General features: G+C 39.9%; 44 protein-coding genes (1 of these 44 cut by a window edge). 21 read left to right on the forward strand and 23 right to left on the reverse strand.

What is annotated here, in order from left to right:
- The 6 genes from ACT3CD_RS10875 to ACT3CD_RS10900 form a co-directional block, all read left to right on the forward strand.
- Positions 1–224, forward strand: partial view of an ArsR/SmtB family transcription factor gene (locus ACT3CD_RS10875; protein ID WP_444645643.1) — the 3' portion only. It extends 103 nt beyond the left edge of the window; only the last 224 of its 327 coding nucleotides appear in the window; the start codon falls outside the window, past its left edge; its stop codon occupies positions 222–224.
- Positions 225–242: 18 nt separating this feature from the next.
- On the forward strand, positions 243–668 hold the full coding sequence (locus ACT3CD_RS10880) for an arsenate reductase ArsC (RefSeq protein ID WP_444645645.1): 426 nt from the start codon (positions 243–245) through the stop codon (positions 666–668).
- Positions 669–671: 3 nt separating this feature from the next.
- Positions 672–1697, forward strand: coding sequence for an ACR3 family arsenite efflux transporter (gene arsB / locus ACT3CD_RS10885; RefSeq protein ID WP_444645647.1), 1026 nt, complete (start codon positions 672–674; stop codon positions 1695–1697).
- Positions 1698–1798: 101 nt separating this feature from the next.
- A complete protein-coding gene (locus tag ACT3CD_RS10890) occupies positions 1799–2755 on the forward strand; it encodes a transglutaminase domain-containing protein (RefSeq protein ID WP_444645649.1) in 957 nt (318 codons plus the stop codon).
- 260 nt (positions 2756–3015) lie between these two features.
- The gene (locus ACT3CD_RS10895) at positions 3016–4308 is read left to right on the forward strand and encodes a DUF6198 family protein (RefSeq protein WP_444645651.1); all 1293 of its coding nucleotides are present in this window, start codon (positions 3016–3018) and stop codon (positions 4306–4308) included.
- Between the two features lie 334 nt (positions 4309–4642).
- On the forward strand, positions 4643–5575 hold the full coding sequence (locus ACT3CD_RS10900; RefSeq protein WP_444645653.1) for a DMT family transporter: 933 nt from the start codon (positions 4643–4645) through the stop codon (positions 5573–5575).
- Between the two features lie 211 nt (positions 5576–5786).
- On the opposite strand, the gene ACT3CD_RS10905 is transcribed toward ACT3CD_RS10900, so the two are convergent.
- Complete coding sequence (locus ACT3CD_RS10905; protein WP_444645655.1) at positions 5787–6341, reverse strand: hypothetical protein; 555 nt, start codon at positions 6339–6341, stop codon at positions 5787–5789.
- 803 nt (positions 6342–7144) lie between these two features.
- Between ACT3CD_RS10905 and ACT3CD_RS10910 the strand changes: the two genes are divergently transcribed.
- The 5 genes from ACT3CD_RS10910 to ACT3CD_RS10930 all read left to right on the forward strand — a co-directional run bounded on the left by ACT3CD_RS10910 (position 7145) and on the right by ACT3CD_RS10930 (position 18599).
- Positions 7145–9544 carry a TonB-dependent receptor gene (locus tag ACT3CD_RS10910; protein ID WP_444645656.1) on the forward strand — a complete coding sequence of 800 codons (2400 nt, stop codon included), beginning with the start codon at positions 7145–7147 and terminating at the stop codon, positions 9542–9544.
- Positions 9545–9555: 11 nt separating this feature from the next.
- Positions 9556–10797, forward strand: a complete 1242-nt coding sequence (locus ACT3CD_RS10915; RefSeq protein WP_444645657.1) for a DUF4374 domain-containing protein — start codon at positions 9556–9558, stop codon at positions 10795–10797.
- Between the two features lie 485 nt (positions 10798–11282).
- On the forward strand, positions 11283–12410 hold the full coding sequence (locus ACT3CD_RS10920; protein ID WP_444645658.1) for a PepSY-associated TM helix domain-containing protein: 1128 nt from the start codon (positions 11283–11285) through the stop codon (positions 12408–12410).
- A gap of 5 nt (positions 12411–12415) precedes the next feature.
- Positions 12416–14008: a flavodoxin domain-containing protein gene (locus ACT3CD_RS10925; RefSeq protein ID WP_444645659.1), complete on the forward strand. Its 1593-nt coding sequence runs from the start codon at positions 12416–12418 to the stop codon at positions 14006–14008.
- Between the two features lie 1225 nt (positions 14009–15233).
- A complete protein-coding gene (locus ACT3CD_RS10930) occupies positions 15234–18599 on the forward strand; it encodes a two-component regulator propeller domain-containing protein (RefSeq protein WP_444645660.1) in 3366 nt (1121 codons plus the stop codon).
- A gap of 196 nt (positions 18600–18795) precedes the next feature.
- On the opposite strand, the gene ACT3CD_RS10935 is transcribed toward ACT3CD_RS10930, so the two are convergent.
- On the reverse strand, positions 18796–20295 hold the full coding sequence (locus ACT3CD_RS10935) for a DUF3078 domain-containing protein (protein WP_444645661.1): 1500 nt from the start codon (positions 20293–20295) through the stop codon (positions 18796–18798).
- Between the two features lie 435 nt (positions 20296–20730).
- Here ACT3CD_RS10935 and ACT3CD_RS10940 point away from each other — a divergent pair, with 435 nt between their 5' ends.
- On the forward strand, positions 20731–22113 hold the full coding sequence (locus ACT3CD_RS10940) for an MATE family efflux transporter (protein WP_444645662.1): 1383 nt from the start codon (positions 20731–20733) through the stop codon (positions 22111–22113).
- Here the strand turns inward: ACT3CD_RS10940 and ACT3CD_RS10945 are convergent.
- Positions 22088–22981 (reverse strand): MerR family transcriptional regulator, encoded by an 894-nt coding sequence (locus ACT3CD_RS10945; protein ID WP_444645663.1) that lies wholly within the window; start codon positions 22979–22981, stop codon positions 22088–22090. The two genes, ACT3CD_RS10940 and ACT3CD_RS10945, sit on opposite strands and share 26 nt — an antisense overlap.
- Positions 22982–23157: 176 nt before the next feature.
- On the opposite strand from ACT3CD_RS10945, the gene ACT3CD_RS10950 reads away from it, so the two are divergent.
- The 3 genes from ACT3CD_RS10950 to nadD all read left to right on the forward strand — a co-directional run bounded on the left by ACT3CD_RS10950 (position 23158) and on the right by nadD (position 25285).
- The gene (locus ACT3CD_RS10950; RefSeq protein WP_444645664.1) at positions 23158–24033 is read left to right on the forward strand and encodes a YicC/YloC family endoribonuclease; all 876 of its coding nucleotides are present in this window, start codon (positions 23158–23160) and stop codon (positions 24031–24033) included.
- Between the two features lie 95 nt (positions 24034–24128).
- Complete coding sequence (gmk, locus tag ACT3CD_RS10955; protein ID WP_444645665.1) at positions 24129–24704, forward strand: guanylate kinase; 576 nt, start codon at positions 24129–24131, stop codon at positions 24702–24704.
- 5 nt (positions 24705–24709) lie between these two features.
- Positions 24710–25285, forward strand: coding sequence for a nicotinate (nicotinamide) nucleotide adenylyltransferase (gene nadD / locus ACT3CD_RS10960; RefSeq protein ID WP_444645666.1), 576 nt, complete (start codon positions 24710–24712; stop codon positions 25283–25285).
- Here the strand turns inward: nadD and ACT3CD_RS10965 are convergent.
- Complete coding sequence (locus tag ACT3CD_RS10965; RefSeq protein ID WP_444645667.1) at positions 25282–26331, reverse strand: endonuclease/exonuclease/phosphatase family protein; 1050 nt, start codon at positions 26329–26331, stop codon at positions 25282–25284. The genes nadD and ACT3CD_RS10965 overlap by 4 nt on opposite strands.
- Before the next feature lie 633 nt (positions 26332–26964).
- Between ACT3CD_RS10965 and ACT3CD_RS10970 the strand changes: the two genes are divergently transcribed.
- The 3 genes from ACT3CD_RS10970 (at position 26965) to ACT3CD_RS10980 (ending at position 30136) form a co-directional block, all read left to right on the forward strand.
- Positions 26965–28158: a saccharopine dehydrogenase family protein gene (locus ACT3CD_RS10970; RefSeq protein ID WP_444645668.1), complete on the forward strand. Its 1194-nt coding sequence runs from the start codon at positions 26965–26967 to the stop codon at positions 28156–28158.
- 116 nt (positions 28159–28274) lie between these two features.
- Entirely contained in the window at positions 28275–29417 is a 1143-nt protein-coding gene (nspC, locus tag ACT3CD_RS10975) for a carboxynorspermidine decarboxylase (protein ID WP_444645669.1), read from the forward strand.
- An 89-nt stretch (positions 29418–29506) separates the two neighbouring features.
- The gene (locus ACT3CD_RS10980; RefSeq protein ID WP_444645670.1) at positions 29507–30136 is read left to right on the forward strand and encodes a LysE family transporter; all 630 of its coding nucleotides are present in this window, start codon (positions 29507–29509) and stop codon (positions 30134–30136) included.
- A 248-nt stretch (positions 30137–30384) separates the two neighbouring features.
- Here the strand turns inward: ACT3CD_RS10980 and ACT3CD_RS10985 are convergent, their stop codons facing one another.
- The 12 genes from ACT3CD_RS10985 to ACT3CD_RS11040 form a co-directional block, all read right to left on the reverse strand.
- Positions 30385–31113, reverse strand: coding sequence for a LytR/AlgR family response regulator transcription factor (locus ACT3CD_RS10985; protein WP_444645671.1), 729 nt, complete (start codon positions 31111–31113; stop codon positions 30385–30387).
- An 11-nt stretch (positions 31114–31124) separates the two neighbouring features.
- Positions 31125–32189 carry a sensor histidine kinase gene (locus ACT3CD_RS10990; RefSeq protein ID WP_444645672.1) on the reverse strand — a complete coding sequence of 355 codons (1065 nt, stop codon included), beginning with the start codon at positions 32187–32189 and terminating at the stop codon, positions 31125–31127.
- Positions 32190–32576: 387 nt separating this feature from the next.
- Complete coding sequence (locus ACT3CD_RS10995) at positions 32577–33149, reverse strand: DNA-3-methyladenine glycosylase I (RefSeq protein WP_444645673.1); 573 nt, start codon at positions 33147–33149, stop codon at positions 32577–32579.
- 29 nt (positions 33150–33178) lie between these two features.
- Positions 33179–34048: an N-acetylmuramoyl-L-alanine amidase-like domain-containing protein gene (locus ACT3CD_RS11000; protein WP_444645674.1), complete on the reverse strand. Its 870-nt coding sequence runs from the start codon at positions 34046–34048 to the stop codon at positions 33179–33181.
- A gap of 96 nt (positions 34049–34144) precedes the next feature.
- Positions 34145–35254 (reverse strand): ABC transporter permease, encoded by a 1110-nt coding sequence (locus tag ACT3CD_RS11005; RefSeq protein WP_444645675.1) that lies wholly within the window; start codon positions 35252–35254, stop codon positions 34145–34147.
- A gap of 66 nt (positions 35255–35320) precedes the next feature.
- Positions 35321–36424, reverse strand: coding sequence for an ABC transporter permease (locus ACT3CD_RS11010; protein ID WP_444645676.1), 1104 nt, complete (start codon positions 36422–36424; stop codon positions 35321–35323).
- A gap of 262 nt (positions 36425–36686) precedes the next feature.
- Positions 36687–36893 (reverse strand): hypothetical protein, encoded by a 207-nt coding sequence (locus tag ACT3CD_RS11015; RefSeq protein ID WP_444645677.1) that lies wholly within the window; start codon positions 36891–36893, stop codon positions 36687–36689.
- A gap of 1 nt (position 36894) precedes the next feature.
- The gene (locus ACT3CD_RS11020; RefSeq protein ID WP_444645678.1) at positions 36895–37647 is read right to left on the reverse strand and encodes an ABC transporter ATP-binding protein; all 753 of its coding nucleotides are present in this window, start codon (positions 37645–37647) and stop codon (positions 36895–36897) included.
- Positions 37648–37734: 87 nt separating this feature from the next.
- A complete protein-coding gene (locus ACT3CD_RS11025) occupies positions 37735–38637 on the reverse strand; it encodes an ABC transporter ATP-binding protein (protein WP_444645679.1) in 903 nt (300 codons plus the stop codon).
- Between the two features lie 266 nt (positions 38638–38903).
- Positions 38904–39815, reverse strand: coding sequence for an HlyD family secretion protein (locus ACT3CD_RS11030; RefSeq protein WP_444645680.1), 912 nt, complete (start codon positions 39813–39815; stop codon positions 38904–38906).
- Between the two features lie 184 nt (positions 39816–39999).
- Positions 40000–41262, reverse strand: a complete 1263-nt coding sequence (locus ACT3CD_RS11035; protein WP_444645681.1) for a TolC family protein — start codon at positions 41260–41262, stop codon at positions 40000–40002.
- A 28-nt stretch (positions 41263–41290) separates the two neighbouring features.
- A complete protein-coding gene (locus tag ACT3CD_RS11040; RefSeq protein WP_444645682.1) occupies positions 41291–41920 on the reverse strand; it encodes a TetR/AcrR family transcriptional regulator in 630 nt (209 codons plus the stop codon).
- 227 nt (positions 41921–42147) lie between these two features.
- On the opposite strand from ACT3CD_RS11040, the gene ACT3CD_RS11045 reads away from it, so the two are divergent.
- From ACT3CD_RS11045 to ACT3CD_RS11055, 3 genes are read left to right on the forward strand one after another with little or no spacing between them, the layout of a single operon-like run.
- Entirely contained in the window at positions 42148–42699 is a 552-nt protein-coding gene (locus ACT3CD_RS11045; protein ID WP_444645683.1) for a hypothetical protein, read from the forward strand.
- The gene (locus ACT3CD_RS11050) at positions 42700–44496 is read left to right on the forward strand and encodes a tetratricopeptide repeat-containing sensor histidine kinase (RefSeq protein WP_444645684.1); all 1797 of its coding nucleotides are present in this window, start codon (positions 42700–42702) and stop codon (positions 44494–44496) included.
- A complete protein-coding gene (locus ACT3CD_RS11055) occupies positions 44493–45248 on the forward strand; it encodes a LytR/AlgR family response regulator transcription factor (RefSeq protein ID WP_444645685.1) in 756 nt (251 codons plus the stop codon). Before ACT3CD_RS11050 ends, ACT3CD_RS11055 begins: the two co-directional genes overlap by 4 nt.
- A gap of 12 nt (positions 45249–45260) precedes the next feature.
- Here ACT3CD_RS11055 and ACT3CD_RS11060 read toward each other — a convergent pair whose 3' ends face one another.
- The 7 genes from ACT3CD_RS11060 to ACT3CD_RS11090 all read right to left on the reverse strand — a co-directional run.
- Positions 45261–45737, reverse strand: a complete 477-nt coding sequence (locus tag ACT3CD_RS11060; RefSeq protein WP_444645686.1) for a DUF2589 domain-containing protein — start codon at positions 45735–45737, stop codon at positions 45261–45263.
- An 8-nt stretch (positions 45738–45745) separates the two neighbouring features.
- Complete coding sequence (locus ACT3CD_RS11065) at positions 45746–45949, reverse strand: TFIIB-type zinc finger domain-containing protein (RefSeq protein ID WP_444645687.1); 204 nt, start codon at positions 45947–45949, stop codon at positions 45746–45748.
- 16 nt (positions 45950–45965) lie between these two features.
- Complete coding sequence (locus ACT3CD_RS11070; protein ID WP_444645688.1) at positions 45966–46580, reverse strand: DUF2589 domain-containing protein; 615 nt, start codon at positions 46578–46580, stop codon at positions 45966–45968.
- A 74-nt stretch (positions 46581–46654) separates the two neighbouring features.
- Positions 46655–47314 carry a DUF2589 domain-containing protein gene (locus tag ACT3CD_RS11075; protein WP_444645689.1) on the reverse strand — a complete coding sequence of 220 codons (660 nt, stop codon included), beginning with the start codon at positions 47312–47314 and terminating at the stop codon, positions 46655–46657.
- A 186-nt stretch (positions 47315–47500) separates the two neighbouring features.
- Complete coding sequence (locus ACT3CD_RS11080) at positions 47501–47701, reverse strand: transglycosylase (protein ID WP_444645690.1); 201 nt, start codon at positions 47699–47701, stop codon at positions 47501–47503.
- 184 nt (positions 47702–47885) lie between these two features.
- The gene (locus ACT3CD_RS11085) at positions 47886–48527 is read right to left on the reverse strand and encodes a hypothetical protein (RefSeq protein WP_444645691.1); all 642 of its coding nucleotides are present in this window, start codon (positions 48525–48527) and stop codon (positions 47886–47888) included.
- A 198-nt stretch (positions 48528–48725) separates the two neighbouring features.
- Positions 48726–48926: hypothetical protein (locus tag ACT3CD_RS11090; protein ID WP_444645692.1), on the reverse strand; the 201-nt coding region annotated here is incomplete at its 5' end.

Genomic DNA, 48926 nt, shown 5'->3' on the forward strand with positions numbered 1-48926 from the left:
AGACAAAAGCTTGTATTTCAGGCGACATTTCAGGCTTCCTGCCCCTAAGCCGCACCACGGTCTCACAGCATTTAAAAGAACTAAAAAATATAGGATTAATCCATGGAGAAGTGGAAGGACTTAAAATAAATTATTGTTTATCCGGAGCCACCATTAAAAAATTTAAGACCCTTTTTAATGATTTTTTTCAGGACGAATCCTTTTGTTGCAATAATCAGTGTTAACGCCTAAAACAGAAAAATATGAAAATACTAATTCTATGCACCGGCAACAGCTGCCGCAGTCAAATGGCTCACGGCTTTTTACAGTCGTTCGATTCAAACATCACCGTTCGTTCAGCGGGAACAGAAGCCTCTGGTAAGTTGAACAGCAAAGCCGTGAAAGCCATGGCCGAAGCAGGTATCGACATCAGTCATCACACCTCCGATCCGGTAGAAAAATACCTGGGGCAGGAATGGGATTATGTGGTTACCGTTTGTGGTGGCGCAAACGAAGCCTGTCCGGCATTCACAGGCAAGGTAAAAACCAGGTTACATATTGGCTTCGATGACCCGTCGCATGCCACAGGAACCGAAGAGTTTATCTGGAGCGAATTTATTCGTGTTCGCGACGAAATAAAAACTGCTTTTTATAAACTATATACCGAACAAATAAAACCGCAATTATAGGTTATGGCAAAAAAAAACATCGGATTTTTTGAAAAATACCTGACACTTTGGGTCGCTCTTTGTATTGGAGCGGGTATTTTAATTGGCAATTTTGCCGGCGACAGTGTGCTCTTTTTGAGCAAAATGGAACTTTACAAAGTCAACATCCCGGTGGCAATTTTGGTTTGGTTAATGATTTATCCAATGATGCTGCAAATTGACTTTTCGAGCATTAAAAATGTTGGCAAACGCCCCAAAGGCCTGATTCTAACATTGGTGGTAAACTGGCTGATTAAACCTTTTACCATGGCCTTTTTTGCCTGGATATTCTTCACCAAAATATATGCTGCCTATATAACCCCCGAGTTAGCCGGAGAATACATCGCGGGTGCAATTCTTTTGGGAGCAGCCCCCTGTACCGCCATGGTTTTTGTGTGGAGCTATCTCACCGATGGCGATCCGAACTACACCCTGGTTCAGGTTTCGGTAAATGACCTGATTATTCTGGTCGCCTTTGTCCCCATCGTAGGCTTTCTGCTTGGCGTGACCAACGTTAAGGTTCCATACGATACGCTGGTTACCAGTGTTCTGATTTTTGTGGTCGTTCCCTTGTTGGCGGGTTATCTTACCAACAAAAGTTTAATTCGACAAAAAGGGGCTGACTGGTTTAAAAAAGTCTTTCTGCCAAAGTTCAAACCAGTTTCCATAATCGCCTTATTGCTTACGCTGATATTACTTTTTGCCTTTCAGGGAAACACCATCACAAATAATCCTCTCATCATTTTGCTGGTGGCCGTTCCACTGATCTTACAAACTTATTTCATTTTTTTCATCACATGGATAAGTGGAAAAAAGCTAAAACTACCACACCCCATCTGCGCCCCTTCGTCCATGATTGGGGCAAGCAACTTTTTTGAATTAGCCGTTGCGGTGGCAATCGCACTGTTTGGATTGCAATCACCAGCCGCTCTCGTCACCGTTGTGGGCGTATTGGTTGAAGTGCCGGTAATGCTCTCTTTGGTTGCTTTGGCCAATAGATGGAAGTATTAACATTTCTTATCAAACAGTTTATCATGGAAGCACAATTTCGTGCTTCCATGATAAATACAATCGCTTGAAAAAATTAACTTAGTGTGCACTTAATGTCTACTATGAAAGCAATAACCATCTTCGTTTTTATAACACTAATAATGAATCAGGCACTTGCTGCGCAGGATTTACAAGCGGTAGATGAAACCGTAAAATCATATTCGCATTCATTCAAAAAGCCGGAAAAACTGGCAGAACTAATAAACCGTGATTTCACAAAACCTGAAGAAAAAACGCGGGCTATTTATGCCTGGATTGCTCTGAATGTAGAATATGATGTTAAGGCTTTAAAAACAAGCACCAAAAGCATCAGCTATTCCTATAGCACACCGGAGGAAAAAGCAGAGATTGAGAAAAAAATAGAAAACGACTTAGCGGCAAAAACTTTAAGAACCAGAAAAGGCGTCTGCCAGGGTTATTCCACCTTATTTAAGGTATTGTGTGATTTATCCGATATAGAATGTAAAATCATTACAGGTACGGCCAAAATAATGCCTCAGGATATAGGGAAAAAAACAATGCAGACCAATCATGCCTGGAATGCGGTAAAAATTAATGAAACCTGGCATCTGGTGGATGTCACATGGGGAGCAGGTCATTTGGACACACAGGACGGCCGGTTTGCAAAGAACTACACCGATGTCTACTTTTTCATGAAACCTGAAAAATTCTTTCTAAAACACTATCCCGAAAATCCGGATTGGTTACTTATAAAAAAGACGGCTTCAGACTTTGCCAACTTACCCTTATACTATAGCTTAAATACAAATATTGAAATTGCAGAACCAAAAAACGGGGTTATTAAAATGCAAAAGAACAACACCGTTACCATCGCACTAAAAAACAGAAAAAACGAAAATATAACTTTCAGTTTTAACAATACGGTAAAAGCTAAAGAAATAGTACCGAACATCAAAAACGGTGTATGTTATTATAAGGTAAAAGCCAGTGCCGGTTTATTTTTAACCATCTATGTAAATGGCAGTGCTTTTGCAACATATAAACTTGACCGCCATTAACTGCATAGAGGCATTGCTCCAAACCACAGTCGTCTAAAATAACTAAGGACACTTTTCTTCTCCCCCCAAAAAACAAATCCGCCACACGTTTAAACAAACCGTTCCTTCCATCAGAAATCCAACGAAAAGAGCTTCAACACCGCTGTGTCATTGAACTATCACAATATTTATATTTTTTTATGACACACCCCCCTCCAAATTTTAATAATTTCGAACCTTCAAATTTCTATTTCAATTCTTTTATCATTGACTGCACAGGCATGAAATTCAACCATCTTGTATTAAAAATATTAATATTCACATTAGGTCTTTTCGTTATGGCTTTTGGGGTCGCATTATCGGTAAAAGCCAATTTGGGAGTATCCCCTATTTCTTGCATCCCATACGTATTCAGTTTAAAAATAGCCTATACACTGGGGCAACTAACCATCTTATTCAATATTCTGCTAATTCTGTTTCAGATTGCACTGTTACGAAAAAAGTATCGTTTAATACAATTGGTGCAGTTACCTGTTGTCTTCGTGTTTGGATTCTTTATCGATTTAACACTCCATATGGTTTCCGGCATAAATGCAACCAATTATATATGGCAAACATTTTGGTGTTTACTAAGTTGTGTTGTCATCGCTTTGGGTGTTTTTCTCGAAGTCAAAGCAAATGTCACCTATCTTCCCGGAGAAGGATTAGCTATGGCTATATCCCAAACCTTTAAAAAAGAATTCGGAAAAGCCAAGATAGGAGTCGATAGCGGCATGGTAATCGTTGGAATTATTAGTTCATTATTGTTTTCACATAAAGTAGAAGGCATTCGGGAGGGAACCATTGTTGCCGCCATTTTAGTCGGCTTCATTGCCAAATTTTTCAGTACCAGATTAAAAATCATTGACGTATGGCTGTCTCCTAATATGGCCAAAACTGCCAATTTAGAAACGGTTCCGAATAAGCCCATTAAAAATCTGGTCATTACCATTTCGCGGGAATACGGTAGTGGAGGGCACGAAATTGGTCAGTATGTGGCTAAAAAATTAGGCTTACCGTTTTATGACAAAAATATAATAACCCTAACTGCAAAACAAGGTGGATTTACCTCCGAATACATTCAACAAAATGAGCAAAAGTTAGCTCACGCTCTCTTATTTGAACTGTATGAACAAAACTATGCCTATGTGAACGAACAATGTCCGCCTCTCGACGCTCTATTTTTAGTTCAAAGTAAAATTATAAGAAATATTTGTGCGAAAGAATCGTGTGTTATTGTAGGGCGCTGCGCCAATTTCATACTAAAAGACAACCCCAATAGCTTCAATGTTTTTATTCATGCAAACAGCCAATATCGAAAAAAGAAAATTGCAGATGAATATGGCCTCAAAACGATAGTTACAGATAAAGATTTGGAAAAAACAGACCGCGAACGGGCCAACTATTGCCTCCATTTCACAGGTAAAAACTGGAACGATGCGTCCAATTACCATTTAACAATTGATAGTTCAACCTATAAATCGGAAGAAGTGGCCCAATTAATAATAAACGCGGTGAATAAAAGGGGAACATAATTGTTCATCCGAATCAATATTTAGAACATTCCGGACACAATGGCCGCAGCTATAAAAACAGGCGATGAAGTCAGGGAATTCAAGGCTTGCATAGAAGTTGAACGTTACAGACAGACCCTGTTTTGGGCTTACCCAAAAACTCTTTTGCAGATAAAAATCGAACCATGAAAAAGATGCCTCACAAAGAAAGATGATTATTTTGACGAGTTCCAGATAGCCACAGACAATCAATTATAACTATGTGATAGCTTCATTTTTTGCCCTTCGTAAATAACGTTTTCCTGCTAATACTATTTAATCCATAAAAAAAAATTCAGCTTCATTCAGTTCGACAATGATATACAACAAAATAAAAGGTCACCTTGCTATGACCGTAGCCAATATCTCGTGGGGATTGATGGCACCTCTGTCAAAAAGTGTGATGCTGTTTGGAACAGTCAGCTATTTGTCGCTGGTTGCATACCGCTTAGCAGGTGCAGCCATCGCATTCTGGGTGGCCTCGTTGTTCATAAAAAAAGAGAAAGTGCAACCACGCGACTTTCTGTTCATTTTTGCAGCCTCGTTGTTTGCCATAATATTTAACCAGGGTGTATTTATCATGGGCGTCTCCTACACCTCTCCCATCAATGCATCCATTATAACCACGCTGTTACCGATTATGGCTATGGCCATTTCGGCCGTATACCTAAAAGAACCCATAACCATAAAAAAATTAACAGGCGTAGTTATTGGAGGCGCCGGCGCAACAATTATCATCCTCAGCAGTTACGGAACATCGGCTGCCGGCGGCACAAAAAACAACCTATTTGGCATTGCTCTTTGCTTTATGGCACAATTCAGTTACGCCATTTATTTTGTGATATTCAAAAAATTTGTGGAAAAATATTCACCCATTACCCTTATGAAATGGATGTTTCTATTCGCTGTTTTATGTTACGCACCATTCTCCTTGCATGAAGTATGGACGGTTGATTATGCCGCCATTTCACTAACGACATACCGCGACATCGCATTTATTGTTTTCGGCAGCACTTTTTTGTCGTACCTCATGATTCCCATTGGGCAAAAGAATCTCCGTCCCACAGTTGCTACCATGTACAACAATGTACAACCCATAGTGGCTTCTATTGCTGCAGCTGCAATGGGTCTCGACACCTTTGGCCCGATTAAAGCGTCTGCCATAGGCCTGGTTATACTCGGTGTTTACATCGTAAATAAAAGTAAATCCCGCGAGCAACTGATAGAGACGGCCGACTTTAAACAATAAAAATTTATCCTTCGTCTAACGCTGGCACTTAACCCCACAAAACATCAGACAAATAAATAATTAATGCCTGTCCATAAAATCCGGATTTGAACTAAAAATTCAATTTAAGGACTTGCAAAACCCGATAAGTGAAAGATTACTGAAGTAAATAACCATCTTTTAAATACGTAAAACAAAAAAATGGCGCTTTCGTGATGACACAATTTAACGCTCAAAACTTATAGACGAACCCAATACAAGTATTATCCAAATGGTTTTGCACATATCCATTGTTTACCCCAACTTCGAAGGATGAATGATCGTCTCCACTCACAAATGATAACACAGAAGGTAACATCAGGTTAAATCCCCAGCTTTCACAGAAATCATATTTAATACCGGGCCGAATCAGCATTCCAATGGTGCTATAGCTGTCAATAGCATCGCCACTATAAAAACTGATTGGCAGCTCGCCTTGTCCAAAAAACGTAAAATTTCCTGCGTTAAAGATTGAATAGCGAGCAAAAGGAACAAGATAAGTACCCTTGGATTTATTGTCAGAATTATCTTTCGTTGATGAAATTCCTAACCGGCCACCTAACGCCCAATTACCCGCAATATTATAGCCAAATTCAGGCAACAAAGTGATCCCTGAATTTTTAACGCCATACAATTCCTGTTGCCAAACAGAAACAGTACCCCCTATCCACATTTTAGCATTTTCCTGTGCAGTCATGATTCCGGCAAAAAACAAAATCATACCAGTGAAAACAGATATCTTTTTCATGTGTTAATTATTTAATTTTTAAGGTCACATGGAACTCCCATGAAAATAATCATCCCCCTGTGTGAAAAATCCTTTATCATGGTCGTTTCATAAAATTTAAATTAGAATACAATCCCCCCAAAAAATGATCACGCTCTCAGGATAAAGAACAAACTCTTACAAATTCATAAATTAAACTCTGCCAAAAAATTTGCCAAATCATCATATTACATCCTAATAAGATCTTTCATACACCATATCACCTTCACAATCTGAAACATACAGATTTTTATATCTCAAACAATAATCAGAATAATGCAACGTTTTATTCGGACAAAATCCCCTGATTGGAGAAAACATCCACAATAACATCAGGCAAGAGTAAGTAGCATCCATAAAGCCGATGTACAAATCCACCTATTAAACAATTCGGACCTCGTATTCCGGGCAAAATATGAATACATCATCTGTATTTGCTTCAATTGAAAAAAAAGAAATCTCAAATATCCCTACAAATGTCTACGACAATTATGCTTACGATTTGACGTAAAAAGTTCAAATTCCTTATTAAAAGTTAACTCTATTCGAGCATTAGAGCCTCCGAACTAAACAGACAATCATTTACCAACCAAACTATTAACAACCACAACAAAACCGCCATTAACGATCATATACAACCTTTCATTTTTAATTTATCTGCTAGAATCGGCTTTTTCACACTATCTGGAATCATTCTAAAATACTAACTTATAGGGATTGTAAAACCACATCCCCCGAGATACTTTTGACATAATTTTAAGCTATCAAAACAAGGGGAATTAAAAATGAGGCATTTTTTTAAACCGATTATTATAATCTGTATTTCATGGAATAATATTTCAGCACTTGTTGGCCAGACTAAGGAGAATACGATCCATGGCCAGGTGTTTGACGACAAAGGACAACCGGTCGCTTACGCTACCGTTGCCGTACAAAACTCGGCGATAGGTGCCGTGACGAATGACAAAGGATATTTCTCTCTTATTACTTTCGGTAATAAAGAGATACACCTGATAACAAGGAGCATCGGTTATAAAGAGTCACAACAAACGGTGAATTTTAATACCGCAAATACTCAACATGTCAATATCTATCTGGAAGCCAGTGCGACGTCTCTCAATGAAGTGGTCATATCGCACAAAAGCAAAACGACCATAAAAAAAGAATTACCCTACGCCATTACAGCCATCGATGCAACGCCGTTACAGGTAAGAAACCTAGACATCAACCAGGTTTTGAATACCTCAGCCGGAATTCGCATACGCGAGGAGGGCGGACTGGGTTCAAATTTTAATTTTTCGTTAAACGGTTTTACAGGAAACCAGGTAAAATTCTTTCTGGACGGGGTACCAATGGACAATTTTGGAAGCTCGCTTACTTTAAATAATATCCCCATCAACCTCATTTCAGGTATTGAAGTATACAAAGGCGTAGTGCCGATACATTTAGGCTCTGATGCATTGGGAGGTGCGGTAAATGTGATAACAAACAACAAAATTAAGGACTTTATTGATGCCTCGTATTCTTACGGATCCTTCAATACACATAGAGCGGCGATTGTTAGCCGACACACAAATTCAAAATCCGGAATAACCTTCAATGTCAATGCCTTTTATAATTATTCGGACAATAATTATGATATGACATTAAGTGTTGCATCCATCGAAAATGGAGGTAAATATGGAGCACCTGAAAAGATAAAGCGTTTTCATGACGCCTACAAATCTCAAACGGCGCAAATTGAAGTAGGTGTTATGGATAAAAAATATGCTGACAAACTATTGTTGGGCCTGATAGTGTCGGGAAATTATAAAGAGCTGCAAACAGGTCACAATATGAACATCGTAATTGGCGAAGCCTTTGTTGAAGACGATGTATTGATACCGACTTTAAAATATCAAAAAAATAATCTTTTGGTGAATGGCCTTTCGGTAAACGTATTTGCAAACTATAATATACGGCAAGCACTCAATGCAGATACCAGTAGCTATACATACGACTGGTATCAAAATAAGAAACCCAAAGGGCTTACTTCTACCAGCGGTGAGATTTCCTGGAACAAAACACTTTTTCGTTACGATGACAATTCAGCTCTGGTCACTGCAAATATCAGTTATGAAATCAACCCCATGCACGTCATATCAATAAATAACACCTATAGTAATTTCACCAGAGTTGGAGAAGATCCCATAAGCCTGACAGCAGTCCCCTTCAGTAAACCAAATACGTTAAGAAAAAACATCTCCGGTTTAGCCTACAACATTAACCTGTTGAACAATCGCTTCAAAACAATTGCTTTTGTGAAACAATATTTAATGCAATCAACCAGCTTTGAGGGAGACCGATACAACAAGGAAGATACCACTTTAACAAAGATATCGACATCGTATAACAAACAAGCATACGGACTGGCCTCTACATTTTTCATCACAAAAACCACTCAACTTAAAGTGAGTTATGAAAAAACCTTTCGTTTACCAGAAGCCAAAGAGATGTTTGGTGATGGTTTATCTCTGTTAAGCAGTTTAAATATAAAACCGGAAGATAGTCAAAATTTCAACATTGGCTTATTGAGCAATAATACGATCAATAGACATCAATTTGTTGCCGAACTTGAATATCTATACAGACTGCCTAAAAACATGATAAAATACAAAGCAGATGGAAATGATGGATATTACGAAAATCAAGTCGCAGTTAAGGGATACAGCATTGAAGGCGGGTTAAAATACAATTTCAAAAATAAGATACATATTGAAATTAACGGCACCTATCAAAAAATGGTTCATGACAATAAAAAGACACCCGAAGGTGGAACAAATTACCTGTATAAACAGCAATTAGCTAACATCCCGTACCTCTTTGGAAATCTAATGTTAGGTTATCAAATTGGAGACTTCTTAAAACCAAAAAATGACCTATCGATAAATTGGACCACTATTTTTGTTGAGGCTTTCTATTTGAAATCGCCGGCCAATGGAAGTCCGGCAGGAAAAAACGATATCCCCAGACAAATCTCCAACTCATTGAGTCTTTCATACAGCATCAATAACGGACAATACAATGTATCAGCAGTCTGCACAAATTTAACAGACAACGAACTTTACGACAATTGGAAATTACCCAAACCGGGACGAGCCTTTAACTTAAAACTCAGATATTACTTTTCTAAACATAATAACTAAAAAACAATTCAATGAAAGCAAATTATACAAAACTCAAATTGTGTCTGCTTGGCACATCAATGCTATTATTCATCGGTTGTGAAAAAGAAGATTCTTCAACCACCCATAAAATAGCGAACTATATCATGTCTTTAAGGACGGTAGGTGCAAATGACGAAAGCTCTGACTACCTATTGACTGTAGAAAATATAATGTCAGGCGAAATATCGGCTCAAGGAGTCGGAGTTGAATTAGTAGGCTGGAATTATACAGGCAAATTCGGGGATACATTTTTCTCATTCGGTTATGACCTAAACGAATGTATCGGTTACAAGATTGAAAATAACGAACTTATAGAAAAAGGAAAATTTGTATTTGAACGATTTGACGTGATAAATCCATTGGATAACAACACTTTTATGGCAATAGGAGCACCTTGGGGCGGAGGTTCTTTCGATTGTCAATTACAAATTGTGGATATTGATGACATCTCTATTTCGAGAACAGTACTACACCCGATCTATATTTCGTACGACCCTCAAAATGCAGAAATTCAATTAAACGCATGGCCCACAACATCTTTTATTGATGGCGATAAACTTTATGTTTCCTTTTATACACTGAATGGCGAATCATGGCAAACCCCTAATACAGATACGGCATACGTTAGTATTTATTCATATCCTGAGTTAGAATTTATTAAAACCATTAAAGACGACAGAACCGGACCTATTGGGTACTATGGCGATCAACCTTGTATAATAACTGATGAGTCAGGTGACCATTACACCTTATCATCAGGTGCTTACTCGGCTGGATTTACGCAAGTGACAAAAAAATCTGCCATTTTAAAAATAGCTTCAGGAACAGACAGCTTTGATTCCGACTATTTCTTTGATGTTGAAAAAACGGGTTACAAAGTTACTTCTGCCATATACGTAAAAAATGGATTGGCAGTCGCAAACGTAATTTCAACAACAACTGATGAAGCTGCCGGACAGGTAAGTCAATGGGGGTTATTCTCGGAATCGACACCACTACTAAACACAGCAATCATTGACTTATATAACAAAACCATAACGATTGTTGATGATGTACCCTTACACGGCGGACAATATCAAACGCCATTTCTTTTAGAAAATGGCAAAGTATACTGTTCTGTTAACAATGGTATCGACACCTATGTATATCAAATCGACCCGGAAAATGCCATCGCGACTAAAGGGGCTAAACTCATAGGAAATCAGTTTCAAGGACTATACACAATCAACTAATTATTGTCGGTGCATAAAGAGAGTCCACAAAACAAACTCTTACCACAGAAACTAACATAAACGGTAACGATGCTTCAATATTAACAATTTTGAAACATCGTTACACATTAAATTAATTTATGAACCAAACTTGATTGCTAAGACCAATAGCTGACAGAACAAAGGCAAACAGAATGCGTGCAAAAAAACATTATGCCCTTAACATATTAAAATTGCACCGTTGTTAATTAGTGCTTACCCAAAAGTCCAACTTCTGCGTTATGCATATCCTCGAAATAGTCACCGACACCAGTAAACGCACATTTTTGTGACCTCGCAAGCCTTGAACTGGAACATTTCTTATCAAGGACCTGAATTTTCTTGTTGATATTAATTGGATGATAAGAAAAATAAATATGAAACGAGCCATGAGAATTGATTCACACACAGAAGTATGATTATCCTGGCGAGTTCCATATGGCAACTGAAAAACAAAATATAATCATATGAAACATTTTTTTGTAAAGTTGCATCTGATACTGGGATTGCTATCCGGTATAATTGTGTTTATTATGACCATTACAGGTGCCTTATACACCTTTAAAACTGAAATAGAATCAATAACGCAAGCTTACAAAAAAGTATCGGTAGAGAACCGGTCGTTTATACCACCGTCACAGGCTTTAGAAATCGGGGAAAAGGCAAACCCCGGCGTGGCTATTCATGGTGTTATTTACCGAGATTCAATTGATGCGCTCGAAGTTGTGTACTATCAAGCAAACCCCTTGTATTATGGGGCATCCTATTTAAATCCATACAGTGGCGAGGTCATTAAAACAGTTAATTTTATCAACACCTTTTTTGGCTTTGTCTTACGAGGACATACTTCCTTGTGGCTACCATCAAAAATAGGAAAGCCAATAGTTGCTATAGCCTCAATTATATTTCTGCTGATGATAATAACAGGCCTCTTTTTGTGGTGGCCCCGAAAAACAAGTACGGGAAATTTTACATTCACCAAAGGAGCTTCTTCGTCATTAAAAAAGATGGAAATGCATAAAATAGTTGGCTTTTATGCCGGTTGGATTGGACTAATACTCGTATTGACCGGAATGACATGGTTGTTTGATGGCTTTGATAAAATAACTTATAAGGCAATGGGCGGGAAAAAAGAGGTATCGTACTCAGTTCCAAAATCAGATCTCTCAACGAGAAAAGATAAAATGCTACATCAGGCGTCCATTGATATCCTTTATAATAGAATAAAGACATTGAATCCGGCGCTTCATTTCATAGAAATTCATGCCGTTAAAGACTCATCATCATCTGTTTTAGTTGAATTGAATAGGGATCCAACGACACATTGGAAAATGGACTACCTGTTTTTTGACCAATACACGCTGGCCCCGATTAAGCCAAAACATATATACGGTAGTTTTGAAGATGCACAAATTCCCGATAAAATTAAACGCATGTATTATGATATACATACAGGAAGTATCGGGGGTATATTCGGAAAAATAATTGTTTTTCTGGGAAGTCTGTTTTGCGCAAGCTTGCCTGTTACAGGCTTCTTAATGTGGTGGAAAAGAAAAAAGGAAAAGAGAACTTTTGTAAAAGAATTAAACCTGTAAAATCAATGGAAATATTTAAACGACTCAAAACAAAAAAGAAAAAGGAGAAGCCGCTCCTCATTTTATATGGTACAAAATCTGGTAACGCTAAATTAATAGCACAACAAACACAAAAATATTACCAAAAAACAGGTATCGAATCTCTTTGTAAAAATATGGCCCGATATCAGCCGAGCAAACTAAAGGAAGTAAATTACTTATTAATAATTATAAGCACACATGGCGATGGCGCACCACCGCCATCAACAAAAACGTTCTTTAATGAATGCATGAGCAATGCAATGCCAGGCCTTTGCCATCTTAACTATTCAATTTGTGCATTAGGTGACTCTGCGTATGAAAAATTTTGCCGGGCTGGGAAAATCCTAGATAAACGTCTTTCGAATTTGGGGGCCACGCCCTTTTACCCACGAAAAGATTGCGATACGGAATTCTCAAGGGATGCCATTCAATGGATAAAACAAACGGCTTTATATTTTAAAAATGAAAACTTCGAAATAAATAAGAAAGAAATCAACCTACCCGCAATTGCTACTAACAACCAATATTATGCAACAATAAAAACTCGCGAAATAATTACAAAAGGCAAAAATGTGACACCTGTTTGTCATTTAGTTCTGGACATCTCAAAATCGAATTTAAAATATTCTGTTGGAGACTCAATAGGCATTAAACCAAGAAACCCGTTATGGTTAGTCGAACAAATAATAAACGAATTTAACTACACCTCATTAAAGACAAATAATATTGATCTTATTAAAAATAAGCTGCTCAACGATTATGAAATAACCCAAATCTCAAAAAAAACGTTGCAAAACATTTATGCAACAACAAAATCGAAATCTTTAAAATCACTATTGGAATCAAAAGACCAACTAGAAATCTTTGTTTCACAAGCCAATTTATATGATCTGGTAAAAGACTTTAATTTAGGCTTGAACATTGATGAACTAATGGTGCTGTTACCAAAATTAAAAAGAAGACTATACACAATCGCATCCAGTCAGGAGCTACATCCCAATGAATTACACCTTACAATTAAAACAATCCGTAATAATTTTCAAAACAGGAAACATGAGGGAGCTGCATCTGTGTATACCAATGAACGACTAAACATCAAATCTCCCGTCAGCTTTATATTGTATAAAAATGCACAATTCGCTTTACCGACCAATCCAAATCAGCCTATAATAATGATTGGTGTCAGCACGGGAATTGCCTCTTTCAGAGCAATATTACAAAAACGGCAAGCCCATAGAATAAAAGGTAACACCTGGCTGATATGGGGTAATAAAAAAAGCAACAACGATTTTTTGTATGAAAATGAGTTAACACAATTTCGTAAAACGGGGATTCTCGAAAAATTAAATCTGGCCTTTTCTCGTGATGCCATCAATAAACATTACGTTCAGGACGAGATAAAAATAAATTCAACAAATATAATTCAATGGATTAACAATGGCGCGCATATATTCATAAGCGGCTCAATAACCATGGGTAAATCAGTCAAACAAAATCTTGATGAAATTTTAATTTCACACAATAATTCAACCAATAGCCTTATTAGGGAAGGGAGATATCACGAGGATATATATTAAAACCAAGTGCTCAATAATCTTTAATAAGATCATCAAATTAATTAATTCTTAAAACCGTTGAAACTTCGGGCCTAAGACATCAACAGACCATTCTGCATTTTCGACAAAAAAGCAGCATTCGTTATAATCCGAAACTGAGACCTTCAAAAAAATAATTCACATCCGCTCAAAACTGTCAAAGACGTCTGTTACAACTGCCATATTCAGAAGCAAAGTATTGTCGTACAGCAATAAGCGACATCCCTTTATAGCGAACAAAACCGCTCTCGAAATGGCAGCGTCTGAAAATTAGGTAGATGTTTTACGCTCAAACAAGCATCTGATCCAAAACACACCGTGATTATTATGATTACCTGATAGATAGCCAGAATTTTACCTAAACCAAAAACTGTGGTATGACACTAATACATCCTCAAAACCAGAAATTTAAACTACAAAGTCTAAATTTAAGGTTTGCGAAGCTCTCAAATTTTGAATTGACTGGTGTATATCACCTTTGTGAGTGCAGAGTAGCGCAGAAGTTGGACTTTTCCTGCAAGCACTAAATAGTGTTTGTCTATAAAGTCAACTACTTCGTTATGCTTGTCATAAAAACAGTCATCTACGAAAAGTAAACTCCTTGATTTTTATGACTTCACAAGCCTTGTATTAGAACTTTATATTTCAAACACTTAGTTTATGGACAGGCTCTAAATAGTCAAAATGGCAATCCATCACCTACAAATTTAAAATCCTACCAAAATCTATTAATCGTAAATGTCCACTACTACATCAACCATAATTTAAAACGATTCTTAAAAACAACAAAAAAACATTCTGGCTACTATACACAGGGTAAATTAACCACCAAACATCCATCGAAAAAAATCATGATCATACGGCTCAAACATCTTCTAACAAAATAATTATTAGTTACGTATAGATTTAAAAATTAGAACTATTACTTTTGTAAAAATGACAAATTGCTTTCATTCAACAATATTTTATCAACATAAATCAGGAAAATAGCCCCAACAAGAAAACTCAAGCCCTTGATAAGAAAAATCAAAATTTACCGCTTGCGAAGTCCAAAAAAATGTAAGTTTTCTATGGAGAATGCCCCTTTTGAAAACAAGCAAAACGCAGATGCTGGATTTTTCTTGCAAGCACTAACATAGCTCTTCTATAATGGGCGCATTGTTTCTGCTCAATAAGTTCCGTCTCAACGCTCTATAAATTTAGAAAAATGCACAAATTTATATACATTCTATTTTCCTGTTTTTTTATCGTTTCGTTACAAGCACAAAAATTCGAACAAAAATTTACCAGAATATCCACAAAAGACGGACTGTCACAAAACCACGTTAAAGCCATTTATCAGGATAGGGACGGCTACATGTGGTTTGGGACAGAAGATGGTTTAAATCGTTTCGACGGAAAAAATTTTAAAACATTCAATATTGACGATAACAAAAGCAAAGGACTGGTTCACTCAACGGTAAATCATATCGCTTATAAAAACGACAATGAACTATGGATATGTACTGAGTTAGGCGTATCTATTTATTATATTAGCACACAAACCTTCTCGACATTCAAATTTCTCACCGACATAAATGTTAAAACCTGTCTGCCCGACACCCAAGGAAACACATGGTTTGGCACAAATCAGGGTCTTTATGTGTACATGAACGATACAGACCGGTTAATTGGCTATAAAAATACTAAAAAGCAAGGCAGCATCAGCAACGATCAAATTTACTCCCTCTGCCTTGATTCTGAAGAAAACCTATGGATCGGAACCGACAATGGTCTTTGCCTATACCAACCCTCTACCAATTCGTTTAAAAACTATCTTACCACTGAAAACAGCCTTCCAGGTCAGAAAACACGCGTTCATTCCATTTCCGAAGATGCCGACGGGCGCCTGTGGCTTGGATTATTACAAAAAGGTCTTTATCTATTCGAAAACAGCAAAGACCGACCCGACAATGGACATTTCAAACTGATAGAGCCAGGGAGCGTCAACATACTACTCGCCGACAGCCAAAATAAGTTATGGGTTGGCAAAAGCGGTCCGGAAGGTATCGCCATTATCGACCTCTCATCTGTGAACAACAGAACCGATTTAAAAATAAAACACTTCAAACACTCTCCATACAACGAAAAAAGCATCAGTGACAACAGCATTTCGACTCTGTTTGAGGATAAAAATGGAGACATCTGGATTGGAACTTATGCCGGCGGGGTTGATTATCACAGTCGCAAAATAAAACAATTTAACAACTTCAAATCCGTTGCCGGCGAGCAAAACTCAATTAGTTCAGACTTTGTTAACTGTTTCTTTGATGACGGCGAATTCCTGTGGATTGGGACCAGCGAAGGTCTTAACAGAATGCATAAAGCAACCGGCACAATAAAACGTTACAAGCACCATCCTGATCAGCCCTACTCAATTGGGAAAGGAGCTGTTTATTCAATTTACAAAGACAAGTTTGGATACCTATGGGCCGGAACATGGAGCGGCGGTCTTAATAAATTAGACACACAAACCAATCGTTTCACAACCTATTTGCCATCTCTTCAACCGGGAAGTATTAGTAGTCCCAACATTTATGCCATCACTTCCGACTCAAAGGGCAATTTATGGATAGGCACCATTGAGGGTGGCCTGAACCGATACGACTACGACACTGACACTTTCATAACCTATAAAAACGATCCCCACAACGCCGAAAGCTTATATAACAATTCTATTAATAACATTTACCCCACTGCCGATGGTGATATATTGATGACCTGTTACAGCTCGTTGGAAATTTTCAATCCGGAAACCGGAACTTTCAAACATTTTGTTCACGACCCCCAAAATCCACAAAGCATAGGAAGAGGACAAACACAGCTCATATTTAAAGATAGCAATAACCATTACTGGATTGGAAACAATCTGGGCTTAAACCTTTTCAACAAACACGACGGAACCTTCATTCGATATACCACTGACGACGGTTTACCAAACAACACAATTTTAGGTATTCTGGAAGATGATAATGCCAACTTATGGATAAGCACCAACAAAGGGTTGGTTAAATTCATCAAAGGTGCCTCAACACCTTTGCAACCACAATTTAAAATTTACACCAGAGACGACGGATTGCCATCCAACGATTTCACCATTAGAGCAGCCTGCCGTGGTACCGACGGCTATCTGAATTTTGGCTCATCGAGTGGTTTCACCCGCTTTCATCCCAGTCTGATTTTTGAAAATAATGTTCCGCCCAATGTTGTCATTTCTGAAATCAAAATCACTAACGCGCCAAAGCAAGAAGGGCTATTGCCCTGGCAATCAAAAAACATAAACGACCTAAGTCAAATAAAACTAACTTACCAACAAAATGATATAACAATACAATATGCAGCATTAAGCTATCTGGAGGCCGAAAAGAACCAATACCGCTTTATTTTAGAAGGATATGACACTGAATGGCACGACGCTGGCAGCTCACAGTTGGCAACATACACAAACCTCAATCCAGGCAACTACAGTTTTAAAGTATACGGGTGTAATAACGACGGCATATGGAGCAAAAAACCGAAAATTCTGCACATAAAAATAACCCCGCCATGGTGGGAAACAAACTGGTTCATTAGTTTATCCGTTTTTCTGGTGGCCTTAGGTATTTATCTGTTCATCAATCACCAAATAAACCGTGTAGAACGGCGTAATCGAGAACTGGAAGAAAAAATAGCCCAACGTACACGTCAATTATCTGAAACCAACACAATACTTGAGGAAAGCAAAGAAGAAATTTACTATCAGAATCTGGAATTGGAACAACACCGCGAACGACTGGAGGAGCTGGTTCGACAACGTACAATGGAATTGGAAAAAGCAAAAGTCAGAGCTGAAACCTCCGATCGGCTGAAAACTGCCTTTTTAGCCAATATGAGTCATGAAATAAGAACCCCGATGAATGCCATCGTAGGTTTTTCTAATCTTCTTGAGCAAACTGATTTAACCGAAGACGAACGCAAACGTTACATTCAAATTATCAATGAAAACTCAGATGCCCTTCTGATTTTAATAAACGACATCCTGGACATCTCCAAAATTGAAGCCAATCAAATTACATTTACGCCACAACCTTTTAATATCAACGAAATATTAATTGATATTGAAGCGTACTATAAACTTAACAATAGCCGAAATATCGAAATCAAATTCATGAATAAAAATGACAAAAATGAATCAATAACGTGCGACCCTTTTCGTTTTCGTCAAATTTTCTCGAATCTGATTTCAAATGCAATCAAATACACTGAAAAAGGATATGTTCGTTTTGGTTATAAAACGGGATCTGAAGAAACCGTCTTTTTTGTGAAAGATAGCGGCATTGGCATCGAAGAAGAACACCTTGACAAAATATTTAATCACTTCTATAAAGTTGAACACATCAATACAAAATTATTTCGAGGCACAGGTATTGGTCTGGCCATTAGTAAAAAGCTAACAGAACTTATGGGAGGGCGAATTTGGGTTCAATCGATCCCTCAGCAAGGATCTGTTTTTTTCTTCACGATACCAAAAAAAGAGGCCGCCACAAATAACTAATTGCAACAGGCCTCTTTCTTCCTAAACCTAATTAACCTAACCTAAACCTATGAAAAAACTTTCGTTCTTTCTCATACAAATATATGACCATAAATGAGCTCGCGCCATATTTTTTAGTTATAAAAGGTTAAAAGCTGTAAAAACCAGACAAATCAATGACTGAAGCGTAGATTATTAGACTTCAACCGTCGGGGGGTTAAAAATTATATGAAAAAGAAATACTTAAACCTTCCTTTGCCTGAACTTTACTCGATTCACTCTCATAATATCTCAGATTACTTACAATCCGCGTACTGAGAAACACATTAATCTTCATATCCAGAATGAGATTCCACTCAGCCTGAACCTTCTCATCTTTTTCGAAATAATCGTAAAAAATATTCATGGCAGAAGTCATCTTCATATCTTTGTTCATCTTCCATGTAAAGTTATTCTGCAAAGAACCCCCAGTTAAAAACTGAGATTTTTTATCAGCATCTATGCTATATCTGGTCTGATCAATTAATGTCGTGTCAGACACAACCGTGAGCCTCGACGTTACCGGAGACAGCAACAACGTGAAATTTTTGGTTTTGTAATCCATACCAGCAGCTATAGAAAAATAGCCGGGCGACATAAATGCGGAAATAGGCGTTTCTTTATCTACATCCGAACTGGCATAACCTCTAAAAAACTGACTTTTAAAGCTAAACAATAAACTATAAAACCATTTTTTACTGGCATTTAAACCGTATTTACTGGTTAAATCGATTAAATCATCATTAATTCGCGAATCAATATCCTCGCTCGAAAGAACTCCAATTTTATGAATAATACTATTTTCCCATTCAACTTTATCTTGCTTATAAACTGCATTCAAACGCAAATCACTTAACAAGGCAATAGAGCTTTGCCCCCCCTTGACCCAATTTTCGAGGTAGCTTTGAGAAAACTGAACATTCTCAGAACCACTAATGGTCCACTTACGTTGATAACCTGAAACTTTTTCCAGCGGATGTTTAGCTTTAATATCCCCGCCTCGTCGCATCACTACCTCCAGACCACGCCGCTGAGCGCCCGGATTAATACGTTCACCAAAATAAATACTCTTGGGTGGATCAGGGACTTCATCCCATCGAAAATTAACCAACCCCGGATTTTCATTGACAATTTTCCGAATTAACTCATTTCGGTTATACATTTCAGCGAAAACGCTCTGAAGCGTATCCCCCCCTCCCGGATGCTGAACAAAATTCTGATAAGCAGCCATGGGCATTTCCGCCTCATGTGTAAGCGCTTTGGTTAAGTCAGGGACTTCTGGCGCACGATAAATTACCGATAAGGTGTGCCACCAGTAGGTAGAGCCACGAATATCCTGATAATAAAAATGATATGGATTAAAAGCTTCTGATCTCAAGCCTGTCCGAACAAAGCCTCTTTCAATGGCTTGTTGTAACCTAAAAGACTCGGAATACCGGTAAAAGAAACCTCGCGATAAAAAGCCATTGAGCCCCCTGAACCGATCGTCAAAAGAGACTGTTTCATTTAAATATTGCTGATATTCAGCTTCAGTCATCCATTCACTTAACCAATGATAGGGTAACACATAAGGCTTAAAATAGCGCTGAATCTGCGTCACATTTTGCTGTGCGCTAGCCAATGATGCGCTGAATAAAAACATAAAAAAGAGCCAGAGCCAACCTGAGATCAACTTCATTTAACAAATATTAATTCGAATAGTTAGACAAAATTGGATAATCAATTAAGGCAACAATAGTACCCTCAAAACAAAGAAATGTTTCATAAAGGGCTTTAAAATTAACAAAAAGCAGCAAATACTTTGCCACCCTAATTTTGACACATTTTTTTCTTATAAAGAATCAGCAAAAAAACGTCTGTTTTTTTCGTTACGATTGCTTTCAAAATGATCAATTACAACAGTAAACTCACCTTTTTCGAGCTTCACAAGCCTTGAATTTAAACATTTCTTATAACCACCTGAATTTTCTTGCTGACTCTATATATCTATAAATTAACGTATGAAGAAGTCTTAACAATAAGGAGATTTCCATATCTGAAAATTTTTATATTGCTTTGCAAAACTCATCGTGTCAAAGCCCATTCAAAAAATCATTCTAACAAAGTATCCTAAATGAAAGATTTAACCACCGGTGGCGAAGCAAAACTTATTTTCAGATTTGCAATACCCATGGTTATTGGCAATTTGTTTCAACAAATGTACAATATCGTGGATACCGTTATTGTTGGTAAATTTTTAGGTACTGAGGCCCTGGCTGCGGTTGGAGCTTCATTTCCCATCTTTTACACACTCATTGCTTTCGTTATTGGTATAGGTAGTGGCGCAACCATAATTGTCAGCCAGTATTTTGGTGCGCGCAATTACGAACAAGTACAAAAAGCCATTTCAACAATTTTTCTCTTTATGCTGGGAGCCGCTATCATACTTTCCATAATTGGGATAAGTTTCAGCGACCGCATATTTCATCTGATTGGTGTTGGAGATGACGTCATGCCTTTTGCCACCAGCTATTTCAACATTTACATGATTGGCATGATCGGGTTTTTCGGGTTTAACGGCACATCTTCAATCCTTCGGGGGCTGGGAGACAGCAAAACGCCCATGGTTTTAATGGCGCTATCCACATTTTTAAATATTGGTTTGGACCTTCTCTTTATTCTGGTCTTTGACTGTGGCATAGCCGGCGCGGCCTGGGCGACGGTTATAGCTCAGGGAGCTGCTTTTATTGGAGCTATATTTTATCTCAACCAAAAAGATCATATTATCCGTTTCCGACTAAAAGAGTGGCACTTTGACCGATTGCTCTTTTATCAAAGTTTACGAATTGGTCTGCCAACCGGATTTCAACAAACATTTGTGGCATTGGGAATGATGACCCTCATCCGTATCATCAATAACTTTGACACCACCACACTTGCGGCATACACCGCTGCCAGCCGTATTGATGCACTGGCTTCAATGCCTGCCATGACGCTCTCATCGGCACTATCATCATTCGTAGGTCAAAATCTGGGCGCCGGTCGCAGCGACAGAATAAAAAAAGGGGTGTGGGCAACCTTGAAGATGGCATGGACAATTAGTCTTATCGTTCTCATCATCGTGCTGATATGGGGGCAGGAACTTATGCAGTTATTTAACAACGACGTTGAAGTTATTGAGATAGGCAAAGAATACCTACTGATTGTCAGCTCATTTTACATCGTATTTTCGTCGATGTTTGTAATTCATGGCACCCTCAGGGGCGCCGGCGATACCCTTGTTCCCATGTTCATAACTCTGGTGTCGCTATGGCTCATCAGAATTCCATTTGCCTGGTTGTTTTCGCAGCGGTTTGGTCAGGAAGGTATCTGGTGGAGTATCCCTTCAGGGTGGTTGGTCGGTTTAATAGCGTCATGGTTCTACTACAAAGCCGGCTACTGGAAACACAAAAGTGTTGTGAAGCGAAAGATAGATACAGACGATCATCCATTTAGTCAGAATATTTCAGAATCCTGACGGCATCCCTAAAATCTTTTATACTGCTAATGGGCGAAAAACCATCGGGAAAAAGTAACTGATGACTCTTAACCTGACTTCCCCCCACTAAAAATGGTGTTGAAGGAAACTGTAGACGGTAGTCAGCCATCTGCTTCTCCAATAAATCGGGGGAATACTGGCTGGAAAAAACAGTCATAAAAACATCGGCCTGCTTAACATTGTTAAGAATACGCAAATCGTCCGGTTTTACTGATGGCCCCAGATAAATGACTTCAAAATTTTCTTTACGTGCCATGTAATTGTAAAAAATCAATTCTATTTCATCCGTCTCGTGCTCAGGTAAAAACATAATGATCCGGGGGCCTGTGCCGGTTAAGCCACGCGCCTCATTGTCAATAGCCACAACTAACTTGCGCCTAATAAGATTCAACACAAATTGTTTCTGTGCCGAAATGACGGTTCCTGTTTGCCACAAACAAGTAACGCGATCGATAAAAGGCAATAACAAGTTTTCGAAGGTAGACTCGAAGCCCTCTTTCATGATGCCGGCCGATATGGTATTGAGAATTTTGACTTCTTCAAGTTCTAACATTCCGGCCATCAGATTCTCCAACTGAACATTTTCACTCTTCGACTCCATCGTTACATCAAAAACACGCCGCTTAATCTCATCCTCATCCATCGCCGCAATTTGCGATATTTTCAAACCGTTATGATTAAGTATTGAGATGTTAAGTAAACGACGCAAATCACACTCCGAATAATACCTTATATTGGTATTGGTACGTTTGGGCTCAATCAATTTATAGCGCTTCTCCCAAATACGTATAGTGTGTGCCTTAATCCCGGAAATATTCTCTAAATCTTTAATGGAGTACTTTCCCATGTTAAAATCTGTGAATCAATTAATGACCGTTAAAACGAACAAAATGAGATATTGTTCAATTACGGTGTGGCAAAAATAAAACATTACCGTGAAACCCGATCATTCTTAAAACCCTAATATCAGCGGCAACAATAAAAAATAATTAACTTTGTTGCTTGTAATAAAATTGTATATCCATGATTCAATCAATGACCGGGTTCGGGAAAGCCGTATGTGAGCTCTCCAATAAAAAAATTCACGTCGAAATAAAATCACTCAACAGTAAACAACTCGATTTGAATGCCAAAATGCCAAATCTTTACAGAGAAAAAGAGTTGGAACTTAGAAACCTTATTGCAGCATCGCTTCAAAGAGGTAAAGTGGAATTAAATATCAATGTTGAAAACCTGACATCAGAAAAAAATGTTCAGCTAAACGAACCGGTCATCACGAATTATTATCAGCAGCTAACGAAATTAGCACATCAGCTAAATGATAACAACAACAGTGACTATTTACGAATAGCGATGTCGTTACCCGATACACTTAAAGTAGAGCAAAATGAACTCGATGAAAACGAATGGGCACAAATTATTGAACACACCAATATGGCCATAGAGGCTATACAACAATTTCGCCGACAGGAAGGTGATTCTCTCGAAGCAGACATAAAACGGCGAGCATCAAAAATTGGAGAATTACTTCAGCAAGTCGAGCCACTGGAAAAACTACGTGTCGAAAAAATAAAAACCCGCATTAAAGACAATTTGAACGAAGTAATAGACAAAAGTAAAATAGACGAAAATCGGTTTGAACAGGAATTGATTTTTTACATCGAAAAACTAGATATTTCTGAGGAAAAAGTACGGTTAAGCAATCACATCAAATATTTTTACGAAACCATTCAGGAAGATCAGCCAGTAGGTAAAAAGCTTGGTTTCATCACACAGGAAATGGGACGTGAAATTAACACCCTGGGGTCCAAAGCCAATGATGCAGAAATGCAACGCATTGTCATTCAAATGAAAGATGAGCTGGAAAAAATAAAAGAACAGGTATTAAATATTCTGTAAATAAATAGAAAGCCCCCAAAGAATGTTTAAAACAAACCGGAACCACTACCGGTTAATCTTAGATACGCTTATCTGACAAATTGATATCACAAACCATGAGCAGAGGAAAATTAATCATATTTTCAGCCCCTTCGGGTTCGGGTAAAACAACCATAGTCAAACACTTACTAGGGAAAAAACTAAATCTGGCTTTTTCAATTTCAGCCACCAGCAGGCCCCCCCGTAAAAACGAAACACATGGTGTTGATTACTATTTTCTGGATCGGGAAACCTTCGCTAAAAAAGTTGACAATGGCGAATTTCTTGAGTGGGAAGAAGTGTATGCCGGAACCTGTTACGGGACATTAAAAGAAGAAGTTGAACGACTGAGAAAAGCCGGCAAACATGTGCTGTTTGATGTGGATGTGGTTGGAGGCGTCAATATCAAGAAAAATTACGGCAACGAAGCTTTGGCCCTGTTCATTCAACCCCCTTCAATAAACGAATTACAAAAACGATTGACACTGCGAAATACCGACAGCCCCGAAATCATCGAAAAAAGAATTGCCAAAGCGGAGTTGGAGTTGACCTATGCCGACCGCTTTGATAAAATTATTATTAACGATGATTTAACCAAAGCCTGCGAAGAGACAGAGCATCTGATACGAAATTTTATCGACGACAAAATATAATTCCGATGAATAAGACAGGTCTGATGTTTGGCTCTTTTAACCCGGTGCACATTGGTCACCTGGCTTTGGCAAATTATATACTATCGTTTTCCGACCTGAAAGAAATATGGTTTGTAGTAACGCCGCAAAATCCATTTAAGGAGTCAAGCGGTTTGGCCCCAGAAAACCATCGGCTTAAAATGATGGAAATAGCCATTAATAGTGACCAGCGCTTTAAAATTTGTGACATCGAATTTAACATGCCACGCCCATCGTACACCATTAATACACTGGATAAACTCAAGGGGTTGTATCCCAACAAATGCTTCAGCCTGATAATGGGTGCCGACAACCTTTTGGCCATCGACAAATGGAAAGAACCTTCACGGCTAATGGCCAACTACCACATTATCTGTTATCCACGTAACGGGAGTGAACTATCCTCGAAAAAAGACCTGTCCAACGTCGAAATCATAAATGCACCATTGATGAATATCTCGGCAACCTTAATCAGAGACGCCTTAAAAAAGCACAAAAACATTCGTTTTCTGCTTCCTCACGGCGTTTACGATTATATCCAAAAATATAATCTGTACGGTTAATCTGAAACCTCTTTAACCAAAAGGACATAAACCGGGAAATGATCGGAATATCCTCCCATGTAATTATTTCCCACATACGTTCGTAATGCATAACCTTTATATTCACCTTCCTGCTGAACCAACATGGGGTCATAAAAAACACGTACCGAGTGAAAACAATACCCTTTATTATTCTTATCGACCAAAGCAGGCGTCATGATCAGCTGATCAAACATGTCCCATTTACCACGGTAGGGTAAGCTACCCTTTCCTTGGCGAAACAAAACTTCCGTAGCATTAAACAACTGCTCTGCTTTCAAATTATTTTTATCGAACCCGGTATTTAAATTCACGCGAACACTCTCGTTGGAGGGATTATCATTCAGGTCGCCCATAACAATCACTTTGGCATCCTCATTTATAACACAAATAGAATCGACCAAAGAACGCGTTAACCTGGCAGCTGCCATTCTTAAACCACGGCTGCGTGCCTCTCCGCCATAACGCGATGGCCAGTGGTTAACAATAAAACTCATCGGTTCTCCATCTAAAATACCCGAAACCACCAATTGATCGCGAGTATAAACTCTTTTACCATCGTCGCCGTTAATTATTAGAGGGACAGAGCGAGTGCTGGTCACTTTAAAATGGTTGGTCCGATATAACAACGCAACATCAATACCACGTTTGTCAGGTGAATCGAAATGTACAATTGCATAGTTTAACGGCTTCAAATAATCCGAATGAATTAAATCATCCAACACCGCATGGTTTTCCATTTCACTTAAACCAATCACCGCCGGCCCAGCCAAATTCTCAGGTGTTCCTAACATTGAAATGGCTTTCGCCACATTATTTATTTTTTCTTTATAACGCGCCGATGTCCATTTTTTGGACCCTTGGGGCGTAAATTCGGTATCTCGTACATTCGGCGAGTCAATCGTATCAAACAAGTTCTCAAGATTATAAAAAGCGACAATCTCAGCCTTCAGTTGTTGAGCTGCCACGTTCTGAACTGAAAAAAACATAGCAACACTGGCCACAAAAACAACAAGTTCTCTCAACATACTCAATATATTACTTTCAAAGCCGGAAAATTAATCAATAAATATTAATTCCTTTCTGACAAATCAACAATAGATAATTAGACTTTGTAAAAAAAGGCAAATTACTCATAAGTTTATTTTTGGCATTCGTGAATCGCTTCGCTTATTTCTACGACATCCTCATTTTTGAAACAGTTATTTACAATAAGTAAACGCCTCTGTTTCTATAACTTCGAACCGACTGATAAGGAGATCATGAACACCATTAAAATAATATTGCCGTGAATAAAACCTTGTCTTTGGCGATTTCTTCTTAAAGACCCAAAAACAAGGACTTTTCTTATTAAGCATATGAGTATTTCAGCTCCAGGTACTTACATTATGGACAGGTATTATCACAAAATATCGTGTATAATAAAAAGTCATCATTAAAAAATGCCAACGCCACAACAGCCACAACCAACTTATTTTTAAGGCGTTAAAAGTACTCGCCATCAATCTGCAAAACATTGAGAACCATGCAGCTGTATAATTTTAACGAACTATTGTATCTTTAGATGAAATTGGAAATAAAAAAAGTAAGATTCCAATATTTTTTATTCCTTTGTGCCTCCCCAAAAGGGGGCTATTAACCGGTATAAAATAAACAATAAAATGGGTAAAGTATTAGTAATCGGCGCCGGTGGCGTAGGAACTGTAGTAGTTCACAAAATGGCCGGATTGCCGGATGTTTTCTCTGAAATTATGTTGGCCAGTCGCACCAAAAGCAAATGCGATGTCATTGCCCAAAAAATTGGCGGCAATCGAATTCAAACGGCACAGGTAGATGCCGACAATGTGCCCGAGCTGGTTGAACTAATCAACGAGTTTAAGCCCGATCTGGTGGTCAATGTTGCACTTCCCTACCAGGATTTAACCATTATGGATGCCTGTCTGGAAACCGGCGTGGCCTATCTCGACACGGCCAATTACGAACCCAAAGAAGAAGCCAAATTTGAATATAAATGGCAATGGGCTTATCGGGATCGATTTAAAGAAGCCGGCCTCACCGCTATTCTGGGCTGCGGATTCGATCCGGGTGTAACCAGCATATACACCGCCTATGCAGCCAAACATCACTTTGACGAAATCAACTATCTCGATATTGTTGACTGTAATGCCGGAGACCACGGCAAAGCTTTTGCGACCAATTTCAATCCCGAAATTAATATTCGCGAAGTGACGCAAAAAGGTAAATACTGGGAAAACGGCCAATGGATTTACACGGAACCGCATGAGATTCACAAACCGCTTAACTACCCTGAGATTGGGCCAAAGGAATCGTACCTGATTTATCACGAGGAGTTGGAGTCATTGGTAAAAAATTTCCCTACCATAAAACGCGCTCGGTTCTGGATGACATTTGGACAGGAATATCTTACACACCTGCGGGTTATTCAGGACATTGGCATGGCCGGCATTGAACCTGTAATGTACAACGGAATGGAAATTGTTCCTATTCAATTTCTGAAAGCCGTATTGCCCAACCCCGGCGATCTGGGTAAAAACTATAAAGGCTGGACTTCCATCGGCTGCCGTATTAAGGGTAAAAAAGATGGCCATGAAAAGACCTATTATGTTTATAATAATTGCAACCACGAAGTGGCATATAAGGAAACAGGGACACAGGCTGTGAGTTATACGACAGGCGTTCCGTGTATGATAGGCGCCATGATGTATCTCAAAGGCATCTGGAAAAAACCGGGCGTTTACAACGTTGAAGAATTTGATCCCGATCCGTTTATGCACGAACTGAACCAACATGGGTTACCATGGGTTGAATTGCATGACGTTGATCTGGAGCTGTAACGCATAGAGTTACAACAGTTAGAAAACTGAATACAGTGAGGGTTTCGCAATTGTGAAGCCCTTTCTGATTTTATAAAAACAGCTATATTTACATCAAATCAATAAAAAATATCAGGATGTCCATTAGTATCACACAAATACCTACCCCTTGCTATGTTCTGGATGAACAACTGTTGCGTAACAATTTAAGTCTCATCAAATCGGTAAAAGAACGCGCCGGCATTAATATCATACTGGCGTTTAAAGCTTTCAGCTTGTGGCGGGCATTTCCCATTGTACGGGAATATATTCCCTACTCAACGGCCAGTTCCATTCACGAGGCGCGCCTGGCTTTTGAAGAAATGGGCAGTCTGGCTCACACTTATTCGCCGGCCTACACCGAGAAAGAGTTTCCGACCATACTAAAATACAGCAGTCATGTCACCTTCAATTCATTCAGTCAATTCAACCGCTTTTTGCCGATGGTAAAAAACTTTGAACGCAAAGTGTCCTTGGGCATACGCATCAACCCCGAATACAGCGAAGTGGGGACCGACCTGTACAATCCGTGTTCGCCGGGATCACGCATGGGCGTTGTTGCCAGTCAGATGCCTGACAAGCTACCGCCAGAAATTGAAGGCATTCACTTTCACTCACTCTGTGAAAGCTCTTCATATAACCTTGAAAAAACACTTGAAGCCATTGAATCGAAATTTGGAACCTATCTGAAACAGATCAAATGGTTTAACATGGGTGGGGGACATCTTATAACCCGCAAAGACTATGACGTAAATCATTTGGTGGAACTTTTACAACGTTTCAAAGCCAAATGGAACGTCGATATTATACTGGAACCCGGCAGTGCCTTCGCCTGGAATACCGGCGTTCTGGTCTCTGAAGTCGTTGACATTGTAGAGAACCACGGTATCAAAACCGCCATACTAAACGTTTCGTTTACAGCACATATGCCCGATTGTTTAGAAATGCCGTACAAACCGCATGTACAAGGTGCCCATCAGGAACCCGTTAAAGGGAAACCAACCTACCGACTGGGCGGGAACAGCTGTTTATCGGGCGATTTCATCGGCGACTGGTCCTTTGATGCTCCTTTAAAAGTGGGCGACAAAATTGTGTTCGAAGACATGATTCATTACACAATTGTTAAAACAACCATGTTTAATGGCGTACCACATCCAGCTATAGGAATCTGGAACGATAACAGCGGTTTAAAAATAGTACGTGAATTTGGATATCAAGATTATAAAGGCCGAATGAGCTAGTGCTTGCAAGAAAAGTTCAACTTCTGCGTTATACATATCCTTAAAAGGATCATTCAGATCACTTTTCACAATTCTTTAAAATGTTTAGCATGCTTGCATACATCAGCCTGTTTTTCACCTCATTTATCATTGCCTTTTCGGGTGCGATGATGCCCGGGCCGTTGCTCACAGTCACCATTAGCGAAAGCACACATCGCGGCATGGCTGCCGGCCCTTTGCTCATTACAGGTCATGCCATGTTGGAAATAGCTCTCATTATTGCACTCATATTAGGCTTAGGCCCCGTGTTTAAGCAGCCTTTATTTTTTATGATAACATCATTTGCCGGCGGGGCAGTTATGCTATGGATGGCATGGGGTATGTTCAAATCACTGCCATCGCTCACCATCGCTAAAAGCGAAACAAACAAAACAAAACACAATCTGTTGGTAACAGGCGCAATCATGAGTCTGGTGAACCCTTACTGGATAATATGGTGGGCCACCATCGGATTGGGATACATTGTTTATGCGCAGGAATATGGGACGACCGGCATTATCATCTTCTTTTTGGGACACATTGCCGGTGATTATATCTGGTATTCGGCTATCTCAACAGCAGTGAGTAAAGGGCGAAAACTCTTTACCGATAAAATATATCGCCGTTTAATTGCCGTTTGCGGTACATTTTTGGTTGGATTTGCCATGTATCTGATTGTTATGGCCATTCAAAAGCTCTAAAAAATTGAGGCTCATAAAAAGGTCTTCTTACGACCCGAATAATGAATCACAGGAACAGGAAACCACAAAACAATACAGCAACACTAGTTAGAGCCTGTCTATAAAGTCGGGAGTTTGAGCTATAAAGTTCAAATTCAAGGCTTGCGCAGCTCGAAAAATGTGAGTTTACTCCCGTAAATGACCATTTTGAGAGCAAGCGTAACGCAGAAGTTGGACTTTATAGACAAACACTAGTTAAACAAAAAATATCACATCAAAAAACGATCTCCCAACAGCTTGTTAAAATTTTCACGCACCGACTCAGAAATGGGGATGTAAACTTTACCGAAAACAATACGGTTACGCTCAATAACCTGAACCTGTTCCACATTGACAATAAAAGACCGGTGTACCCTAAAAAATTTTTTATCAGGCAACTTTTCCTCCATCGACTTCATGGTCATTTGTGTTATGACAGGATGCTCTTTCTCTTTACAAAATATTTTTACATAATCGCCCATGCTCTCGATGTAAAGGACATCCTTTAAATCAACCCGTTCAAGCTTACTGCCCGCTTTAACCATCATCGATTGAGAGGGAAGATTATCCGGCACGCTATGTGGCGACTTTGAAAGCGAAAACCATGTCAATGCTTTGTTGGCAGCTCGCACAAACTCGGCATAATTAAATGGCTTAACGAGGTAATCAAGTGCATCCACCTTAAAACCTTCGAGGGCAAACTCACTAAATGCCGTAGTAAAAATAACCCGCACACTGCCATTCAACGATTTTGAAAATTCAACGCCTGTTAGTCCGGGCATTTGAATGTCTAAAAACAATAAATCAACCTCCTGAGCAGCCATCACCTCCATGGCCTGAAAAGCGCTGCTACACTTACCTGCCAATTTCAAAAAGGGCGTCTTAGCCACATAGCTCTCAATCAAATCAAGAGCCAACGGTTCATCATCCACTATCAAACAATTAATGCTTATTGCCATACTTAATATTTTTATAACCGGATGACTAAATTTACAACAAACATTTCACCATGCAACCCTGCATCAAAGGAATAACGCTCGGGATAAATAAGGCGAAGACGCTTTTGCAAATTATCCAACCCAATTCCCCCATGAGCATCCAACGCTTCAGGATTGACAAAAACGGAGTTTTCAACCTTCACCTCCAGTACATGGTTTTCCTCATTAACATGAATCAGAATCACAGAGTTAGAATCACTGCTAGCTCCATATTTAAAGGCATTTTCAACCAAAGGAACAAACAGTAATGGGGCAATCATATCACCATCGTCTTCCACCGAATAGCTGAAGTTTACTTTCATATTTGCTCCGGTACGCAACTTCATCAAAGCCACATAACTTTCCAGGAAATCAAGTTCGCCTTTAAGCGGTACTGTATCTGAATTGGTTTCATACAAATGATAACGCATCAATTTTGCCAACCGGTGCACCGCATCCTGCGCCTTATCGGGCGATAACTGAATGAGCGAATAAATATTGTTTAACGTATTAAAGAAAAAATGCGGATTGAGCTGCATTTTTAAATTACTTAACTCCGACTTCAAATTCTCATTTTCCAGAGATTTACGCTGAGCATCCAGCATAAACCAACGGGTTGTCGCCTTTATAGCAATTGCGATACTAATGGCAAATACATACGAAAAAAACATACCTGTAAGCATAAACAGATATGGAGGGCGGCGGCGACTGATCATCATAGAATGGTCACTCTTCAGCCTGGGTATGTAAGAGTTAAAATCGGGCGACGTGAGTTCATGTCTTAAAACTTCAAAAGCGATAAATAACAATACCAGACCAAGATTGATAGCGATATAAACAAGTATTTTGCGATTAAACAGCGCTTTATCAATCAACCATAAATAATTAACATAAAACAGGACCATTGTAAATACGGTGCGGTAATAATAGTCAGGCGGTATTGACGTGTGCATGCGTCCATCAACCATTGAAAACAGAAAAGGCACCACAACCCAAAACACCCAAAAAAGCGTGTGAATAAGAAGTCCTCTTAGTGAAAAAGCACGTTTGAATGACATATAACTCATTTATAAATATTACAAAGCAATAAAACGACTCGTATCGAAGTGCTTCAATGAGTTCGGGAGCCGCTGATTTGCGAGGCGACTCAAGCCCAAAAAGACACCAATCATAGCATATAAAAAAACGAAATAACGATAAAACACTGGTTCTGCCAGACAAATTCCATTGTGCATTGAGGTAGTTATCCCTATTCCAGATTTTGCTATCGTTCTGGGTTATTTCAAAGGACAAAAATGAGGAACAAAAAACAGAAACAAAAAATTTATCGACGAAAGGATATCAATAGCCGATATACCAGACATTCTGAAAGATTTAAACAATTGGCCAGCAGCCAAAATCATCAGTCTGACAACGAACAAAAAACGGCAAGCAAACCTCAGAGCCTATAAATGTTTCAATTCCTCAAACCGAAAACAATCCATCAAATGATCGTTTACGACGCCCGCGGCCTGTAAAAAAGCATAGCAAGTAGTTGACCCCACAAACTTAAAGCCCTTCTTTTTAAGAATTTTACTTAACGCATCGCTAAGCGGCGAAGTCGCAGGCACGTCCTGAATACTCATCCAATGATTAACCACCGGCTTACCGTCAACCAATTTCCACACAAAGGAATCAAAAGAGCCTTCGTCCTGCTGCAACTTAATAAAACACCGGGCATTGGCAATGGTTGCCTGCACTTTTAACCGGTTACGTATTATTCCGGCATCACGCAATAGCGTCTCCACCTTATCTTCATCGTATAAGGCTATTTTTTCATAATCGAACTGATCAAAGGCCGCACGAAAATTTTCACGTTTATGCAAAATGGTACGCCAGCTAAGGCCAGCCTGAAAAGTGTCGAGCACCAGAAATTCGAACCATTTGCGCTCATCATGAACAGGTGTTCCCCATTCGTTGTCGTGATAATCAATCATTAACGGGTCATTACCCGGCCAATCACAGCGATGTTTAGTCATAACAAAAATTTAGCATCAGAGATAATAAATTACGGCATACGGCCTATCAAAATACCTGTAACAGTAGACATACCCTCCAAATAAACGGTTAACGAAACAGGTGAAACCTCCACCCTGTTCTGTCGCGTGGAAGCGTGTAACAAGTGCAAATCACCATCGACCCACAAAGCCAGGGCAGTGTGTGAAACATCCAGTCCGCTGACCGACGATACAAAGGCAATGATATCGCCATTACGAATATAATTTGCCACCAGGGGAAGATGATCCCTGGTGATAAACCGCATGTTGTAACCGGCAATGTGTTGTTCGGTATTTCTGATGGCCTTTATCAAAGTCGTATCATCTTTCAACTGCCTATAATACTGTGGATTTCGAGACATAAAATCAACATTGGTATTCAGCGCAGCATCGCCCAGTGAGTCACTGATTAACAACAAATTATTGTGATGCATCCACTCGGTAAAATAGTGCAATCGCGAAGGAAAACCCTCTACCCGACCATTGCGGTAACGAATGCGTACCAAAGCATCACAGAAAGCATTCCAGTTAAGCTCCTCATGACGTACAATTGTTGCCATTGCGAGCACATATTCCAAAAAAGTAGTACAATCCATCTCACGCAGATTCACCACCAAATGCTCATTGCCCGGCACTTCCAGCGTCTTTGCCACATAAGGTGTACCCAGAAACTGCCGGCCAATGGCAGGTAAAAGATTCGACCATGAGGGATCTGTTTCCGGTGCAGACTGATAACTTTTAGCCCAATCCTCAAAAATCAACGAGTCCTGAGAAGTACAAATAATATCGGATGAATGATCCACCAAACCGCCGGTTCGGGACGAGGCGTGATGGCATCCCCAAAAAATAAAAATCGAAATCAGCAAAGACAGTTGGCGCATAATCATTTGATTATTTTTGTAAAAATAAGGAATGAAGTCGATTTAACAGTCATACACCCATATTTTATGCGCAAAATAAAGATCTCCTTTTGCCGTTTATACCGTTTTACGATAATTCCGCACGGCCAATGACACCAATGCCACCGCCAATACGGAAATAGCAGTAAAAGGCGCTAACAAATCCCTGAAGCCCGCACCTTTCAACAGAATGCTTCGAACAATATCGATAAAATAATAAACAGGATTAAGCGTGTTGAGCCAACGTCCCCATTGCGGCATATTATCCACAGAAGTAAAAATTCCACTCATCAGGATAAACACTAAAAGGAAAAAATAGCTTACAAAAGTAACCTGTTGCTGCGAAGCCGAGAAAGTTGAGATCAGCAACCCCAACCCCAGTAAACCGATCAGGTATATGGCCGCCATGCCAAATAAAAGCCACAAACTCCCAACCATGGGAATACCGTATATCAATTTACCAATGAGCAGGCCAAAAGCCAGCTCGAACAGCCCTATAACCCAAAAAGGAACCAGTTTGGCGATGATAAACTGAGACTTGCGAACCGGCGTCACATTCATTTGCTCGATGGTACCCATCTCTTTTTCACGAACAAGGTTGATGGCCGTCAAAAACATTCCTATAACAGAGACTAAAATCACAAGAATGCCCGGAAACATAAAAAATTTATAATTCAATCCCGGATTAAACCAATACCGTGAAGAAACCACAATGCCCCCACCGGTTGCAACAGTGGCCATCTCTACCTGCAAGTTACGTCCCAAACGGGTTATAACCTGTTGCAGATAAGCATATCCCAGTTGAGCCTGCTGCGAATTAACCGCATCGGCCAAAACCTGTACGGTGCTGTTATTATTAAGCGTCAGCGACTTTTCCAAGCCGCGAGGAATAACCAATACCAAATCGGCGGTACTCTTTTCCAGCTCATCAACCGCCTGTGTCACCGTTTGATCGTTCACCGCCACCACAAAAAACGGCGATGCCTGTAATTCAGTCAACAACTGTCGGCTCAGCTGTGAATGATCACTATCAACCACCTCCACTCTTAAATTCTTCATTGTCATGGTAGCGGCATTCACCAAAATCAATAACTGCAGTACCGGCAGAATAAATATCAGCGGCAGAATGGTTTTATTCCTGAATATCTGAATAAACTCTTTTTGAAGAAGATATAATATTGTTCGCATCACCAAAAATTTTAATAAAAAACACGACGTTTACTTGCTGACATGAAGTTGTGCCGGCCCATCAGTTTACTGTAATCGAATTTTAAAATTACGAACACTCAAAACCATGAAAACAACAAAAAATGAGATTAATATAAGCAGCTCTTTCCATATAAAAATCAATTCACCGCTTTTAAACATCACTGTTTTCATGGCCTGAATGTACCAGCGTGCCGGCATAATGACACTAATTACCTGCAACGCCTTTGGCATACTGGCAACCGGATAAATAAAACCAGACAACAATATGGTTGGCAGCATCAACCCAATCATAGAAATGAACATAGCTACCATCTGACTTTTAGCCACCGTTGAGATAAATATTCCCAGCGATAAGGCCAACAAAATGTAAATAAAATTTATAATCAACAGCCAGAACAAGCTCCCAACCACCGGCACCTTAAACACAAACACGCCTATTACAATGATGGTTAAGGCATTAATAAATGACAAAACCACATAAGGCGTCACTTTTCCCAGTATAATCTGAAATGGTTTAAGAGGAGAGATCAACAACACCTCCATGGAACCGAATTCTTTTTCGCGGGTTATTGATATGGATGTCATCATGGCTGACACCAATATAAGTACCATAGCCATAATACCGGGAATAGACATGTAGACCCCCTTAAGCGCCGGATTAAAAAACATCCTTATTTCTGTTTCAATGGATCCGTGAGCGGGAAATGTCTTCTGCTCCGCCGCATATTTGGAAACAACACCGGATGCATAACTAACCAGCATTTGAGCTGTATTGGCATCCGAAGCATCGGCAATAAGCTGAATACGACTTCCTTCGGGACGTATCATATTATTTCCAAACCCTTCACCAATGACCACTGCCATTTGAAAATCACCTTTGCGGAAGGCACTCTCAATTTCGTGCTCACTCTGAAGATAATCAACCACCCTGAAATAACCTGAAGCACTCAGACGATCAACCAACTGCCGCGACGAATAATCATGTGCCTTATCCAACACGCCGATTCTGGCATCCTTTATTTCAGTTGAGATAACATATCCAAAAATCAAAAGCTGTGCTACAGGCATAAGAAACAACACCAACATGGTGCGATAATCACGAAATATGTGCATTGCTTCCTTCCTGATGAAGGCTATTAGTTGTTTCATATGTTTAAATTTATCTTTCAATGGTCATATGGAACTCTCGATGAATTTTAATCATTCTCCTGTGTGTATTTTAGAATGCTAAAATTCATGTTCGTTTCATATGATTATAATTTGTTTTTCAGTTGCCAGATGGAACTCGCCGGGATAATCATACTTCTGTGTGCGAATCAATTCCCATGGCTCGTTTCATTTTAATAATTATTATTTCGTGTTTGTCTATAAAGTCTACGACTTCGCAAGCCTTGGTTATGAATTTCAGACTTTAAACACTTTGTTTATCGACAAACTTGATGTTGTGCCTGTCCATAATATTTTGAGTTTGACTATAAAAAGTGTTTGGTCGTCTTTTGGTTTTAACTTTCATCCCCACCAGTATACCATAGGCCAGAAACTGAACCATGGCAAACAGCCACAACCACCAAATTCCGTTCAAAAAATCAAGAACGTTAGTACAGACAATAGACATCATTTTAAACATTTCGGGTCAACTTCAGGAAAACATTATTCATATCTGGTGCGTTGAATTGTTTTTTCAGATTAGCCGGGGTATCCAGTGCGCTGATACGTCCGTCGACCATGACGGTGACACGGTCACAATACTCCGACTCATCAAGATAATGCGTGGTTACAAATACCGTAATGCCATCGTGAGCCGCCTGGTAGATAAGTTCCCAAAACTGGCGTCTGGTCACCGGGTCTACACCACTGGTTGGCTCATCCAGAAAAACAATTTCGGGACGATGCAAAATGGCCACAGAAAAAGCCAATTTCTGCTTCCACCCCAACGACAATGTTCTGATAAGCCGGTTTCGGGCCCCTTCAAGATTCAGCCGAACAAAAATATCGTTGGCTCGCGCATTAATGTCCTGCTTGCTAAGACCATATATCGCTCCAAACAACCTGATATTTTCGAACACCGTTAAATCGTCGTACAATGAAAACTTCTGACTCATGTAACCAATGCGCTTCTTCACCATTTCGGGTTGTCGGGCCACATCATAGCCTGCCACCATTGCAGTGCCGGATGTTGGCGACGTCAAGCCACACAAAATCTTAATAGCTGTAGTTTTCCCGGCTCCATTAGCGCCCAGAAACCCAAATATCTCCCCTTTATTGACGTGAAAAGTGAGATGATCATTGGCCGTAAAACTGCCAAATTTCTTTACCAGATTATCAACCAACACCGACTTATCTGTACCATTATCTATTGTGTCGTCTCTCATTCGTACATCATTTAATTTACAGGTAAATTGAACCTTTCATTTCAAATTCCCCTTTGCATTATGTGACCCATCATCCCTTCGGCTTCTTCATTTCGCCATCAGCGCCATAAAACGATCTTCGATGCCGGGTTTAATTTCAGAGATAGAAACAGCCACATGCCCCTTCTCTTTCAACCAGGCAAGTAAGCCATCTGAAAAGTCACCACCATCTTTAAAAGAAATATGCAGCTCTTCACCAAACGGAAAAACAGATACCGAAGCATCAAAAGCCCGGCAATCGTTAATAAGTTGATACATATCAGGACCACGTACGCCAAACAACCGCCCGGAAAAACCGGCCACAACCTTTGCCGGGGTTGCAACATCCATAACACGTCCCTGCTGCATCAGCGCCACGCGATCACACAAGGTGGCCTCATCCATGTAGGGAGTTGACACCAAAATGGTTATGCCATATTCCTTCAGTCGTTTAAGCATCTCCCAAAACTCACTGCGCGAGACGGCATCCACACCGGTGGTCGGCTCATCCAACACCAGCAAACGAGGCTTGTGAATTAACGCACACGACAGGGCCAGCTTCTGCTTCATACCTCCCGATAGCTTCCCGGCAGGCCTGGTTTTGAAAGGCTCTATCTGCTGATAAATATCTTTGATGAGATAGTAATTTTCGTGAATGGTTGTGCCAAACACCGACGCAAAAAACGCCAGATTTTCCTCAATGGATAAATCTTCGTACAATGAAAATTTCCCGGGCATGTAGCCCACCATCCTCCGCACCTTAAGATAATCGGCAACCGGATCAAGCCCCCATAACCGCACCGAGCCACTGTCGGCCAACAACAAGGATATCAGAATACGAAACAACGTACTTTTTCCGGCACCGTCGGGACCAATGACGCCAAATAATTCGCCATCGTTCACCTGGAAGGAGATGCCCCGCAAGGCTTCTACATCGTCAAATTTTTTAGTTATATCGGTAACTTGAATCATCGGCTTTTCTTCTATCTCGTGTCTGCAAAAAAACTCCATCTTTTTTTGTTAGGCCCGCTTTCAAAATGAGCATTTTCAAGAGTCAACTCACATCTTTTTGAGCTTCGAAAACCTCAAATATGAAGCCTTCGTAATCTGTCGCCGGAGTTCTCGGGCATACACTACCATTTATTACAATTACATCACACAAACACATTGCGTTTTAGGGCTTCGCAAGACTTGACTTTGAATATCTCTTATCTGCCACAAGCCTTTTCCTGCAAGCACTATTTGTCAAACAGTACTTCGCCGGGCATTCCAATCTTCAACACACCATCCTTATTGGGTACAATCACCTTAAAGGCATAAACCAAATCAACACGTTCTTCTTTGGTCTGAATAATTTTCGGTGTAAACTCGGCCGATGACGATATCCATGAAATTTTTCCGGTGGTAACGCCATAATCATTTTTGCCCTTGTCGTAACGGACGGTCACTTCCCGACCTATTGTCACCTCACTCAGGTGACTACCTGACACATAAGCCCTCAACTCAATATTATGAATATCGGCCACCTTAAACAAAGGCTTGCCGGGTGCCACCATTTCGCCCGCCTCAACATATTTTTGAAGCACCGTACCGCTTACAGGCGACACCACACGACAACGTTTTAATTGTTCGTTCAACATTGCCTTCTTAGCTCCTATCAATGCCGTCTCAGCCTTAAGTGCTGCTTCCTGTGATCGCACCTGCGCCAATTCACGCCGGGCCACCAGCAGTTGCCCCGTAACCTCATCATACGAACGTTGAGTAGCGGCACCGGCATCGAACATCTGAATCACACGTTGTGCCTCCTTTTGCAACATTTCAAGCCGGGCTTTTTGTACCTCAATGGTCTTCTGAAGCTGCATGGACCGTGCCTGAACCGATAGCGCCGAAGCATCCAGCTGCTGACGGTTCAACACAAGCATCACTGTATCAATTAATCCCAACTTCCGATTGGCAGTAACAGCATCGCCTTCGTTGAGTTCAAATTTCAGCAACCGGCCGTTTTCTTCGGCACTAACCACCACCTCATCAACCTCAAAATTACCATAAGCATCGGCTTCCGGATAACCCTTCCCGCAAGACGTAAAACCGCCCAATACCAATATAAGAAGTAGTAATCGGGACCAAACTGTATTGTCAATTTTTTTCATCTGTTTATTATTTGATTTTTAAAATCACAAGAAACTCACCATAATTAATCAACCTCCTGTATGTGAAATAATTCATGGCTCGTTTCTTACCAAAACATTTTACTTTAAACCTTTGAATAGAACTCTTCGCTTGTCATAAAACAATCATTTATAAAAAAGAACCGGAGACTGCTCAGAACGTCGGTTAATCTTCATTGGTCCCTATCTGCTGACGTTGAGCCAGACTGTGCAAATAGTTCAGGCGATGCAAATCCCTGTCGAGCCGCGCACGTGCTTCAGCATTCAATTCAGCCAGATAATCGGCCGAAGTAATGGCTCCACGCTTTAGCTGCGTACGATATTCACTGGTCACTTCGCTTTGAAGCTGAATTATCTCTTCATCCTTCTCCATCATTTTGCGGTACTGCTCCGTCTCACCGGCCGCCTGTAAAAAATCCCGCTGCTGCTGAAGCTCAAAACTCTGCTGCTGATAGTCCACCCACTCTTTCTGATTTTGTAATACCCCGCGGTTACGGCGTGATTGCTTCCAATCCCATGGCGTCCACTTAACCTTAACCCCCACCATCAAAAACGTATCGAACTCATCCTGAAGCATATTGTAGCCCGGGTTGCCATAACCGGCCTGAGCAAAAGCAGCCATAACGGGTAACCGATTGCGCCGGTACAGCATAATCCCGGCATCGGCCTGCGACTTCAGCAAATCAAACTTCTCATATTCAGCACGTTGTAAAGGCGTTTCAAAAGTAGCATCCCCGGGCTCTGCCAATTCAGAAATGTCAATACCATCCTGTCCCGTGAACAATGCCAGACTGCTCAACAAAGATCGTTCTGCTTCGTCCAAAGCAATTAGCTTTTGCTGTATGCGTAAGCGTTCCACTTTCAATGCCTGCACCGATGATTTTAACACGGCCCCATTTTCAAAGGCCACCTGCAGTTCGGCCAGCCTGGCATTCAGATCGTTAGAAACATAATCCAACTGTTTCTTCTGCGCCTCAAGCATCAAAGCATTAAAAAACAGCTGAGTCACCGCACTTCGCACCTGCTGTAAGGTAGCTTCCACATCCACCAGTTGCAAGTCGCCACTGATTGCTTCCGCCTTTGCGCGCAGGCGGGTGCGACCGCCATCGTACAAAGTCTGAGACACATCCAGTGCTATCTTGTATTGGTCTTTGGGTGCCGACGGAATGCTGAACGACATTGAAGTAATGCCCGTTACATGTGGCACATCGCTTTGCCAGGTAGCCTGTCCCGACACATCCAATTGAGGCAGCCAGGCACTCTGAATATTTTTAACCTTCAATTCAGACGCTGCAATCAATGACTCACGCCCCTGCAATAACGGATAATTCTCACGCGCCATGCGCCAGTAGTCATCCACCGAATGTGTCTGAGCCGACAGCAAAAGCGACCCATTAAATAACAAAACCCCTAAAATTGCTTTCCACATAACAATTATTTGTTTCAAATTTTAAAACTTACGGATTGACCAATATTGCCCGACAAATAAATTCATACAAAGCATCACGACGCTTCTCAATAAATTCATCATACTCGTCCGTCGACTCCCATAACATACGACACAAAAGCGGTTTAGAAATAAATGGGAAAACACATAACCCGACAATGTTGACAAAAATCTCCCGCGGATTCATTTTAACAACTTCACCAAGATTCATCCGTTTTTGAAAGAAATCAACAATAACCTGAGGCTGAATACCAGCCGTCTTCAATAAGCCTTCAATTCTCCCGGGCGAGCGGTTAATTTCACCGACTACAAACATAGGCAGATATGGCATTTTTATTAAAATATCCATGTAACCATTAACAGCAGCCCGAATCAATCCCTTCACCGATACATCGCCTTTGGCCATTACCGGCTCAAGAGAAGGCCAAAACCGCTTAAAAGCATCACTAAAAATAGCTTCAAACAAATTATCCTTACTTCTATAATAATAATGTACCAATGCTTTGTTCACCCCTGCCTCATCAGCAATTTCCTGCATTCTGGCACCATCAAAACCCTTTTGTACAAAAACCCGACGCGCGGCTTCAAGAATCAGCTCCTCCGGTGTGGGTCCCTTTTTGTTATCTTTAATATCAACCATCTAGTTTAACTATTTAGTTTAACCAACTGGTCAAATGTATTACAAACTATTGGAAAGAGCAAAAAAATTTAAATAAAAGGAGATTTAATCGTGCCGAAAAGCAACGTTCTACTGAACAATAATATAGCTGTTAAATAACACTAAAACTAAATATTGTATAATTCTATAATATAGCTACATTCACAAAACAATTACAAACATGACATAACTCATAAATTTTAAAAGCTATGACACAAACAATTACAATTTATGTTGACACAGAAAGCATGTTAAAATTCTTCGGCAACGATTCTGTCTGGGGAACAATGGACAAACCTTTCAAAACCGACCAATTCTGCACCTTCGATGCGCCGGACGTTTACTGGAAGGGACGACAAATTTTATCAATTGATGAAAATTCACATTATAAAATTAAGATTATTGAATCATTAACAAAATTAAAGTTATCACTACTAAAAAATTCAGGAAATACCACCTCTCCCAAAGCAGAATTAAACCTGTCAATGATATCAGAAAGCTTACCCACCATTGAAGACTGGGCCGGCATTTTTGATTTAGAAAAGACTTCATACAGGTATAGCGTTGACGGGCACTTCTATGTTGAATCAGACGAAACGGATTCTTTTGATTTATACACAGCTAAAAAAATGACCTGCGCAAACAACCTCCAATATGCCATACTTTTCAAAATTGACGGCACCAATAAAATAGGAATTATTGACCCTTTAATAGGAAATACCACAGAATCCATACCTCCGGGAAAAGTAAAAAAACTATAGATGATACGATCTCAACTCTTGTTTATCCTGATGGGAATGTGCATAACCTGTGTGTCACAAAACAGATTTCACATGGATAGCCTGTTACAAATAGTTGAGGAATTAGAAACCGACGATGAAAGAATAGATTTTTTACTGTCGAATGCGCAAACATCAACAGATTCGGAAGGTTTATCCTTTGCCCGACGAGCACTATCGCTGGCCGAAAAAAATAATTTTACCTGCAAAGTGGCTCTTTCGTACGAACTAATAAGTCTTTGTCAAAGAAAATTAGGAAACTACCCCGAAGCTGTTGATGCTTCCTTTAAGGCACTTAAAATATATGACGAACTGGGTTGGCATAACAAGATGGCCGGAATACAACTCCAATTAGGTTCCCATTATACAAATGATCAGAACTTTGAAAACGGTAAAAAATACATTAAAAAAGCCATCAAAAACTTTCGACAAAGGAAGGACACTGCAAACCTGGTTTTAGCGCTAATTAATATGGGTGAAACATACCGTTTAACCAACCAATACGACAGTGCTGAAGCCTGCTTACTTGAATGTCTGCAAATAACCAACAATAATAAACACATAGAAGGCTATGCCACCGGAAACCTTGGTCTTGTTTATTCAGAAACCCAACAAAATAACAAAGCCAAATACCATCTGAAAAAAGCCATAGCCATACTCTGTTGTCTCAACGACAATTATTCAGTATCTGTTTATCAATCGGGCCTGGCCAAAATTCTCATTAAAGAAAAAAAGAACCGCGAAGGAGAAAAACTATTGCTAAAATCACTTTCCCTTGCAAAGAAATCGACACTCAAAGAACAAATCAGGGACATCAGCAAAGAACTTGCTCTATTTTACGAAAACGCTGGTCGGTATCAGGAAGCACTGAAATACCGCAAAGAATTCGAAATTTATAACGACAGCCTGGTTAATATCACAAATACCCGACGCATTGTTCAAATAGAAAGCCAATACTTGCTTGAAAAAAAAGAAACCGACATTCAGTTGCTTAAAAAAGGCAACCATAACAAACGGATACAACTCATATTTCTGACAGCAGGCATTTCAATCTTACTCATTTTATTATTTATTCTTTACAGGCTAGAATACTCAATAAAGAAAGCCTACCAAAAAGTATCACAACAAAAAAGTACCATAGAACAAAGAGATCAGGAAAAAGCCATTTTGTTGCGCGAACTAAATCACAGAGTAAAAAATAACCTGCAAATGATTTCGAGCATGTTTTCGTTGCAGGCAAGACAGCTGAAAGGTCAGCCCGCCGCCGAAGAACTTGAAGCGGCACGCCGTCGTGTGGACTCGCTGATGCTGATTCATCAAAAGCTGTATGCGAAAGATAGAGATATCGGCACTCACATCCGACTCAAAGACTACATCACCGAATTGGTTAATAATTTAACGTTTGGAATGGAGGAGCAAGTCAGCACCGAAATTTATGTAGATGACGTAACCATACATATTGATGTGGCAATCCCAATCGGGCTGATCATCAACGAACTTGTAACCAACTCATTAAAACATGCAACCAATCAATGTTCTATAACAAACAAAAAACTAAAACTTAGTCTGCTGCTATTTGAGAATCATTCGAATGTACATTTAATTATATCAGACAACGGAACAGGCATTTCCGACACAAACATCCCCGGCCATCGCTCTATAGGCCTAAAATTAATCCACTCACTAACCAAACAGCTCAATGGTACTATTACTCAGGTCAATCAGGATGGTTGCCGCTGGGAATTGCAATTTGAGCTTCAAAAACTTCAGAAACTATGACCCAAAAAATAAAAATTCTTATCGTTGAAGACGAAATAATGATTGCCGAAGACATCGCATTACGATTAACCGACATGGGCTATCAAATAGCAGCAACCATTGACAATGTAGACGAGGCCACTACTTTTTTGACACAAAATATGGTTGATATTTTACTACTCGATATCTCGCTTAAAGGCGATAAAACAGGTTTGGATCTGGCCGGAATTGTGAATAAACAGATCCACATACCATTTATATTTCTTACTTCGCTGGCCAACGACCAGGTGGTTAAGCAAGCAAAGCTGGTAAACCCTGCCGCTTTCCTCTTAAAACCTTTTAACGACCGCCAGATAAGCATCGCAATCGAAATGGCACTTTTTAACTTTTATGGAAAAACCCAACTGTCAACCGCCCCAAAAACGGAACAATCGAGCTTTAACAAACGGCAGACAGCAAGTCCCGACTGCCTTTTCTTCAAAAAAGGGACACACTATCAAAAAGTTGCGCTACAGAATATCCTCTGGCTTCAGGCCGAAAGTAATTATACAACCATCTTCACCGAAACAGAAAAATACACCTATTCGTGCGTTCTTAAACATTTTGAGGACAAATTACCTGCCAACCAATTTGTCAGAGTGCACCGCTCATATATTGTAAACATCTGCAATGTTAGCGGACTGGAAGGCAACACATTACTGATCGGCAAAAAACGCATTCCGGTAAGTAAAACATTCAGCAACAACATCTTTGATCAATTCAAAACGCTATAAAACAAACACCCATCAATGCGGAAGCTGAGCACGCAACACTTTTTCGTACCCCTCAACCAACTGCCTGAAACCTTCGGGCATATCCTGCGGCTTAATCACAATTTCAATGGTTGCCGTTGAGGACTGCGGCTTTTCCGAATTTTCAAATATCTTGCGTATGGGCGTACTGCTTCTGCCAAACCCCACCTGGAGTTCATCATTATCAAGCATCACCTCCAAATTGGTGGTAAACTTAAATTCATCGATCTGCGATGTTACCATAGGCGCTAAAGTAAGTAAAGGCACCTGTATCTCTTTAACCACAACACCATCGTCGGTAATTTGCGGATAGGTCATTGTGACCGTTTGCGGCGTCAAAACCTCCTTATCACCCAACCTGCTTTTGGTGAAATAAGTGTTCATGACTCCGACGTTGTTATCTCTCAATGCCTCGTTGGCCTTAACTACGGCATTTTGAATGGCATCAACAAAAGCTTCAAATTTAATCATAGTAAAATTTATTTTACGGCTTGACGAAAAGCCTGTTGTTTCACATCCTCAAACTTATCCATTGTATCTTTGACCTGGTCACGACTTTCTTTAGCCAGACTGATTTCTGCATGACAATTCTGACAAACAAACTTACCTCCTTTCAGAAGGGTATATATATCAAACAATATTTCACTTTGACATTGCGGACAATTTATTTTTTGCTCATACATAAACTATACGTTTTATTTATTTGTTATTTAAAGCATTAACCGAAACATTCTTGGAATACACCTCAATAAGAGCTGTTACTCCCACAGGCAATGGAAGAGGCGCGGCTTTCATCGTTACAGCCATTTTTGAATTATTTTTTTTCTGATACTGACTTTTTCCACTCTGAATCTGAGCTTCCCTCGAATCATAGCTAATAGTGCCAGTCAATTTTACCGCTGCCTCTGCCCCTTTGTTAAACACATTGGGCTTACCAGCCTGCAACCTTAACCGATCACTCTTCTGATAAATAGACGTTATCTCCATATCAAAAGCAACATCAACATCCTGCACGGCCAATGAATTCATGGGAATAAGCGTCAGTAATGGCACCTCAAAATTGGCTTCTATAACTTTCAACTCCTTTTCGCCATTACTCTGATGCACTATTTCATGCCTCGTAATAGACAACGTTATCATAACCGGATGATAGACTTCGCCATCCTGAGCAAAACAGAAATCCATTAAAAACTGGATTTGATCTCTGGCCATCATTGAGTTAGCCTTGACTGCCGCAATAAAAGGCGCAGCCAGGATACCTTCAATATCGATACCATTACCCTGGTAATTTTTGGGATTAATTGTGTTAGCCATACTGGTTATTCATTAAATCTGGTTCAATTCCACGGAAGAAAACACATCCCTTCCGTGGAAAATTTAAAAACCTACTAAGCTGAAGCTGGTACTGGCATAGTTATAGGCTCAATAGCTTTGGTAAAGGCCTCTATAATCGTATTCACGCCTTTGGGTAAAGGAAGCTGTCCGGCTTTAACATTCACCGAATACTTGGCTGAGTTACTCTTCTCATAATGGGTATTATGTGTTGAAGAGTCCTCCTTATCGTAACTGGCCGATCCTTTAATGGATACAGACAAGGGCCCCCAGCCGGCTTTTGCTTCAAACGAGGCTTCAGCTTTAATGGCTGTCTTCGATGCTTCGGATTGTTCTTCAACAAAACTGGATTTCACTTCCATCTCAAAATTGATATCCACAGATGTCACAGCCAAAGAATTTAAAGGCACGATAGTCATTAGAGGCAAATTAAAAGATGTCGTAACAGATTGAATTGTTGCCGGATCAGCCGAGGTATCGCCGGGTGTTAATACGCCGCGGGTCAATTCCATCTTAATCATGATAGGAAGATAAGAATCGAGAGCCGGGGTACCTGTTCCGGGTGTCTTAGCGAAACAAGTGTCCAGCAAAAATTTGGTCTGAGTAAGCGCCATGGCCTGATTGGCCGTTGCCGCAGCATTTAATGGGCCCCCAATGAGGGAGTCCATGGGTAAACCCGAGAACTGCTGCGCCATTGAAACAAGATTTGAATCCATAATGAGACATTTTAATTATTAAATAAAGATTACCCTTCAAAATAACGGAGACACATAAACGAAATCAATTCAATTGCGTAGAAACCCATTAACAGCGAGTGACAAACCAAAATTTATGAGTAAACAGAAAGCCCCTGCCGATCAAACCAGATCAACAGGGGCTTTGTAACAACTAAATGAGATCTACTACTTTCGCTTCATTTTCATAATCAGGTAACCGGCAACCGTCACCAGAGCACTTAAAATAACCGGTGTCCAGTCTGCCTTACTAACTGCCACATCCACCCCAAAAGCATTAAAACTGCCGGACTGTTGATAGGCTTCATAGCCAAAATAAGCCAATCCAATAACGCCCAGTATTAACAAAACAACACCAACATTTTTCATAACATTCGATTTTAAGGTTAATAAACAACTATGTATCTGTTCATAAAGACAAGCGCATGATAAGAAATGTTCAAATTCAAGGAATACCTAACCCGAAACATGTGAGTTTATTCGGGTGAAAGATCATTTTGAAAGTTGGCGTAGCGTAAAAAGCAGAGCTTTCTTACTGATGCAACCAGGTGGGTCAATTGTCAACAATTGTCCTTGCATTTAAGTAGCCTTGATAAAACTCCTCCTGGTTTTCGCGAAATAGCAACATGGAGTTGTCAAGCTTCAACTTCAGGATGGAATTACCCTCGTCGAACAGCTCCTCTATATTGCTGAGAGCCGCATATTTTTGACTCAAAATGGTGCGCGGCTCACCGATGAGGGCGTTATAATCGTCGACGCTGGCGTTGATGCCGGTAATCACCTCCGGGGTAACGCCAAACTCAGCCAGGGCTTCGATGTTTTCTTCGGCTTTTACCGTAATGTTTTTTACGGTGGCACTCAAATCCGATTCCCGTAATTTTATTATTTCCGACCGGGTTATTTTAACCGCATTGACCAGATCTTCATCGCCTTGCTCGCTGGCAATGATTTGTAATATTCCCGATAACATGGAGGTCTTGGCAGCAATGGTTTCTTTCAGTTGCCCTTTTTGTTGGGTGACACCAACATTTAAGTGACTGCTCTCATTTTTAGACTGAATACGGGAAATAATTTCGTCGAACCCGTTTTTGTACGTGACAATGCGAGGAATACTGCTCCAGGTGGATGCATTGGAATCAAGGAAAGATTGCGTGCTCAAAAACATCCTGAATTGGTTAGTTTGTGTTTTGTTCATTTCATTTGGTGTTAGGTGAATATTTTATTTTGCAAACACAATTTAACACATAATAAATCAACTTCCAATAATGTCTATTTTTTTTATAATGAATACAAATAAAAAAATAACACCTGTATACCTGACACTTACAACTATTAAACAGAACCGACTTAAGATAAAGTGTCGTTTATTTCAAGGATTTTTCTTTCTGTCATTTTAACAGTTCATTGACAACCGTCGGGCATCCTCAAATTCGTGACTTAAACCTATAATTCCTGACTTGCCAACCTTATTTCCAGACCTGCAAACCTCATTTCCTGACTTGCGAACCTCATTTCCCGACTTGCGAACCTCATTTCCTGACTTGCGAACCTCATTTCCTGACTTGCGAACCTCATTTCCTGACTTGCGAACCTC

It is taken from the genome of Geofilum sp. OHC36d9 (assembly GCF_052400685.1).
Lineage (GTDB): Bacteria > Bacteroidota > Bacteroidia > Bacteroidales > Marinilabiliaceae > CAZHHH01.

Coding starts and splice junctions, on each gene's coding strand:
- ACT3CD_RS11080 (WP_444645690.1), bottom strand. CDS start 47,701: ATGAAAAATGTTGGTGTTGTTTTGTTAATACTGGGCGTTATTGGATTG.
- ACT3CD_RS10965 (WP_444645667.1), bottom strand. CDS start 26,331: ATGTTGAGAGAACTTGTTGTTTTTGTGGCCAGTGTTGCTATGTTTTTT.
- ACT3CD_RS11000 (WP_444645674.1), bottom strand. CDS start 34,048: ATGCGCCAACTGTCTTTGCTGATTTCGATTTTTATTTTTTGGGGATGC.
- ACT3CD_RS10925 (WP_444645659.1), top strand. CDS start 12,416: ATGGAAATATTTAAACGACTCAAAACAAAAAAGAAAAAGGAGAAGCCG.
- arsB (WP_444645647.1), top strand. CDS start 672: ATGGCAAAAAAAAACATCGGATTTTTTGAAAAATACCTGACACTTTGG.
- ACT3CD_RS10970 (WP_444645668.1), top strand. CDS start 26,965: ATGGGTAAAGTATTAGTAATCGGCGCCGGTGGCGTAGGAACTGTAGTA.
- ACT3CD_RS11055 (WP_444645685.1), top strand. CDS start 44,493: ATGACCCAAAAAATAAAAATTCTTATCGTTGAAGACGAAATAATGATT.
- ACT3CD_RS10940 (WP_444645662.1), top strand. CDS start 20,731: ATGAAAGATTTAACCACCGGTGGCGAAGCAAAACTTATTTTCAGATTT.
- ACT3CD_RS11020 (WP_444645678.1), bottom strand. CDS start 37,647: ATGAGAGACGACACAATAGATAATGGTACAGATAAGTCGGTGTTGGTT.
- ACT3CD_RS11070 (WP_444645688.1), bottom strand. CDS start 46,580: ATGGCTAACACAATTAATCCCAAAAATTACCAGGGTAATGGTATCGAT.
- ACT3CD_RS10935 (WP_444645661.1), bottom strand. CDS start 20,295: ATGAAGTTGATCTCAGGTTGGCTCTGGCTCTTTTTTATGTTTTTATTC.
- ACT3CD_RS11015 (WP_444645677.1), bottom strand. CDS start 36,893: ATGATGTCTATTGTCTGTACTAACGTTCTTGATTTTTTGAACGGAATT.
- ACT3CD_RS11030 (WP_444645680.1), bottom strand. CDS start 39,815: ATGAAAAAAATTGACAATACAGTTTGGTCCCGATTACTACTTCTTATA.
- ACT3CD_RS10945 (WP_444645663.1), bottom strand. CDS start 22,981: ATGGGAAAGTACTCCATTAAAGATTTAGAGAATATTTCCGGGATTAAG.
- ACT3CD_RS11045 (WP_444645683.1), top strand. CDS start 42,148: ATGACACAAACAATTACAATTTATGTTGACACAGAAAGCATGTTAAAA.
- ACT3CD_RS10890 (WP_444645649.1), top strand. CDS start 1,799: ATGAAAGCAATAACCATCTTCGTTTTTATAACACTAATAATGAATCAG.
- ACT3CD_RS10980 (WP_444645670.1), top strand. CDS start 29,507: ATGCTTGCATACATCAGCCTGTTTTTCACCTCATTTATCATTGCCTTT.
- ACT3CD_RS11040 (WP_444645682.1), bottom strand. CDS start 41,920: ATGGTTGATATTAAAGATAACAAAAAGGGACCCACACCGGAGGAGCTG.
- ACT3CD_RS10880 (WP_444645645.1), top strand. CDS start 243: ATGAAAATACTAATTCTATGCACCGGCAACAGCTGCCGCAGTCAAATG.
- ACT3CD_RS10930 (WP_444645660.1), top strand. CDS start 15,234: ATGCACAAATTTATATACATTCTATTTTCCTGTTTTTTTATCGTTTCG.
- ACT3CD_RS10910 (WP_444645656.1), top strand. CDS start 7,145: ATGAGGCATTTTTTTAAACCGATTATTATAATCTGTATTTCATGGAAT.
- nadD (WP_444645666.1), top strand. CDS start 24,710: ATGAATAAGACAGGTCTGATGTTTGGCTCTTTTAACCCGGTGCACATT.
- ACT3CD_RS11085 (WP_444645691.1), bottom strand. CDS start 48,527: ATGAACAAAACACAAACTAACCAATTCAGGATGTTTTTGAGCACGCAA.
- ACT3CD_RS10895 (WP_444645651.1), top strand. CDS start 3,016: ATGAAATTCAACCATCTTGTATTAAAAATATTAATATTCACATTAGGT.
- ACT3CD_RS11075 (WP_444645689.1), bottom strand. CDS start 47,314: ATGGATTCAAATCTTGTTTCAATGGCGCAGCAGTTCTCGGGTTTACCC.
- gmk (WP_444645665.1), top strand. CDS start 24,129: ATGAGCAGAGGAAAATTAATCATATTTTCAGCCCCTTCGGGTTCGGGT.
- nspC (WP_444645669.1), top strand. CDS start 28,275: ATGTCCATTAGTATCACACAAATACCTACCCCTTGCTATGTTCTGGAT.
- ACT3CD_RS10950 (WP_444645664.1), top strand. CDS start 23,158: ATGATTCAATCAATGACCGGGTTCGGGAAAGCCGTATGTGAGCTCTCC.
- ACT3CD_RS11025 (WP_444645679.1), bottom strand. CDS start 38,637: ATGATTCAAGTTACCGATATAACTAAAAAATTTGACGATGTAGAAGCC.
- ACT3CD_RS10920 (WP_444645658.1), top strand. CDS start 11,283: ATGAAACATTTTTTTGTAAAGTTGCATCTGATACTGGGATTGCTATCC.
- ACT3CD_RS11065 (WP_444645687.1), bottom strand. CDS start 45,949: ATGTATGAGCAAAAAATAAATTGTCCGCAATGTCAAAGTGAAATATTG.
- ACT3CD_RS10985 (WP_444645671.1), bottom strand. CDS start 31,113: ATGGCAATAAGCATTAATTGTTTGATAGTGGATGATGAACCGTTGGCT.
- ACT3CD_RS10990 (WP_444645672.1), bottom strand. CDS start 32,189: ATGTCATTCAAACGTGCTTTTTCACTAAGAGGACTTCTTATTCACACG.
- ACT3CD_RS11010 (WP_444645676.1), bottom strand. CDS start 36,424: ATGAAACAACTAATAGCCTTCATCAGGAAGGAAGCAATGCACATATTT.
- ACT3CD_RS11035 (WP_444645681.1), bottom strand. CDS start 41,262: ATGTGGAAAGCAATTTTAGGGGTTTTGTTATTTAATGGGTCGCTTTTG.
- ACT3CD_RS10995 (WP_444645673.1), bottom strand. CDS start 33,149: ATGACTAAACATCGCTGTGATTGGCCGGGTAATGACCCGTTAATGATT.
- ACT3CD_RS11050 (WP_444645684.1), top strand. CDS start 42,700: ATGATACGATCTCAACTCTTGTTTATCCTGATGGGAATGTGCATAACC.
- ACT3CD_RS11060 (WP_444645686.1), bottom strand. CDS start 45,737: ATGATTAAATTTGAAGCTTTTGTTGATGCCATTCAAAATGCCGTAGTT.
- ACT3CD_RS11005 (WP_444645675.1), bottom strand. CDS start 35,254: ATGCGAACAATATTATATCTTCTTCAAAAAGAGTTTATTCAGATATTC.
- ACT3CD_RS10905 (WP_444645655.1), bottom strand. CDS start 6,341: ATGAAAAAGATATCTGTTTTCACTGGTATGATTTTGTTTTTTGCCGGA.
- ACT3CD_RS10915 (WP_444645657.1), top strand. CDS start 9,556: ATGAAAGCAAATTATACAAAACTCAAATTGTGTCTGCTTGGCACATCA.
- ACT3CD_RS10900 (WP_444645653.1), top strand. CDS start 4,643: ATGATATACAACAAAATAAAAGGTCACCTTGCTATGACCGTAGCCAAT.